The organism is Mycobacterium sp. NGS57 (assembly GCF_059812405.1).
The window spans coordinates 1-56,329 of sequence record NZ_JCALCP010000014.1 but is presented as its reverse complement, the minus strand read 5'-3'; the positions used below and the strand labels follow the sequence as shown (position 1 = coordinate 56,329).

54 protein-coding genes and 1 pseudogene (1 of these 55 cut by a window edge) are annotated in these 56,329 nt (G+C 70.5%); 25 read left to right on the top strand and 30 right to left on the bottom strand.

Annotated elements, in window-relative coordinates; translation table 11 throughout:
* Both idsA2 and AC5Y43_RS22540 read left to right on the top strand, forming a co-directional pair.
* Nucleotides 1-958, top strand: partial view of a bifunctional (2E,6E)-farnesyl/geranyl diphosphate synthase gene (gene idsA2 / locus AC5Y43_RS22545; RefSeq protein ID WP_499976163.1) — the 3' portion only. It extends 101 nt beyond the left edge of the window; only the last 958 of its 1,059 coding nucleotides appear in the window; its start codon lies off the left edge, out of view; it ends in the stop codon at nucleotides 956-958.
* 4 nt (nucleotides 959-962) lie between these two features.
* Nucleotides 963-2,504, top strand: coding sequence for an alpha-(1->6)-mannopyranosyltransferase A (locus AC5Y43_RS22540; protein ID WP_499976162.1), 1,542 nt, complete (start codon nucleotides 963-965; stop codon nucleotides 2,502-2,504).
* Here the strand turns inward: AC5Y43_RS22540 and AC5Y43_RS22535 are convergent.
* Complete coding sequence (locus tag AC5Y43_RS22535; protein ID WP_499976160.1) at nucleotides 2,491-2,895, bottom strand: Rv2175c family DNA-binding protein; 405 nt, start codon at nucleotides 2,893-2,895, stop codon at nucleotides 2,491-2,493. The genes AC5Y43_RS22540 and AC5Y43_RS22535 overlap by 14 nt on opposite strands.
* Before the next feature lie 80 nt (nucleotides 2,896-2,975).
* On the opposite strand from AC5Y43_RS22535, the gene AC5Y43_RS22530 reads away from it, so the two are divergent.
* The gene (locus AC5Y43_RS22530) at nucleotides 2,976-4,154 is read left to right on the top strand and encodes a protein kinase domain-containing protein (RefSeq protein ID WP_499976158.1); all 1,179 of its coding nucleotides are present in this window, start codon (nucleotides 2,976-2,978) and stop codon (nucleotides 4,152-4,154) included.
* Nucleotides 4,155-4,238: 84 nt separating this feature from the next.
* Here the strand turns inward: AC5Y43_RS22530 and AC5Y43_RS22525 are convergent, their stop codons facing one another.
* Genes AC5Y43_RS22525 through AC5Y43_RS22515 form a run of 3 tightly spaced genes read right to left on the bottom strand, consistent with a single transcriptional unit; the run spans nucleotide 4,239 to nucleotide 7,068 of the window.
* Nucleotides 4,239-5,636, bottom strand: coding sequence for a class II 3-deoxy-7-phosphoheptulonate synthase (locus AC5Y43_RS22525; protein ID WP_499976157.1), 1,398 nt, complete (start codon nucleotides 5,634-5,636; stop codon nucleotides 4,239-4,241).
* A gap of 34 nt (nucleotides 5,637-5,670) precedes the next feature.
* On the bottom strand, nucleotides 5,671-6,174 hold the full coding sequence (locus AC5Y43_RS22520) for a polyadenylate-specific 3'-exoribonuclease AS (RefSeq protein ID WP_499976155.1): 504 nt from the start codon (nucleotides 6,172-6,174) through the stop codon (nucleotides 5,671-5,673).
* 9 nt (nucleotides 6,175-6,183) lie between these two features.
* Complete coding sequence (locus AC5Y43_RS22515; RefSeq protein ID WP_499976153.1) at nucleotides 6,184-7,068, bottom strand: hypothetical protein; 885 nt, start codon at nucleotides 7,066-7,068, stop codon at nucleotides 6,184-6,186.
* A gap of 93 nt (nucleotides 7,069-7,161) precedes the next feature.
* On the opposite strand from AC5Y43_RS22515, the gene AC5Y43_RS22510 reads away from it, so the two are divergent.
* Nucleotides 7,162-8,439, top strand: a complete 1,278-nt coding sequence (locus AC5Y43_RS22510; RefSeq protein WP_499976152.1) for a glycosyltransferase 87 family protein — start codon at nucleotides 7,162-7,164, stop codon at nucleotides 8,437-8,439.
* On the opposite strand, the gene AC5Y43_RS22505 is transcribed toward AC5Y43_RS22510, so the two are convergent.
* The 5 genes from AC5Y43_RS22505 to AC5Y43_RS22485 form a co-directional block, all read right to left on the bottom strand.
* A complete protein-coding gene (locus AC5Y43_RS22505) occupies nucleotides 8,436-9,173 on the bottom strand; it encodes a lysophospholipid acyltransferase family protein (RefSeq protein WP_499976150.1) in 738 nt (245 codons plus the stop codon). The genes AC5Y43_RS22510 and AC5Y43_RS22505 overlap by 4 nt on opposite strands.
* Nucleotides 9,174-9,254: 81 nt before the next feature.
* Nucleotides 9,255-9,647: a hypothetical protein gene (locus AC5Y43_RS22500; RefSeq protein WP_499976149.1), complete on the bottom strand. Its 393-nt coding sequence runs from the start codon at nucleotides 9,645-9,647 to the stop codon at nucleotides 9,255-9,257.
* Complete coding sequence (locus AC5Y43_RS22495; RefSeq protein ID WP_499976234.1) at nucleotides 9,644-10,918, bottom strand: ArsA family ATPase; 1,275 nt, start codon at nucleotides 10,916-10,918, stop codon at nucleotides 9,644-9,646. The genes AC5Y43_RS22500 and AC5Y43_RS22495 overlap by 4 nt, the downstream gene beginning before the upstream one ends.
* Nucleotides 10,915-11,349: an SRPBCC family protein gene (locus AC5Y43_RS22490; RefSeq protein ID WP_499976148.1), complete on the bottom strand. Its 435-nt coding sequence runs from the start codon at nucleotides 11,347-11,349 to the stop codon at nucleotides 10,915-10,917. Before AC5Y43_RS22490 ends, AC5Y43_RS22495 begins: the two co-directional genes overlap by 4 nt.
* A 120-nt stretch (nucleotides 11,350-11,469) precedes the next feature.
* Nucleotides 11,470-11,859 carry a polyketide cyclase / dehydrase and lipid transport gene (locus tag AC5Y43_RS22485; protein WP_499976147.1) on the bottom strand — a complete coding sequence of 130 codons (390 nt, stop codon included), beginning with the start codon at nucleotides 11,857-11,859 and terminating at the stop codon, nucleotides 11,470-11,472.
* A 120-nt stretch (nucleotides 11,860-11,979) separates the two neighbouring features.
* Here AC5Y43_RS22485 and AC5Y43_RS22480 point away from each other — a divergent pair, with 120 nt between their 5' ends.
* Nucleotides 11,980-13,785 carry an AMP-dependent synthetase/ligase gene (locus AC5Y43_RS22480; RefSeq protein WP_499976145.1) on the top strand — a complete coding sequence of 602 codons (1,806 nt, stop codon included), beginning with the start codon at nucleotides 11,980-11,982 and terminating at the stop codon, nucleotides 13,783-13,785.
* A 6-nt stretch (nucleotides 13,786-13,791) separates the two neighbouring features.
* Here AC5Y43_RS22480 and pimB read toward each other — a convergent pair whose 3' ends face one another.
* From pimB to AC5Y43_RS22460, 4 genes are all read right to left on the bottom strand, one after another.
* A complete protein-coding gene (pimB, locus tag AC5Y43_RS22475; protein ID WP_499976142.1) occupies nucleotides 13,792-14,925 on the bottom strand; it encodes a GDP-mannose-dependent alpha-(1-6)-phosphatidylinositol monomannoside mannosyltransferase in 1,134 nt (377 codons plus the stop codon).
* 10 nt (nucleotides 14,926-14,935) lie between these two features.
* Nucleotides 14,936-15,769 carry a hypothetical protein gene (locus AC5Y43_RS22470; protein ID WP_499976232.1) on the bottom strand — a complete coding sequence of 278 codons (834 nt, stop codon included), beginning with the start codon at nucleotides 15,767-15,769 and terminating at the stop codon, nucleotides 14,936-14,938.
* Nucleotides 15,770-15,809: 40 nt separating this feature from the next.
* A complete protein-coding gene (gene ripC / locus AC5Y43_RS22465; protein ID WP_499976230.1) occupies nucleotides 15,810-16,943 on the bottom strand; it encodes a peptidoglycan hydrolase RipC in 1,134 nt (377 codons plus the stop codon).
* A 235-nt stretch (nucleotides 16,944-17,178) separates the two neighbouring features.
* Nucleotides 17,179-17,415, bottom strand: a complete 237-nt coding sequence (locus AC5Y43_RS22460; protein ID WP_499976140.1) for a hypothetical protein — start codon at nucleotides 17,413-17,415, stop codon at nucleotides 17,179-17,181.
* Nucleotides 17,416-17,538: 123 nt separating this feature from the next.
* Between AC5Y43_RS22460 and AC5Y43_RS22455 the strand changes: the two are divergent.
* Nucleotides 17,539-19,380 (top strand): annotated as a pseudogene (locus AC5Y43_RS22455) (DEDD exonuclease domain-containing protein); the annotation flags it as partial.
* On the opposite strand, the gene trpD reads toward AC5Y43_RS22455, so the two are convergent.
* The gene (gene trpD, locus AC5Y43_RS22450) at nucleotides 19,318-20,493 is read right to left on the bottom strand and encodes an anthranilate phosphoribosyltransferase (RefSeq protein ID WP_499976139.1); all 1,176 of its coding nucleotides are present in this window, start codon (nucleotides 20,491-20,493) and stop codon (nucleotides 19,318-19,320) included. The pseudogene AC5Y43_RS22455 and the gene trpD sit on opposite strands and share 63 nt — an antisense overlap.
* A gap of 79 nt (nucleotides 20,494-20,572) precedes the next feature.
* Between trpD and ctaE the strand changes: the two genes are divergently transcribed.
* From ctaE to qcrB, 4 genes are read left to right on the top strand one after another with little or no spacing between them, the layout of a single operon-like run.
* The gene (gene ctaE, locus AC5Y43_RS22445; protein ID WP_499976138.1) at nucleotides 20,573-21,184 is read left to right on the top strand and encodes an aa3-type cytochrome oxidase subunit III; all 612 of its coding nucleotides are present in this window, start codon (nucleotides 20,573-20,575) and stop codon (nucleotides 21,182-21,184) included.
* 40 nt (nucleotides 21,185-21,224) lie between these two features.
* Complete coding sequence (gene qcrC / locus AC5Y43_RS22440) at nucleotides 21,225-22,073, top strand: cytochrome bc1 complex diheme cytochrome c subunit (protein ID WP_499976136.1); 849 nt, start codon at nucleotides 21,225-21,227, stop codon at nucleotides 22,071-22,073.
* A complete protein-coding gene (qcrA, locus tag AC5Y43_RS22435) occupies nucleotides 22,070-23,275 on the top strand; it encodes a cytochrome bc1 complex Rieske iron-sulfur subunit (protein ID WP_499976134.1) in 1,206 nt (401 codons plus the stop codon). Before qcrC ends, qcrA begins: the two co-directional genes overlap by 4 nt.
* On the top strand, nucleotides 23,272-24,948 hold the full coding sequence (qcrB, locus tag AC5Y43_RS22430; protein ID WP_499976132.1) for a cytochrome bc1 complex cytochrome b subunit: 1,677 nt from the start codon (nucleotides 23,272-23,274) through the stop codon (nucleotides 24,946-24,948). Before qcrA ends, qcrB begins: the two co-directional genes overlap by 4 nt.
* 255 nt (nucleotides 24,949-25,203) lie before the next feature.
* On the opposite strand, the gene AC5Y43_RS22425 is transcribed toward qcrB, so the two are convergent.
* From AC5Y43_RS22425 to ctaC, 4 genes are all read right to left on the bottom strand, one after another.
* On the bottom strand, nucleotides 25,204-25,842 hold the full coding sequence (locus AC5Y43_RS22425) for a DUF2561 family protein (RefSeq protein ID WP_499976131.1): 639 nt from the start codon (nucleotides 25,840-25,842) through the stop codon (nucleotides 25,204-25,206).
* Nucleotides 25,842-26,747 (bottom strand): MmpS family transport accessory protein, encoded by a 906-nt coding sequence (locus AC5Y43_RS22420; protein WP_499976130.1) that lies wholly within the window; start codon nucleotides 26,745-26,747, stop codon nucleotides 25,842-25,844. Before AC5Y43_RS22420 ends, AC5Y43_RS22425 begins: the two co-directional genes overlap by 1 nt.
* A gap of 182 nt (nucleotides 26,748-26,929) precedes the next feature.
* Entirely contained in the window at nucleotides 26,930-27,349 is a 420-nt protein-coding gene (locus AC5Y43_RS22415; protein WP_499976129.1) for a cytochrome c oxidase subunit 4, read from the bottom strand.
* 13 nt (nucleotides 27,350-27,362) lie between these two features.
* A complete protein-coding gene (ctaC, locus tag AC5Y43_RS22410) occupies nucleotides 27,363-28,403 on the bottom strand; it encodes an aa3-type cytochrome oxidase subunit II (protein WP_499976128.1) in 1,041 nt (346 codons plus the stop codon).
* Between the two features lie 133 nt (nucleotides 28,404-28,536).
* On the opposite strand from ctaC, the gene asnB reads away from it, so the two are divergent.
* On the top strand, nucleotides 28,537-30,486 hold the full coding sequence (gene asnB, locus AC5Y43_RS22405) for an asparagine synthase (glutamine-hydrolyzing) (protein ID WP_499976127.1): 1,950 nt from the start codon (nucleotides 28,537-28,539) through the stop codon (nucleotides 30,484-30,486).
* 10 nt (nucleotides 30,487-30,496) lie between these two features.
* On the opposite strand, the gene AC5Y43_RS22400 is transcribed toward asnB, so the two are convergent.
* Complete coding sequence (locus tag AC5Y43_RS22400) at nucleotides 30,497-31,471, bottom strand: carbohydrate kinase family protein (RefSeq protein ID WP_499976126.1); 975 nt, start codon at nucleotides 31,469-31,471, stop codon at nucleotides 30,497-30,499.
* Between the two features lie 161 nt (nucleotides 31,472-31,632).
* On the opposite strand from AC5Y43_RS22400, the gene AC5Y43_RS22395 reads away from it, so the two are divergent.
* Complete coding sequence (locus tag AC5Y43_RS22395) at nucleotides 31,633-32,232, top strand: Rv0361 family membrane protein (protein ID WP_499976125.1); 600 nt, start codon at nucleotides 31,633-31,635, stop codon at nucleotides 32,230-32,232.
* 19 nt (nucleotides 32,233-32,251) lie between these two features.
* On the opposite strand, the gene AC5Y43_RS22390 is transcribed toward AC5Y43_RS22395, so the two are convergent.
* Nucleotides 32,252-32,608, bottom strand: coding sequence for a HesB/IscA family protein (locus AC5Y43_RS22390; protein WP_499976124.1), 357 nt, complete (start codon nucleotides 32,606-32,608; stop codon nucleotides 32,252-32,254).
* A 73-nt stretch (nucleotides 32,609-32,681) separates the two neighbouring features.
* Complete coding sequence (locus AC5Y43_RS22385; protein WP_499976229.1) at nucleotides 32,682-33,758, bottom strand: glycerate kinase family protein; 1,077 nt, start codon at nucleotides 33,756-33,758, stop codon at nucleotides 32,682-32,684.
* A gap of 191 nt (nucleotides 33,759-33,949) precedes the next feature.
* On the opposite strand from AC5Y43_RS22385, the gene AC5Y43_RS22380 reads away from it, so the two are divergent.
* The 4 genes from AC5Y43_RS22380 to AC5Y43_RS22365 are packed head-to-tail and all read left to right on the top strand — an operon-like array spanning nucleotide 33,950 to nucleotide 37,010.
* The gene (locus AC5Y43_RS22380; protein ID WP_499976123.1) at nucleotides 33,950-34,645 is read left to right on the top strand and encodes a DUF3043 domain-containing protein; all 696 of its coding nucleotides are present in this window, start codon (nucleotides 33,950-33,952) and stop codon (nucleotides 34,643-34,645) included.
* A gap of 27 nt (nucleotides 34,646-34,672) precedes the next feature.
* Nucleotides 34,673-35,209 (top strand): bifunctional adenosylcobinamide kinase/adenosylcobinamide-phosphate guanylyltransferase, encoded by a 537-nt coding sequence (locus AC5Y43_RS22375; RefSeq protein WP_499976121.1) that lies wholly within the window; start codon nucleotides 34,673-34,675, stop codon nucleotides 35,207-35,209.
* Nucleotides 35,206-36,273, top strand: a complete 1,068-nt coding sequence (gene cobT, locus AC5Y43_RS22370; RefSeq protein WP_499976120.1) for a nicotinate-nucleotide--dimethylbenzimidazole phosphoribosyltransferase — start codon at nucleotides 35,206-35,208, stop codon at nucleotides 36,271-36,273. The genes AC5Y43_RS22375 and cobT overlap by 4 nt, the downstream gene beginning before the upstream one ends.
* A complete protein-coding gene (locus AC5Y43_RS22365) occupies nucleotides 36,270-37,010 on the top strand; it encodes an adenosylcobinamide-GDP ribazoletransferase (RefSeq protein WP_499976118.1) in 741 nt (246 codons plus the stop codon). The genes cobT and AC5Y43_RS22365 overlap by 4 nt, the downstream gene beginning before the upstream one ends.
* Nucleotides 37,011-37,040: 30 nt before the next feature.
* On the opposite strand, the gene AC5Y43_RS22360 is transcribed toward AC5Y43_RS22365, so the two are convergent.
* The 3 genes from AC5Y43_RS22360 to gcvT all read right to left on the bottom strand — a co-directional run bounded on the left by AC5Y43_RS22360 (nucleotide 37,041) and on the right by gcvT (nucleotide 40,600).
* Entirely contained in the window at nucleotides 37,041-38,231 is a 1,191-nt protein-coding gene (locus tag AC5Y43_RS22360; protein ID WP_499976116.1) for a glycosyltransferase 87 family protein, read from the bottom strand.
* Nucleotides 38,232-38,342: 111 nt separating this feature from the next.
* Entirely contained in the window at nucleotides 38,343-39,449 is a 1,107-nt protein-coding gene (locus tag AC5Y43_RS22355; protein ID WP_499976115.1) for a branched-chain amino acid aminotransferase, read from the bottom strand.
* 56 nt (nucleotides 39,450-39,505) lie between these two features.
* The gene (gene gcvT / locus AC5Y43_RS22350; RefSeq protein WP_499976113.1) at nucleotides 39,506-40,600 is read right to left on the bottom strand and encodes a glycine cleavage system aminomethyltransferase GcvT; all 1,095 of its coding nucleotides are present in this window, start codon (nucleotides 40,598-40,600) and stop codon (nucleotides 39,506-39,508) included.
* A 44-nt stretch (nucleotides 40,601-40,644) separates the two neighbouring features.
* On the opposite strand from gcvT, the gene AC5Y43_RS22345 reads away from it, so the two are divergent.
* A complete protein-coding gene (locus tag AC5Y43_RS22345; protein WP_499976112.1) occupies nucleotides 40,645-41,748 on the top strand; it encodes an adenylate/guanylate cyclase domain-containing protein in 1,104 nt (367 codons plus the stop codon).
* 32 nt (nucleotides 41,749-41,780) lie between these two features.
* Entirely contained in the window at nucleotides 41,781-43,328 is a 1,548-nt protein-coding gene (locus AC5Y43_RS22340; RefSeq protein ID WP_499976110.1) for a leucyl aminopeptidase, read from the top strand.
* A gap of 17 nt (nucleotides 43,329-43,345) precedes the next feature.
* Here the strand turns inward: AC5Y43_RS22340 and AC5Y43_RS22335 are convergent, their stop codons facing one another.
* Nucleotides 43,346-44,938 (bottom strand): phytoene desaturase family protein, encoded by a 1,593-nt coding sequence (locus AC5Y43_RS22335; protein ID WP_499976108.1) that lies wholly within the window; start codon nucleotides 44,936-44,938, stop codon nucleotides 43,346-43,348.
* A gap of 3 nt (nucleotides 44,939-44,941) precedes the next feature.
* Nucleotides 44,942-45,409: an SRPBCC family protein gene (locus AC5Y43_RS22330; protein ID WP_499976106.1), complete on the bottom strand. Its 468-nt coding sequence runs from the start codon at nucleotides 45,407-45,409 to the stop codon at nucleotides 44,942-44,944.
* A 147-nt stretch (nucleotides 45,410-45,556) separates the two neighbouring features.
* On the opposite strand from AC5Y43_RS22330, the gene AC5Y43_RS22325 reads away from it, so the two are divergent.
* Nucleotides 45,557-45,904: an aminopeptidase gene (locus tag AC5Y43_RS22325; protein WP_499976103.1), complete on the top strand. Its 348-nt coding sequence runs from the start codon at nucleotides 45,557-45,559 to the stop codon at nucleotides 45,902-45,904.
* An 80-nt stretch (nucleotides 45,905-45,984) separates the two neighbouring features.
* Here the strand turns inward: AC5Y43_RS22325 and AC5Y43_RS22320 are convergent, their stop codons facing one another.
* Nucleotides 45,985-47,751, bottom strand: coding sequence for an SDR family oxidoreductase (locus AC5Y43_RS22320; protein WP_499976099.1), 1,767 nt, complete (start codon nucleotides 47,749-47,751; stop codon nucleotides 45,985-45,987).
* A 129-nt stretch (nucleotides 47,752-47,880) separates the two neighbouring features.
* Between AC5Y43_RS22320 and sucB the strand changes: the two genes are divergently transcribed.
* The 5 genes from sucB to AC5Y43_RS22295 all read left to right on the top strand — a co-directional run bounded on the left by sucB (nucleotide 47,881) and on the right by AC5Y43_RS22295 (nucleotide 53,159).
* Entirely contained in the window at nucleotides 47,881-49,662 is a 1,782-nt protein-coding gene (gene sucB / locus AC5Y43_RS22315; RefSeq protein ID WP_499976097.1) for a 2-oxoglutarate dehydrogenase, E2 component, dihydrolipoamide succinyltransferase, read from the top strand.
* Between the two features lie 16 nt (nucleotides 49,663-49,678).
* The gene (locus AC5Y43_RS22310; protein ID WP_499976095.1) at nucleotides 49,679-50,590 is read left to right on the top strand and encodes a TIGR01777 family oxidoreductase; all 912 of its coding nucleotides are present in this window, start codon (nucleotides 49,679-49,681) and stop codon (nucleotides 50,588-50,590) included.
* 183 nt (nucleotides 50,591-50,773) lie between these two features.
* Nucleotides 50,774-51,436: a lipoyl(octanoyl) transferase LipB gene (gene lipB / locus AC5Y43_RS22305; protein ID WP_499976227.1), complete on the top strand. Its 663-nt coding sequence runs from the start codon at nucleotides 50,774-50,776 to the stop codon at nucleotides 51,434-51,436.
* Complete coding sequence (lipA, locus tag AC5Y43_RS22300; protein WP_499976093.1) at nucleotides 51,433-52,365, top strand: lipoyl synthase; 933 nt, start codon at nucleotides 51,433-51,435, stop codon at nucleotides 52,363-52,365. Before lipB ends, lipA begins: the two co-directional genes overlap by 4 nt.
* A 41-nt stretch (nucleotides 52,366-52,406) precedes the next feature.
* A complete protein-coding gene (locus AC5Y43_RS22295) occupies nucleotides 52,407-53,159 on the top strand; it encodes a DUF4191 domain-containing protein (protein WP_499976091.1) in 753 nt (250 codons plus the stop codon).
* A 1-nt stretch (nucleotide 53,160) separates the two neighbouring features.
* Here the strand turns inward: AC5Y43_RS22295 and AC5Y43_RS22290 are convergent, their stop codons facing one another.
* Nucleotides 53,161-53,592, bottom strand: a complete 432-nt coding sequence (locus AC5Y43_RS22290; protein ID WP_499976089.1) for an RDD family protein — start codon at nucleotides 53,590-53,592, stop codon at nucleotides 53,161-53,163.
* Between the two features lie 201 nt (nucleotides 53,593-53,793).
* Here AC5Y43_RS22290 and glnA point away from each other — a divergent pair, with 201 nt between their 5' ends.
* Nucleotides 53,794-55,230, top strand: a complete 1,437-nt coding sequence (glnA, locus tag AC5Y43_RS22285) for a type I glutamate--ammonia ligase (protein ID WP_499976087.1) — start codon at nucleotides 53,794-53,796, stop codon at nucleotides 55,228-55,230.
* 112 nt (nucleotides 55,231-55,342) lie between these two features.
* Here the strand turns inward: glnA and AC5Y43_RS22280 are convergent, their stop codons facing one another.
* Entirely contained in the window at nucleotides 55,343-55,939 is a 597-nt protein-coding gene (locus AC5Y43_RS22280) for an RES family NAD+ phosphorylase (protein WP_499976085.1), read from the bottom strand.
* Nucleotides 55,936-56,329, bottom strand: a 394-nt coding sequence (locus AC5Y43_RS22275; protein WP_499976083.1) for a hypothetical protein, incomplete at its 5' end; no start/stop codon positions are given. The genes AC5Y43_RS22275 and AC5Y43_RS22280, both read right to left, overlap by 4 nt.

Here is a 56,329-nt window from a genome sequence, read left to right as displayed (position 1 = left end):
CGAAGATTTCGTGCTGGGCGGCGGCAAGCGGCTGCGGCCCGCGTTCGCCTACTGGGGGTGGCGGTCGGTGGCGGACGGCGAACCCGAACCCGAAGCGTTGCTGCTGTTTTCCGCGCTGGAGCTGCTGCAGGCCTGCGCGCTGGTGCACGACGACGTGATCGACGGGTCGTCCACACGCCGCGGCAAGCCCACGTCCCACGTCGGTTTCGCCGCGCTGCACCGCGACCGGGGTTGGCGCGGGTCGCCGGAGCGGTTCGGGATGTCGGCGGCCATCCTGCTGGGCGATCTCGCGCTGGCGTGGGCCGACGACATCGTTCTCGGAGTTTTCGGCCGGTCCATGCCGCTCGAGGCCCTGCGGCGCGTGCAACCCGTGTGGGCCGACATCCGCACCGAGGTGCTCGGCGGGCAATACCTCGACATCGTCGCCGAGGCCGGCGCCGCCGAGTCGATCGCGTCGGCGATGAACGTCAACACCTTCAAGACCGCCTGCTATACCGTGGCGCGGCCGCTGCAGCTCGGCGTGGCCGCCGCCGCCGACCGCCCCGACGTGCAGGCCGCCTTCGGCGAGCTCGGCACCGACCTGGGCGTGGCGTTTCAGCTGCGCGACGACGTGCTCGGCGTGTTCGGGGACCCGGCGGTGACCGGCAAACCCTCCGGCGACGACCTCAGGTCCGGCAAGCGCACCGTGCTGCTGGCCGAGGCACTCGCGCTGGCCGACAAGTCAGACCCGTTGGCGGCCAACCTGTTACGCACGTCGATCGGCGCGGAGCTGACCGATGCGCAGGTGGGCGAGCTGCGTGGCGTCATCGAGTCGGTGGGCGCGCTGGCCGCGGTCGAGGGGCGTATCGCCGCGTTGACCGAACGGGCGCTGGCCACCCTGGCGGCCGCGCCGATCGACGCGGCGGCCAAAACGGGACTGACCGAGCTGGCCGGGCTGGCCACCAACCGGTCCGCGTGAGCCGATGACCGACCTGACGCACCACGCCGATTCGCGGCGCACCAAAGGGCCCGTGGCCCAGTACCTTTCGCGGCTCGCCGCCTTCTCCGCCGCGCCGGAGGCCGGGCCGGCACGGCTGGGCTTTGCGGGCTCGGTGCTGATCACCGCCGGCGGGCTGGGGGCCGGCAGCACCAAGCCGCATGATCCGCTGCTCGAGGCGCTGCACCTGTCGTGGCTGCGCTTCGGCCACGGGCTGGTGCTGTCGTCGATCGTGTTGTGGACGGGCGTGGGCCTGATGCTGATCGCGTGGGCGGGCCTGGGCCGGCGCGCGCTGGCCGGTGACGCCACCGAGTTCACCATGCGCGCGACGACGGTCTTCTGGCTGGCGCCGCTGCTGTTGTCCGTGCCGGTCTTCAGCCGCGACACCTACTCGTATCTGGCGCAGGGCGCGCTGCTGCGCGACGGCTTCGACCCCTACGCCGTCGGGCCGGTGGCCAATCCGAACCCGTTGCTGGACAACGTGAGCCCCATTTGGACCATCACCACCGCACCCTACGGACCGGCGTTCATCCTGATCGCGAAGCTGGTCACGATGGCCGTCGGCAATCACGTGATCGCCGGGACGATGCTGCTGCGCTTGTGCATGCTGCCCGGGCTGGCGCTGCTGATCTGGGCCACCCCCCGGCTGGCCCGCCACCTGGGCACCAACGGCGCACTGGCGCTGTGGATCTGCGTCCTCAACCCGCTGGTCCTCATCCACCTGATGGGCGGGGTGCACAACGAGATGTTGATGGTGGGCCTGATGGCCGCCGGGATCGCGCTCACCTTCTCCGGCCGCCACGTCCTGGGCGTCGTCGCGATCACGGTGGCGATCGCGGTCAAGGCGACCGCCGGGATCTCGCTGCCCTTTCTGGTGTGGGTCTGGGCGCGACATCTGCGCGAGCGCCGCGGGTATCGGCCCGTGCCCGCGTTCCTGGCGGCCACCGCGGTGACCCTGGTGATCTTCGCGATCGTGTTCGTGGCGTTGTCCGCGGTCGCCGGTGTCGGGCTGGGGTGGCTGACCGCATTGGCCGGCTCGGTGAAAATCATCAACTGGCTGACCGTGCCGACCGCGGTCGCCAACCTGATTCACGCGCTGGGCAGCGGGCTGTTTGCCGTCAACTTCTATGCCACGCTGCGGGTGATGCGGCTCGTCGGCATCGGGATCATCGCGGTGTCGTTGCCGCTGTTGTGGTGGCGGTTCCGGCGCGACGACCGCGCCGCGCTGACCGGGATCGCCGCGTCGATGTTCGTCGTGGTGCTGTTCGTCCCCGCGGCCCTGCCGTGGTACTACTCCTGGCCGCTGGCGGTGGTGGCGCCGCTGGCCCAGTCGCGGCGCGCGGTAGCCGCCATCGCCGGCCTGTCGACCTGGGTCATGGTGATCTTCAAACCCGATGGGTCGCACGGCATGTACTCATGGCTGCACGTCGCGCTGGCCGCCGCCTGCGCGCTGGCGGCCGGCTACGCCCTGTACCGGACGCCGGAGCCTGCCGAGCCCTCGGGATCTACAGCCGTCAGCACGCCATAGCCTGCGCGCGCCGCACGACCTCGCGGGCCTGGTGCGCATGCAGGGCGTCGACGGGACGGGCGTTGCTGATCGCATCGCGGGTGCCGTCGCGCGTCACCGTCAGCGACGGGTCGGGGGTGAACAGCCAGCGCACGATCTCAGTTTCGTGGTAGCCGCCGTCGTGCAGGATCGTCAGCAACCCGGGCAGGCTCTTGACCACCTCACCGGAATTGGTGAAAAACACCTGCGGCACCACCACCCCGCCGCCCCGGCGCACCGCGAGCAGATGACCCTCCCGCAACTGCTGCTGCACCTTGCTGACCGGCACGCCGAGCAGCTCGGCGACCCGCGGCAGCTCGTAGGTTGGCTCGTCGGGTTCCAGGACGTCGTCGCCGGCCGGAATACTGCTCATCAGCGCAAGTGTAGGCCCTGCTGGACGCATTGGGACCCGGGTCGTGCGCCCGATTGCGCGGCCACACCTACGATGGCCCCGTGGCCGGAACCGGTGCGGGGGACCCCTTGGAGGGCACGTTGCTGGACGGTCGCTACCGCGTCGAGTCCAGGATCGCCAGCGGCGGCACCTCCACGGTCTACCGCGGCCTCGACGTCCGGCTGGACCGCCCGGTCGCGGTGAAGGTCATGGACTCCCGCTACGCCGGCGACGACCAATTCCTGACCCGCTTCCAGCTCGAGGCCCGCACCGTCGCCCGGCTGAAAAACCCTGGCCTGCTCGCGGTTTATGACCAGGGCCTGGACGCGCGGCATCCTTTTTTGGTGATGGAACTCATCGAGGGCGGGACCCTGCGCGAGCTGCTGGCCGAACGCGGCCCGATGCCGCCGCACGCGGTGGCGGCGGTGCTGCGCCCGGTGCTGGGCGGGCTGGGCGCCGCGCACGAGGCCGGCCTGGTGCATCGCGACGTCAAGCCCGAGAACGTGCTGATCTCCGACGACGGCGAGGTCAAAATCGCCGATTTCGGATTGGTTCGCGCCGTCGCAGCGGCCGGAATCACCTCCACCAGTGTCATTTTGGGCACCGCGGCCTACCTGTCGCCCGAGCAGGTGCGCGACGGCAACGCCGGCCCGCGCAGCGACGTCTATTCCGTCGGGATCCTCACCTATGAGCTGCTGACCGGGCGCACGCCGTTCACCGGTGACTCGGCGCTGTCGATCGCCTACCGCCGGCTGGACGCCGACGTGCCGCCGGCCGGTGCGGTGATCGACGGTGTGCCAACGCAATTCGACGAGCTGATCGAGCGCGCGACCGCGCGCGATCCGGCCGAACGATACGCCGACGCGATGGAGATGGGCGCCGAGCTCGAGGCGATTGCCGCCGAACTGGCCCTGCCGGACTTTCGGGTGCCGGCGCCGCGCAACTCCGCCCAGCACCGCTCGGCGGGGCTGCACCACAGCCGGATGAGCCAGCGCCCGCCGACCGCTCAGCATCCGGTCCGCCACCCCACCCGCCAGCTGACCCGGGCCGAGCCCGCGCACGTCGACGAATACCGGCCCGTCTCAGGCGAATTCGCCGGGATCCCGATGAGCGACTTCGTCTGGGCCCGCCAGCACGCCCGGCGGATGGTGTTGGTGTGGGTCGCGGTCGTGCTGGCACTCGCCGGGCTGGCCGCGACGGTGGGCTGGACGATCGGCAGCAACCTCAGCGGGCTGCTCTAGCCCTTCCTGCCGCGAGCGTCCCCAAATGCACGGCCGCACCGGCGTGTCCCTGTACAAACACGGGCGCTCGGCACCCTGCTAGAGCTAGTCGCGCAGCATTTCGGCGACCAGGAACGCCAACTCCAGCGATTGCTGGGTGTTCAGCCGCGGGTCGCAGGCCGTCTCGTAGCGCCCGGCCAGATCGAGGTCCGAAATGTCTTGCGCCCCACCCAGACACTCGGTGACGTTTTCTCCCGTGATCTCCACGTGGATGCCGCCGGGATGGGTGCCCAGCGCGCGATGCACCTCGAAAAAGCCTTGCACCTCGTCGACGATGCGGTCGAAGTGGCGGGTCTTGTAGCCGTTGGACGACTCGTGGGTGTTGCCATGCATCGGGTCGCACTGCCAGATCACCTGGTGGCCGGTGGCCTGGACCTTCTCCACGATCGGCGGCAGCAGGTCGCGCACCTTGTTGTTGCCCAGCCTGCTCACCAACGTCAGCCGCCCCGGCTTGTTGTGCGGGTCGAGCCGCTCGACGTACTCGACGGCCAACTCCGGGGTCATCGTCGAGCCGATCTTGACACCGATCGGGTTGGCGATCACCTCCGCGAACGCGACGTGCGCGCCGTCGAGCTGACGGGTCCGCTCGCCGATCCACACGGTGTGCGCCGACAGGTCGTACAGCTGCGGCTCGCCGCCCTCCCCATCTTCGCTGTCGGACAGGCGCAACATCGCCCGCTCGTAGTCGAGCACCAAAGCCTCGTGGCTGGCATAGATCTCGGCGGTCTGCAGGTTGCGGTCGGCCACCCCGCAGGCGCTCATGAACTTCAGGCCGCGGTCGATCTCGCTGGCAAGCGCCTCGTACCGCGCGCCGGCCGGGGAGGTCCGGACGAACTCCCGGTTCCAGTCGTGCACCAGGTGCAGCGACGCCAGCCCGGACGACGTCAGTGCCCGCACCAGGTTCATCGCGGCACTGGCGTTGGCGTAGGCGCGCACCAGTCGCGACGGGTCGTGCTCGCGCGCGGCGGCGTCGGGGGCGAAACCGTTGATCATGTCGCCGCGGTAGGACCGCAGCCCCAGCGCGTCGACATCGGCCGACCGGGGCTTGGCGTACTGGCCGGCGATGCGGGCCACCTTGACCACCGGCATGCTCGAGCCGTAGGTCAAAACGACGGCCATCTGCAGGAGGGTGCGGATGTTGCCGCGGATGTGGGGCTCGGTGTTGTCGACGAACGTCTCGGCGCAGTCGCCGCCCTGCAGCAGGAACGCCTCGCCCCGCGCGACCTGGGCCAGCTGCTCCTGCAGCCGGACGATCTCCGACGGCACCGTCACCGGCGGCACACTCTCGAGGACCGTGCGCATCGCCGCGGCCTGCTCGGCGGGCCAACTGGGTTGCTGGGCGGCCGGCTTGGCCAGCGCGGCGTCCAGCCGCGTCCGCAGGTCGGTCGACAGCGGCGGCAGCGACGGCAGCTGGTCGATCGGGATGTCGACGGTCCAATTCACCCGTCTATGGTAACCGGGCTCCGGCGGTGCTTGATCAGGGCGAACGCCCCACGGGTCCCACACCCGACGTGATCAGCCGGAACCGGTGCAGCTGATCGCGGGCGTCGACCAGGGCGTCGTGGGCGTCCCGCGACCGCGGCGGCATCCGCGGCGACCCCCGTTCCTCCCACAATTGCCGCAATTCCCTGGTGAAGCGGGGTATGGCGGGCGGCAGGGCGGGCATCGCGCCCCACAGCTGGCACAGGGCGACGTGGTCGTAGGCCCCCACCCAGGCCCACAGCTCGATCGGCTCGCCCGTCCCCACCCCGAAGAACTCCTCCAGGTCGGTGCGGATCTGCTGGCGCGAGCGCCACAGCTGCGACGACGGGGACGGCAGCTTGGGCAGCACGTTGGCGCGCACCCAGCTGCCGGCGCGCTCGGGATCGAATTCGGTGGACACCGCGTAGTACTCGCGTCCGTCCTCGGCGGCCACCCCGATCGAGATGAGTTCGATGGTGCGGCCGTCCTCGATGAATTCGGTGTCGTAGAAGTACCGCACCCGGCGAGCCTATTTGGTGATGAGGATCGGCCCGGTGGGCGCCGGCGCCGCGTGCACATCCTGGTCGAGCTGCGCGTCGACGGTGTGCCGGTCGGGCAGGCTCGGGGTTCCCGCGATCGCGCACTGCACCCACAGCTTGGCGCGCACCACCGGGCGGCGCAGCCGACGTTCCCGCTGCAGCGCGCGGCGCATCTTGTCGGGCTGGGTGGTGTAGCGCCACCGGGCCCACGGCGCGTGCGGGCGCGACAACCGGACCGCCCCCACCACCAGCAGGACGACGACGAACATGCCCAGCAATCCGGTCCACACCTTGCCTTTGAGCACCACGACCACCGCCAGCGGCAGCGCCAGCGCCAGCGCACCGCCGACCCCGGCGCGCAGCGCCCACGAGTCGGCGCCGTGCCACACCGGCAGGAAGAACATCAACGGGTGCAGGCCCAGCATCAACAGGCCGGCCACCGCCACCGCGGCGAAGACCGCGTCCACCGAGGTGCGGCCGTCCTCGGACCAGTAGACGTCGGACAGGTGCAGGATCAACGCGTACTCGTCGAGCACCAGCGCGGCACCGATACCGAAAAGCGTTGCCACCAAAATGAATTCGGGCTCATGTCCGTCGACCGACAGCGTCACCAGCGTCAGACCCGAGACCAGCACCAGCAGCACCCCGAATGTCACGTGGTGAATGTGCACCCCGCCGATGTGGACATTGCGCGGGTGCCACCACCGCGCCGGGCGACCCGTCTCGGCGCGGTGGCGGATCACGCGCACGAAACTGCGGGTGACGAAGAACGTCAGGATGAACGCGACCAGGCAGCACAGCAGGGGCAGCCGCCCGCCCTCGTGGATGTCATGGGCGAACCAGTGGGAGACCCCGTACACGAACCAGTGGAACACCCCTTGAAAACTACGCCTGCGCGCCGCGGCAATGCGGGAGCCGCGCTGCGAGGCACGTGGCCGCGCCGGGCACCGATTAGGCTGTTCCGCGACATGAGTAGATGGCGGGCGCCCGGCGCGGGCAGTCAACCCGGGCGGGTGTTGGTGTGGTGCCTGCTGTGGTTGCTGGCGGCGGCGGCGCTGTATTGCGTGGCCGTCGGGCTGTTCGGGCACACGCCCTATCGCATCGACATCGACATCTATCAGCTGGGCGGTCAGGCCTGGCTGGACGGGCGTCCCTTGTATCGCGGCGACGTGTTGTTCCACACGCCGATCGGGCTGAACCTGCCGTTCACCTATCCCCCGCTGGCGGCCATCGTGTTCTGCCCGTTCTCGTGGCTGCAGATGCCGGCGGCCAGCGTCGCGATCACCGCGTTGACGCTGGTGCTGCTGATCGTCTCGACCGCGATCGTGCTGACCGGCCTGGGCGTGTGGCACACGTCGGCGGTGGTGCCCGGCCCGGCGTGGCTGCGCCGGCTGTGGCTCGCGGTGATCATCGCGGCGGCGGCGGCGACCTGGATGGAACCGATCGTTTCGAATTTCGCGTTCGGCCAGATCAATGTGGTGCTGATGACCCTGGTGCTCGCCGACTGCGTGCCGCGCCGATTGCCGTGGCCGCGCGGGGTGCTGCTGGGTTTCGGGATCGCGCTGAAGCTCACCCCGGCGGTATTTTTGCTCTACTTCCTGCTGCGCCGCGACAACCGCGCGGCCCTGACCGCGCTGGCCTCGTTCGCGGGCGCGACCCTGCTGGGCTTCGCGCTGGCGCCCAGCGACTCGTGGGAGTACTGGACCCACACCATCCACCACACCGACCGCATCGGCGAGGCCGCGCTGAACACCGACCAGAACATCGCGGGCACCCTCGCCCGGCTCGGACTCAACGAGCACGAGCGCTTCCCGTTCTGGGTCGTCGCGTGCCTGCTGGTGCTGGCGCTGACCCTCTGGGCGATGCGGCGGGTGCTGCGCGCCGACGAGCCCATCCTGGCGGTGATCTGCGTCGCGCTGTTCGGGTTGGTGGTCTCGCCGGTGTCCTGGTCGCACCACTGGGTCTGGGCGCTGCCGACGGTGCTGGTGACGGCAGCCCTGGCCTGGCGGCGGCGCAACGTTGCGCTGGCCGCGCTCAGTGCCGCCGGGGTGGCGTTGATGCGGTGGTCGCCGATCGACCTGCTGCCCAAGCATCACGAGACCACGGCGGACCTGTGGCACCAGATGGCCGGGGCGTCCTACGTGTGGTGGGCGTTGGCGGTCATCGCGGTGGCCGGCTGGACCGTCACCGCCCGGGTGGACTCGCCGCGTTCGGTGACGCGCGCACCGGCTCCGGCAACGGCCTAGCCGGCGGCGGTTTCGGGGATGCGGGCGGCCTCACCGGTCGACTCGTCGCCCTCGGCGGTCCCGCCGCGCTCCTTGATGCTGGCGGCGTAGATGTCGACGTACTCCTGGCCGGAGAGCCCCATCAGCTCGTAGATCACCTCGTCGGTGACGGCGCGCTCGATGAAGCGGTTGCCGGCCAGGCCGTCGAAGCGCGAGAAGTCCATCGGTTCGCCGAAGCGGACGGTGACCCGTCCGAAGCGCAGCATTGTCGTGCCCGGCGGGTTGACCACGTTGGTGCCGATCATCGCCACCGGGATCACCGGGACGCCGGTCTGCAACGCCAGCCGGGCCAGGCCGGTCTTGCCCTTGTACAGCCGGCCGTCGGGCGAGCGGGTGCCCTCGGGATACATGCCCAGCAGCTTGCCCTGGCCCAGCACCTGCTCGGCGGTGGTGAGTGCGGCCTGGGCGGCGTCGGCGTCGGTGCGGTCGATCGGCACCTGCCCGACGGCGGTGAAGAACCACCGGCGGAACCAGCCCTTCAGCCCGGTGCCGGTGAAGTATTCGGACTTCGCGAGAAAGGTGATGCGGCGGCGGACCACGAGCGGCAGGAAGAAGCTGTCCATGACCGCCAGGTGGTTACTGGCCAGGATCGCCGGCCCCGAAGTCGGAACATGTTCCAGGCCTTCGATTTTCGGCCGACCGAGCAGGGTGAGCAACGGGCCCAGCAGGATGTACTTGAATAGCCAGTACCACATGGCCCTCCCTCTCGCCCGCCCCGGTGTTCTGCGCCAACTGTACCGACCCGCAGCGCAACCGACCACCTTCGCCCGCGCGGGTCATTCCTCGACGGTGACCGGGATGGGCTGGTAGCGGGTCTTCACCGCGCCGTCGCCGGCGGACCCGTCCGCTGGCACCTCGGCGCCCGGGCCGCCGTCGGGTGGACCGTCCGGAGGCGGCTGCGAAGATCGGTCGCCGACGTCACTGACGATGCCGCGGATCACCTCGAGCAGGGCGACGCTGTGGTCGGCGATGATCGTCAGCAACGGGTGCTGGTCGCCGGTCGCCAACGCGGCCAGCGCGCACACCGGGCACCACACCTGCTGGCACTTGCCGGCGCCGCCTTCCGACGTCAGCGCGGCCGCCGTCCGCACCGCGGGGTCGATGCCGTCCAGGATCGCCTGGGCCAGCCGGCGCAGCTCGGGACCGATATCGGAATGAGCCCCACTCACTTCGGCCACACCTCCGGATCCGGTCGAAAGCGAACTGTCAGCTCGCTCCCCCGCAGATGCGCGTCGAGCACGGTGCAGCGCCGCAGTACCGACGCCAACCGCACCCGGCGCCGCAGCCCGCCGGCGCTGACGATCAGGTCGTCGTCGACTCGGCCCAGCGACAGTCCCGAGGGATCGAGCTGGGGCAACGTTAGCCGCATCCGGTATATCGACCCAAGCCCCGACCCGGATTCGAGGTCGACGACGGGGCGCAACGGCCCCGGCGGTGGCGCGCCGCCACGGCGGCGGGCGTTGTCGATCAGGGATGCCAGCGCCTTGGGACCGATCGGCTCGCCGGACAGGTGCGGGGTCAGCACCAGCGCGACGTCACCGATGGCGGCGTCGAGTTCGTCGAGCACGACGCGTTGTTCGGCAATGCGTTCGGCGTACCAGTAGAACGCCGGATGCTCGGGCAGGTTGCGGTACTCGTAGGACTCGTCCTCGATGAGCACCTGGTTGACGATCAGCTCGTCGACCCGCACCCCCATCAGCGCCAGGGAACCCAGCGTCCGCACCGCCTCGGCGGCCACGACCCGCTCGGGCGTCAGCACCAGGTGCGCGGTGACCAGCTCGCCGTCGGTCAGCACGGCGTTGAGTCGGTCGACGCTGGAGCTGACGCGCTCCAGCAGCTCGACCATCGCGGCCGAGCGGGCGTCGTCGGCGGCGATGGACAGCCGGCGGTGGCGCGGCCACGCCCGCTCCACGTACAGCCCGAAGGTGGCGGGCAGGGTCAGCATGCGCAGCGCGTCGGCGGTCGAGGCGCAGTCGACGACGATGCGGTCCCACCGCCCGGAGGCGGCGAGCTCGCCGACGGCGTGCAGGCCCAGTACCTCCTGAACGCCGGGCAGCGCCGAAAGTTCCTCGGGCGCAATGGTGCTCAACTCGGAATCGGCAAACCGGCGGTCCAGGGTGTCGACCACGCCGCGCCACCGCGCCTCGAGCAGGGCCAGGGTGTCCAGCGCCAGCGCGTCGAGGAAGCCGCCCCCCGCCTCGGCTGTCCCGGTTTCGAGATCGGCGAGCACCCGCACCGGCTCGCCCCGGCCGCTGGGCGGGACCGGCATGCCCAGCACGTCGCCCAGCGAGTGCGCCTGGTCGGTGGACACCACCAGCACCCGCCGTCCGGCGCCCGCGTCGCAGACCGCCGTGGCGGATGCCAGGGTGGACTTTCCTACCCCGCCCTTGCCGACAAAGAGACTGATCCGGGCCGGGGCGTACTCGGTGGTCTCACTCAGCCCTCGACTCGTTTCTTCAGATCCTTCAAAGCGGTGTCGGTCAGCCTGCGTTCGGCCTTGCGTTTGAGCAGCCCGAGCAGCGGAATAGCGAGGTCGACCGTGAGCTCGTAGGTGACGTCGGTGCCAGATCCCTTGGGCGCCAAGCGATATGAGCCCTCGAGCGACCGCAACAGCGAGCTGGAGACCAGGGTCCAGCTCAGCGACTGGCGGTCTTTTGGCCACTGGTAGGACATGACCATGGTGTCCTTGATGACGCCGGCGTCCATCACGAAGCGCACCACCTTCGGGTAGCCGTCGGCACCGCGCTCCTGCACCTCGGCTTCCTTGTATTCCGAGATCCACTCCGGATAGGAATCGATGTCGGCGATGACATCGAGCACCGTGTCCGGATCGGCTTCGATGTGGATGGTCTGCGTCGTCTTCTCCGCCACCTGGCTGCTGCCCTCTCTCCCACGAGCGGATGGTGTGTCCCGCGCAAAAGCACGAGACATATAGGACTACCCCGACCGCCGCGCCGAAACGGTACTCCTACCGCCAAACCTCGACCGAAGTCAAACTACCGGAGAAACGCCGACCGGACGTGAGCGTTCCGCCGTCCTTTTGACCTCGAAGGCCATTTTCTTGCCCGCCACCCGGCGGCGGTGTGTCATCTTCGCCAGGTTGAGCTTGGCCAGCTGCCAGGCCGCGACCCCGGTCGGCTCGGCATGCAGGAAGTAGTGCAGCACCACCCCGTCCAGCGACGGCTCCAGCCAGATCTCCATGGTGCCGGTCAACGCGCCGGTGACCGTCCACCGGATGCCCTTTTCGGCGCGGTCCTCCACGACCTGCAGCCGCAGGTCGGGCCACCACCGGCGCCAGCACGACGGGTCACCGAGCACCGCACCCACCCGCGCGCCGTCGGCGGCGACGAACGTCTGGTCGGCGATCTGAATGCTGTTCATCGCCCCAGCTTCACACACCGATCCGCATCGCCACGATGCAGCCACCCCGGGGCGGCCGTGCCGCGCGAGTTTGCGGATTAGGCTAGCGGAAACGTCACTAAAACAAACGAGGTCATCAAAGTGCGTGAGTACAGCGTCCCCGCCCGTTTTACCGTCGGCGAGCGCGAAAGCGTCGCGGCCATGGTCTTTGAGCACGAGCGCGACGACCCCGGCTTCGTCATCTACCGGCGTCAGGTCGACGGCGAGTGGACCGATGTCACCTGCGCCGAGGCGGCCACGCAGGTTCGCTCGGCGGCGCTGGGCCTGATCTCGCTGGGGGTGCAGGCGGGCGACCGGGTGTGCATCTTCTCGGCCACCCGCTACGAGTGGGCGATCCTGGACCTGGCGATCCTGTCCGTCGGCGCGGTCACGGTGCCGATCTACGAGACGTCGTCGGCCGAACAGGTGCGCTGGGTGTTGCAGGACTCCGACGCGGTGGTGGCCTTCGCCGAGACCGACGCGCACGCCGCGACGGTCACCGAGCTCACCACCGAGCTGCCGGCCCTGCGCCGGGTGCTGCACATCGACGGGGCGGGCCCCAAGGCGCTCGATCAGCTCACCGAGGCCGGCGAAGGCGTCGAGCCCGCCGAGCTGACCGCCCGCCTCGAGGCGTTGCGCGCCGACGACCCGGCGACCCTGATCTACACCTCGGGCACCACCGGCCGGCCCAAGGGTTGTCAGCTGTCCCATTCCAACCTGCTCTACGAGAGCCGGGGCGCCAAGGAGTCCTTGCCGACGCTGCTCGACGAGGGGCAGCGGCTGCTGGTCTTTTTGCCGCTGGCTCACGTGCTGGCCCGCTCGCTGACCCTGTCCGCGTTCGCCAACAAGGTGACCGTCGGGTTCACCAGCGACATCAAGAACCTGCTGCCGATGCTGGCGGTGTTCAAGCCGACGGTGGTGGTGTCGGTGCCCCGGGTGTTCGAGAAGGTGTACAACACCGCCGAGCAGAACGCGGCCAACGACGGCAAGGGCCGCATCTTCGCGATGGCCGTGCAGACCGCGGTGGACTGGAGCTCGGCCCACGACCACGGCCGCCGGCCCGGGCTGCTGCTGCGCGCCCGGCACGCGCTGTTCGACCGGCTGGTCTACCACAAGCTGCGCGCGGCGCTGGGCGGCGAGTGTCACGCGTCGGTCTCGGGTGGCGCCCCGCTGGGCGCGCGGCTGGGCCACTTCTACCGCGGCGTGGGCCTGACCATCCACGAGGGCTACGGCCTGACCGAGACCAGCTCGGCCATCACGGTCAACCAGGTGGGCAACGTCAAGGTCGGCACCGTCGGAACATTGTTGCCCGGCAACAGCATGCGCATCGCCTCCGACGGCGAGCTGCTGGTCCGCGGCGGCGTGGTGTTCGGCGGCTACTGGCGCAACGAGCAGGCCACGGCCGACGCGTTTGCCGACGGTTGGTTCAAGACCGGGGACCTGGGCGCGCTCGACGAGGACGGCTTCCTGACGATCACCGGCCGCAAGAAAGAGATCATCGTCACCGCCGGCGGCAAGAACGTCGCCCCCGCGGTGCTCGAGGACCAGCTGCGGGCGCACCCGCTGATCAGCCAGGCGATGGTGGTGGGCGACGCCAAGCCGTTCATCGGCGCACTGATCACCATCGACCCCGAGGCGATCGGCGCCTGGAAGGAGCGCAACCACAAGCCCGTCGACGCGTCGGTAGCAGATCTGGCCACCGACCCCGACCTGTTCGCCGAGGTGGACGCGGCCGTCAAGAACGCGAATCTGGCTGTGTCGCATGCCGAGTCGATCCGCAAGTTCCGCATCCTTCCCGTCGACTTCACCGAGGACACCGGTGAGCTGACGCCGACGATGAAGGTCAAGCGCAACGTGGTGGCCGAGAAGTTCGCCGCCGACATCGAGTCGATCTACGCCAAGGACTGAGCGCCGCTAACCGAGCAGCTCCGCGAGGCGGGCGGCCAGGGTGTCCCAGCGCCACTGCGACGTCACCCACTCGCGCCCGGCCGCGCCCATGGCGGCGGCCCGGTCGCGATCGGCCAGCAATCCGGCGACGGCGTCGGCGACGTCGCCCACCGAGCGGCCGTCGACTACCAGCCCGGTTTCGTTGTGCCGCACGGTTTCCGGGGCCCCGCCCGAGAGGCCGGCGATGACCGGCACGCCGGTCGCCGAGGCTTCCAGGAACACGATGCCGAGGCCCTCGACGTCCATGCCGGCGCCGCGGGTGCGACACGGCATCGCGAACACGTCGGCCAGGGCGTGATGGGTGGGCAGTTCACCGGCGGGCACGCCGCCGGTGAACGTCACGTGCTCGGCCACCCCGCACTCGCCGGCCAGCTTGCGCAGCGTTTCCAGGTAGGGTCCGCCGCCGACGATCACCAGCGCCGCGTCGTCGACGCGGTGCCGGATCGCCGGCAGCGCCCTGATCAACGTGTCCTGGCCCTTGCGCGGCACCAGCCGCGACACGCACACCACGGTCGGCCGCTCGCCGAGCCGGTAGCGCTCGCGCAGTTCGGCCCGGGCGGCCGGGTCGGGCCGGAACCGGTCGGTGTCCACGCCCGGCGGCAGGTACTCCAGCCGCGCCCCGCGGCCGAAGGCCGACGCGAAACGCGATCGCGTGTAGCGGCTCACGAACGTCACGGCGTCGGTGCCGTCGCCGATGCGGCGCAGCACCGACCGCGCGACCGGCAGCATCGACCAGCCGACCTCGTGGCCGTGCGTGCTGGCCAGCACCCGGGTGGCCCCGGCCTTCCGGGCGCGCGGCGCCAGCAGCGCCAGCGGCGCGGCCGCGCCGAACCAGACGGTGTCGATGCCGTGCTCGCCGATCAGCCGGCGCATCCGGGCGTCCACCGCCGGGCCGGGCAGCATCAGCGTCCCCGGATGGCGCACCACCCGATAACCGGCAGCTTTGGCGGCCCGGTCATAGGCGTCGGCGCCCTTCCACTGCGGCGCGTACACCGTGACCGCACGCGACCCGGCCAGCCGGCCCACGAACTCCCCGAGGTAGGACTGGATGCCGCCCGGGCGGGGCGGAAAGTCGTTGGTTACCAGCAGGACCCGGCTCACTGACGACACGCTAGCGGGCCTGCCACTGATGCCAGCGCACCAGCAGCCCGGCCGTGTCGACGCCGAGGACGTCGTGGACGGCGGTGGGCACGTCGACGTGGCCGACGCCGCAGCCGGCCACATACAGGTCGCGCAGCTTGGGCGCGCCGTAGGTGTCGGCGACGAAGCGGGCGAACCACCACGCGCGGTCGTAGGCCGCGGAGCGCTGCGGGCCCGGCGCGTCCAGATCGGCGTCGGTGGGCAGCGTCAGCGGCACCGGCAGCGCGTCAGCGGGCACCGGGGTGGGCGGCCGGCCGACGAAGTCGGCGACCCCCTCGGTGAGCCAGCGGGGCGCATCGGACGCCGTGGCGGCGCGCGCGGCGTAGTGAAAGAGCTCGTGGGTCAAGACAATTCGCAACGCGGCCGCGTTCATGTTGGCCGCGCCGGGTGCGAATACGATCCGCTGGCCCAGCACCACGCGGCGTGCGGGATCCACGCGGTCGGCGACCGTCACGGCCGCGATGTCGGTCCACTGCGACGCCGATCCCCCGCCGGCGGCGGCGCGGAACTGTTCGTTCGAGCCGGCCGCGAGCACCGAGATGTCGCGCGACCAGTCGACGCCCCAGAAGGCCTCGACCGCGCGGATCGCCGAGCCCATGTTGGCTGCGACCCGCGACAGCAGCCGGTCGCCGACCGGGCCGCCCGGGCCCCAGAGCCGGACGGTGCGGCCGTCGACTACCAGCGACTTCGAGGCGGTGCCGGCGGGGCCGCGCGCGGGCGTGACCAGCTGGGCGTGCCGCGACCGGCTTTCGCCGGCGGCGTCGAACGGGACGGCCGCGGCGACGATCAGTTCGAGCGCGAACACCCAGGCCAGCAGGATCGGCAGGCGCCGCCGGGCGCGACGATCAGTAGCGGCGGGCGTCGTGGATCGGACCTGCGGCATTCATCGGCACCACGCGCACCGGCTGGCCGTAGGTGGAGGAATGGATCACCATGCCGTCCCCGACGTAGATGCCGCTGTGTGACGCGTCGTTATAGAAGGTGACGACGTCGCCGGGCTGCAGGTCCGACACCGCGACCGCTTGGCCGCCCTGGGCCTGCGCCTGGCTGGAGTGCGGCAGCGAGATGCCGGCCTGCTGGAAGGCCCACATCACCAGTCCGGAGCAGTCGAACCCACCGGGGGCGGCACCGCCCCACACGTAGGGCGACCCGACCTGGGTCAGCGCCGCCTGCACGACGGTCCCGCGGTCGCCGCCGCCCACGCCGCCGGGAGCCCCGCCGGGCAGACCGAAGGGTGGCGGAGCCCCGCCGGGGGCCGGCCCGCCGGGCGGTACCCCGGGCGGCGCCGCTTCCGGCGCGGGCGCACCGGGCACCGGGACACCCGCGGGCAGCTGGCCGGGGTCGGCGAGCGCGGTGCGCTGCTGGGGTGTGAGGGACACGTACTGCGACTTGACGACCGCGATCTGCACCTGCAGCTGGCTCTGCTTGGACTGCAGGCTCGCGCGCACGGCGGCGGCCTGCTCGGCCGCGCTCTTCGCGTCGGCGGCGGACTTGGCGGACGCCTGCTCGGCCTTGGCGGCCTGCTCACCGGCGATCCGGTAGCTGGCCATCTGCGTGCGCATCTGGGTCGCCATCAGCCGCTGCACCGCCAGCTTGTCGATCAGGCCCTGCGGCGACGACGCGGTCAGCATGGCCTCCATGCCGTCGACGCGGCCGCCCATGTACTGCGCGGCGGCCAGCTTGTTGACCGCGCCCTGGAAGGCGGCCAGGCGGGCCTTGGCGGAATCCGCGGCGGCCTGGTCGTCGGCGTGCTTGCGCTCCGCGGCACGCTGGGCGACCAGCTTGTTGTTCAGGTCGAGCTGCGCGCTGTGCATCGCCTCGGTGGTCTGTTCGGCCTGACGCGACAGCTGGCTCAGCTTTGCCAGCGCATCCTCGGCAGGGTCGGCCACGCTGTTCGCGGCAACGACACCCGAGAAGACGGTCAAGCCCGCTAACGTCCCGAGGACAGATCGTGTAAGCACACGCGCACACGGGTACATACGGACGAAGCTCAAGATTTGCATCCTTAAACGGCCTTGTAACCGGGCTGGGAACGGGCACTGGCGAAGGCACTGCCGGCGCGCCGTCGAGCTAGTTTAGGTCTCAAATAGGTTACGGAATGATATCGGCGTTTGTCCAAAGCGGTTCGTTAAGAAAATAGGAAGATTTCTGTCATTACTTTGTGAATGATGGCGATCCCCTAAGATGACCGAGCGGTTTTGGCGCACAAGGCAATTAGGCTACACCGGGCCCGCGTTCGCGACGAATCGGCACCAGACGCAATCGCGGGGCCAAACCGGCGTCGGCGAGCACCTCCAGCGCGGCCCGCTCGTCCTCCAGCAGCGTCTCGGGCACCCCGAGCAGCACGCTGACCACGCAGTCGCGGCAGCGCAGGCCGCGCACCGCGCAGTCGTCGCAGTCGATCACCACCGGTGCGAGCGCTCCGTCGCCCGTACTGATGCTTCGTGTCATCTGAGGCCGTCCTCTCGGTCTGGGTTTGCGCGCTTGCCCGCACGCTAACCGCGGGCACCGACATCGATCGGCCGACGGCGTGGGAACCGGCGGCTGTCAGTGGGCCTGCCTAACGTCACGGCCATGGTTGCGGGCGGTGCGACTCAGCTGAGTTTCGCCGACCTGGGACCGGAGCCCAACGTCGACGAGATCCCGCTGCGCGACACCACGTTCGTCGTGGTGGACCTCGAAACCACCGGCGGGCGCACCAAGACCACCGGCGGCACGCCATGCGACGCCATCACCGAGATCGGGGCGGTCAAGGTGCGCGGCGGCGTGGTGCTCGGCGAGTTCGCCACGCTCGTCGACCCGCAGCGCAGCATCCCGCCCCAGATCGTCCACCTGACCGGCATCACCACGGCGATGGTGTGCGACGCCCCGACGATCGACGCGGTGCTGCCGATGTTCCTCGAGTTCGCCGGAGACGCGGTACTGGTGGCCCACAACGCCGGATTCGACGTCGGGTTCCTGCGCGCCGCCGCCCAGCGCTGCGGGATCGCCTGGCCCCGGCCGCAGGTGCTGTGCACGGTCCGCCTGGCCCGCCGCGTGCTCACCCGGGAGGAAGCCCCAAGCGTGCGGCTGGCCGCGCTGGCGCGGCTGTTCGCCGTCGCCGCCCAGCCGACCCACCGCGCCCTCGACGACGCCCGCGCCACGGTCGACGTGCTGCACGCGCTCATCGAGCGGGTGGGCAACCAGGGCGTGCACACCTACGCCGACCTGCGCTGCTACCTCCCGGACGTGACCCCGGCCCAGCGGCGCAAAAAGGTGCTCGCCGAGGGCCTGCCGCACCGGCCGGGCGTCTACCTGTTCCGCGGCCCGGCGGGCGAAGTGCTCTACGTCGGGACCGCCGTCGACCTGCGGCGACGAGTGGGCCAGTACTTCACCGGCGCCGACCCTCGCGGCCGGATGAAGGAGATGGTCACACTGGCCGTCGCCGTCGACCACGTCGAGTGCGCGCACGCGCTGGAGGCCGGCGTGCGCGAGCTGCGGATGCTGGCCGCGCACGCCCCGCCCTACAACCGGCGGTCGAGGTTTCCGCAGCGATGGTGGTGGCTGGCTCTCACCGACGAGGCCTTTCCGCGGCTGGCGGCGGTCCGCGCGCCGCGCCACGACCGCGCCGTCGGCCCGTTTCGATCCCGCACCGACGCCGCCGACACCGCCGAGCTGCTCGCCCGGTTCACCGGGCTGCGCACCTGCACCAAGCGGCTGGGGCGCTCGGCCCTGCACGGGCCGGCCTGCCCCGAGGCCGAAGTCGCGCCCTGCCCCGCCGTCCGCGGCGTCACCGCCACCCAGTACGCGGCGGCGGTGGCGCGCGTCGCGGCCCTGGTCGACGGGCTCGACCACGACGCCCTGGCCGCCGCCGTGCGCCGCGTCGCCGCGCTTGCCGAGCAACGCCACTTCGAGAGCGCCGCGCGGCTGCGGGACCGCGTCGCCACCGCCATCGAGATGCTGTGGCGCGCCCAGCGGCTGCGGGCGCTGGCCGCGCTGCCCGAGTTGATCGCCGCCGCACCGGAGGCTCAGGGCGGTTACCACCTCGCCGTCATCCGCCACGGCCGGCTCGCCGCGGCGGGCACCGCCCGGCGCGGGGTGCCCCCGATGCCGGTGGTCGACGCCATTCACCTTGGGGCGCAGGCGATCCTGCGCGAGGCGGCCCCGCTCGGCGGCGCGCTCGTCGAGGAGACCGCGCTCATCGCGCGGTGGCTGGGATCCCCCGGGGTGCGCATCGTGCGGGTCGCGGACGGCTCAGACGGGCCGGACGCCGACTGCGACGGTTGGGCCTCGCCGCTGCGGTCGGCCGGTGCCTGGGCGGCGTGGGCGGCGCTGGCGCGCTCGGCGCGCCTGGCGGGCGAACAGGTCGGCGACTCAGGCCTGCCGGCCGAACCCCACCCACCGCGCGAGCAGCTGTTCGGCCGCGCCCGAGTCGATGGCGGCGCCGGCGCGGGCCAGCCCGTCCTCCCAGGCCGGCAGCCATTCAGCGCGGCTGGATAGCCCGGCGTGCGCCACGATCGCCCCGGCGGCGTTGAGCACCACGGCATCCCGGACCGGGCCCCCGGCGCCGCCGAGCACCGCGCGCGCCTCGGCCGCGTTGGCCTGCGCGTCGCCGCCGAGCAGCTCGCTCAACCCGGCCCGGGCGAACCCGAACCCGGCCGGGTCGAACGTCAGCCGCTCCACCGTGCCGGCCTGCACCCGCCAGATCGTGCTCGTGGTGGTGGTGGTCAGCTCGTCGAGGCCGTCGTCGCCGTGCACCACCAGCACGCTGGACCGGCGCGCGGCGAACACCCCGGCCATCACCTCGGCCAGGTCGGCGAACGCGCAGCCGATCAGACCCGCCCGTGGCCGCGCCGGATTGGTAAGCGGCCCAAGGAGATTGAATACCGTCGGCACCCCCACCTCGCGGCGCATCGCCGACGCGTGCCGGTAGGACGGGTGAAACAGCGGCGCGAAGCAGAACCCGATCCCGACGTCGGCGAGGCTGCGCGCGACCTGCTCCGGCCCGAGGTCGATGCGCACCCCGAGCGCCTCCAGCGTGTCCGCGCCCCCCGACAGCGACGTCGCCGCCCGGTTGCCGTGCTTGACGACCGGAACCCCCGCGGCCGCGGCCACGATCGAGGCCATCGTGGACAGGTTGACCGTGTTGACCCCGTCGCCCCCGGTGCCGACGATGTCGACGGCGTCGTCGGGAATCGCCCCGACCGGCAGCGGCAGGGCGTGGCCCAGCATGACGTCGGCCAGCTCGCTGACCTCGGCCGAGGTGGGCGACTTCATCGTGATCGCCACCGCGAACGCCGCGATCTGGGCTGGGCTCGCGGCGCCGGTCATGATCTGGTCCATCGCCCAGCCGGCCTGGCCCCGCGCCAGTTCCCGGCCGGCGGTCAGGCGGCCGAGGACCTCCGGCCACGACGAATCCGTCCCGGCAGCCGTCCCCGAACGGCCCGCGGGCGGAAAAGCTTCAGACGTCGCGGCCACGCGCCGATGGTCCCACGAGAACCAGCCGCCCCCCAATCGCCGCCGGACGGGCGCGGGACGCCCGCGGGCCATCTCGCCACGCGAAACGCCGATCGCACTTTTTTCCGACCCGGGTAGAGCTCGACAACTACAAAGCGTCATACTTGCGGATGTGACCAGCGCTGTGGGGACCTCCGGTACCGCGATCACGTCGCGAGTTCATTCGCTGAATCGGCCCAACATGGTCAGTGTCGGCACCATAGTTTGGCTGTCCAGCGAACTCATGTTCTTTGCTGGCCTGTTCGCGATGTATTTCACCGCACGCGCGCAGGCCGGCGGGAAGTGGCCGCCGCCGCCGACCGAGCTCAACCTGTATCAGGCCGTGCCGGTGACGCTCGTGCTGATCGCCTCGTCGTTCACCTGCCAGATGGGCGTGTTCGCGGCCGAGCGCGGCGACGTCTTCGGGCTGCGCCGCTGGTATGTGATCACGTTCCTGATGGGGCTGTTCTTCATCCTCGGTCAGGCGTACGAGTACTACCACCTGATGACGCACGGGACGACCATCCCCGGCAGCGCCTACGGCACCGTGTTCTATCTGGCCACCGGCTTCCACGGCCTGCACGTCACCGGCGGCCTGATCGCCTTCATATTCCTGCTGGCCCGCACCGGCATGAGCAAATTCACGCCGGCGCAGGCGACGGCCAGCATCGTCGTCTCCTACTACTGGCACTTCGTCGACATCGTGTGGATCGCGCTGTTCACCGTGATCTATTTCATCCGATGAAGGCCGGGGCTTTCACCAGGGAAAGAACAGGAGTGCTCGGTTGAAGAAACTGGGGTCCACACGCAAATCAGGCGGTCAGCGCCGTGACCGCGCGCGCCGGCGGCTGCGTCGCCGGCTGTCGGGCGGCCTGCTGCTGCTGATCGCGCTGACCCTGTCGGGGGGAGTGGCGGCGGTTCTCACCCCCACCCCGCAGGTGGCCGTCGCCGACGAGTCGTCGTCGGCGCTGCTGCGCACCGGCAAGCAGCTGTTCGACACGTCCTGCGTGTCCTGCCACGGCGCGAATTTGCAGGGTGTGCCCGACCACGGGCCGAGCCTGATCGGCGTCGGCGAGGCGGCGGTCTACTTCCAGGTCTCCACCGGCCGGATGCCCGCCATGCGCGGTGAGGCGCAGGCCCCGCGCAAGGAGCCGATCTTCGACGAGTCCCAGATCGATGCGATCGGCGCCTACGTGCAGGCCAACGGCGGCGGACCCACCGTCGTGCGCAATCCCGACGGCAGCCTGGCCACGCAGTCGCTGCGCGGCAACGACCTGGGTCGCGGCGGCGACCTGTTCCGGCTCAACTGCGCCTCGTGCCACAACTTCACCGGCAAGGGTGGGGCACTGTCGTCCGGCAAGTACGCGCCCGACCTGGGGGCGGCCAACGAACAGCAGATCCTGACCGCGATGCTGACCGGCCCGCAGAACATGCCCAAGTTCTCCGACCGCCAGCTGTCTTTCGACGCGAAGAAGGACATCATCGGCTACGTCAAAACCGTCTCCGAGGAGCGCCAGCCGGGCGGCTACGGCCTCGGCGGATTCGGACCCGCGCCCGAAGGCATGGCCATGTGGATCATCGGGATGGTGGCCGCCATCGGGCTGGCACTGTGGATTGGGGCGCGATCATCATGACTCAAGACGACGTGCGCGGCTCGGACACCGACAAGGGAGCCGGGGCCGCACGCGAGCCCGACGAGGCCGCGCTGGCCACCATGTCGCAGCAGGAACTGGTAGCGCTGGGCGGCAAGCTCGACGGCGTCGAGACCGTCTTCAAGGCGCCCCGCTGGCCCGTCGAGGGCACCAAGGCCGAGAAGCGCGCCGAACGCTCGGTGGCCCGCTGGCTTTTGCTGGGCGGTGGATTCGGGCTGGCGCTGCTGGTGGTCTTCTTGTTCTGGCCCTGGGAGTACAAGTCCAAGGAGGAGGCCGGCAGCTTCCTGTACTCGCTGGCCACCCCCCTGTATGGCTTCACCTTCGGGATGTCCATCCTGTGCATCGCCGTCGGCGCGGTGCTGTACCAGAAAAGGTTTATCCCCGAAGAACTTTCGATTCAGCAGCGCCATGACGGCGCGTCCCGCGAGGTGGACCGCAAGACGGTCGTGGCCAACCTGGGCGACGCCTACCAGGGCTCGACGATCGGACGGCGCAAGCTGGTCGGGATGTCGCTGGGCGTGGGCCTGGGCGCGTTCGGCCTGTCCACCCTGGTGGCGTTTGCCGGCGGGCTGATCAAGAACCCGTGGAAGCCGGTGGTGCCCACCGCCGACGGCATGAAGGCCGAGCTGTGGACGTCCGGCTGGACCCCGCGCTACCACGGGGAAACCGTCTACCTGGCGCGGGCCACCGGCTCGCACTCGGGCGCACCGTTCGTCAAGATGCGCCCCGAGGACATGGACGCCGGCGGCATGGAGACCGTGTTCCCCTGGCGGGAGTCGGACGGCGACGGCACCACCGCCGAGTCGCACGAGAAGCTGACCGCGATCAAGATGGGCATCCGCAACCCGGTGATGCTCATCCGCGTGCGGCCCAGCGACATGCCCCGGGTGGTCAAGCGCCAGGGCCAGGAGAGCTTCAACTTCGGCGAGTTCTTCGCCTACACCAAGGTCTGCTCGCACCTGGGCTGCCCGTCGTCGCTGTATGAGCAGCAGACCTACCGAATCCTGTGCCCGTGTCACCAGTCGCAGTTCGACGCGCTGCATTTCGCCAAGCCGATCTTCGGCCCCGCGGCGCGCGCGTTGGCGCAACTGCCGATCACCATCGACTCCAACGGGTACCTGGTCGCCAACGGCGACTTCGTCGAGCCCGTCGGTCCGGCATTCTGGGAGAGGACGACATCATGAGTCTACAGTTGAATCTCTCAAAGTTCACGAGTCCCCCGAAGATCGGTGACGTCCTGGCCCGCCAAGGCGAGGACATCGACACGCGCTATCACCCGTCGGCGGCGGTGCGCAGGCAGCTCAACAAGGTGTTCCCCACCCACTGGTCGTTCCTGCTCGGCGAGATCGCGATGTACAGCTTCATCGTCCTGCTGCTCACCGGCGTGTACCTGACGCTGTTCTTCGACCCGTCGATGACCGAGGTCACCTACAACGGCGTCTACCAGCCGTTGCGCGGGGTCGAGATGTCGCGGGCCTACGAGACGGCGCTCAACATCTCCTTCGAGATCCGCGGCGGCCTGTTCGTCCGGCAGATCCACCACTGGGCCGCTTTGATGTTCTCCGCGTCGATCATGGTGCACCTGGCGCGCATCTTCTTCACCGGAGCGTTCCGGCGCCCCCGCGAGGCGAACTGGGTCGTCGGGTCGCTGCTGCTGATCCTGTCGATGTTCGAGGGCTACTTCGGCTACTCGCTGCCCGACGACCTGCTGTCGGGCATCGGCCTGCGGGCCGCGCTCTCCTCGATCACGCTGGGGATGCCGGTGATGGGCACCTGGCTGCACTGGGCGCTGTTCGGCGGCGACTTCCCCGGCACCATCCTGATCCCCCGCCTTTACGCGCTGCACATTTTGCTGCTGCCGGGCATCATCCTGGCGCTCATCGGGCTGCACCTGGCGATGGTGTGGTTCCAGAAGCACACCCAGTTCCCCGGCCCCGGCCGCACCGAGCACAACGTCGTCGGCGTGCGGGTGATGCCGCTCTTCGCGGTCAAGTCCGGTGCGTTCTTCGCCGCGATCGTCGGCGTGCTGGGCCTGATGGGCGGGCTGCTGCAGATCAACCCGATCTGGAACTTGGGTCCCTACAAGCCATCTCAGGTCTCGGCCGGCTCGCAGCCGGACTTCTACATGATGTGGACCGAGGGCCTGGCCCGCATCTGGCCGCCGTGGGAGTTCTACTTCTGGCACCACACCATTCCCGCCCCGGTATGGGTGGCGCTGATCATGGGCCTGGTCTTCATCCTGTTGGTCATCTACCCGTTCCTGGAGAAGCGGTTCTCCGGCGACAACGCGCACCACAATTTGCTGCAGCGGCCGCGCGACGTGCCGGTGCGCACCTCGATCGGGGCCATGGCGATCGCGTTCTACATGATCCTCACGCTCGCGGCGATGAACGACATCATCGCGTTCAAGTTCCACATCTCGCTCAACGCGACGACGTGGATCGGGCGCATCGGGATGGTCATCCTGCCGCCGTTCGTCTACTTCATCACCTACCGGTGGTGCATCGGGCTGCAGCGCAGCGACCGCGACGTGCTCGAGCACGGCGTCGAGACCGGCATCATCAAGCGGCTGCCGCACGGCGCCTACATCGAGTTGCATCAGCCGCTGGGACCCGTCGACGACCACGGCCACCCGATCCCGCTGGCCTACCAAGGTTCGGCCATTCCGAAGCGGATGAACAAGCTGGGTTCGGCCGGCACACCGGGTGCCGGCAGCTTCCTGTTCGCCGACCCGGCGTCCGAGGACGCCGCGCTGCGCGAGGCGGCGCACTCCGCCGAGCAACGCGCACTGACCGCGCTGCGCGAACACCAGGAGAGCGTGGCCGGTTCCACCAACGGCGAGCACGCCGAGCACTAGCCCTTCGTCGCTTGACTCTGCGCTGAGGGCGCGCCCTTCTCGCACTTTTGCGCCCTGGACGCAGAGTCATCCCTGAAGGGGCGGGGTCAAGACGGAGCGCCCGCAGCGTAGCGAGGACGAACGGTCTTGACGGCGACCCGCTTCAGCGCATCAAGGGGCCTCCCTAACCGTGATTGGTTTATGGCACCCCCAGCATCCGCCGGGAACGTCACGAGGAGCGGAGGCCCCGCTCCTTCATCGCAAAACGGCGAACGGCTAATGGACCAGCTGGCGCAGCTGGCGAACGTGTAGCCATTCGATCGCCGGCATGCCCGCCGTGATCCCCGCGGCCAGGCCGTAACCCACCCACGACGCGCCGTCGTGGCCGACGGCCATCAGGTAGGTCGCGGCCGCGACCGCGATCAGCGCGGCACCGATCGTGCCCGCCACAATCACTGTGCCGCGCAACCAGACCCGGTCCACGGCCGCGCCGGACCACTCGGCCGCCGGCTGCGCGGCCTGCAACCGCTGCTGGCGCGCCCGCTCGGCCGCGGTGCGCGGCTTGGGGGACATCAGGCGCACCGGCGGCCGGTCCGCCCCGCGCGCCGGCCCCGCGCCCGGCCGCGCCGACGGCTCGATCAGGCCCATGCGGCGCGCCCGCAGCAGCACCGGGATCGCCCCGGCGATGATCAGCGCGGAGATGATGATGACGGCGTACAGCACCCACGGGGTGTGCGAGCTGCCGGCCACCTTGTGATAACCCCGCCCGAGATCGACCAGCGCGACGGCGGCGGCGACGCTCACGCCCAGCAGCACAAGCCAGATGGCGGCGCACGCGCCCAGCAGGATGCGATCGATGACGTCCGGCGGGATGGTGTCCGGACCCCGCCGATAGGCGGAATATTTGCTGACCATCAGCAGCTCGTCTGCGGCGAGTCGTTGTTGTTCGACGACAGCACCGTTCCGTCACTGGTGGTGATCGAGCAGTTGAGCCGGCTGACCCGGAAGAGGCTGGACGCCTGGACCGAGCCGACGTCGGAGGTGGAGATCGGCGTCACCGTCATCGACCACGGGATGTACACGTTGTGCTGGGTGCGTGAGCGACCCGAGGCGTCGACGTAGGTCACCGAGATGATGTCACCCGGCGCCTTGGTGCCGGTCACCGAATACGTCACCTGCCGTGGGCCCGTCGGCGTCGTGGTCGGTGGCGGCGCCGCGGCCGTCGAGGTGGCGGGGGGCGGCGCCGGGGCGGGTGCCGGCGCGGGCGCCGGTGCCGGCGGGGGCGTCACGGTCACGGTCTGCGTCTCGGTGGGGGGCGGCGGCGCTTCGGTCGTCGGCGGGGGCGGCGGCGGGGGCGGCGGGGGCGGCGGCTTGGTCGTCGTGATCTCGTCCTGTATCGGCGGTGTCGAGGCGGTGCTGGTGGCGGGGTTGGCGAGCTTGCTGGTGTCGGTGCGGGTGACCAGCAACGACACCGACACCACCAGCGCGATCGCGGCGACGATGGCGGCGATGCCGACCACCCACGGCCAGCGCGGGGCGTGGCGTTCTGCGTCGGGATCGGCGGGTTCGTCGTAGCTGTCGTAGTCGTACAGCCTCAGGTCGGCGGGCAGGTACGAGCCGCTGAGGAAGTGCTCGGATTCGGGCGCGGAGTAGGCCCGCGAGTACGCGTCGGTCTGGCCGGTCTGGTCGGCGGCCGGCAATTCGGCGCTGTCGTCCAAGGGCGCCGGCTCGTGCGGGGCCTCGGGCGTCGATTCGCCGACGGTGTCGCTTGAAGAATCCGGGTCGCCAGGTTCCCATCCCGGAGGCTTCGGCCCGCTCATAGTTCCCTGCCCTGTCCGACCGCGTCACCAGCGCGCGGGGCTCCGCCACTGCCTCGTTGCGCGCGCGCTGGGAAGTTTCTCATTGTGCCTGGGCAACCCTACCGAACCGAACAGAGCAACGAAGTCTCGGCAAAGGGGCCACGAGTCAACTGATGCCCGGATTGTGACCTTCGAGTCGCAAATCAGTGCTTCTCGGGGCCCATGTAGTACTCGAAGACCAATCCGGCCGCCGACGCGAGGACGAACACCACCCCGGCGACGATCAGCCAGGGCAGCCACAGCGCGATGCCCGTCGCCGTCACCGAGCCCGCCAGGGCGATCAGAATCGGCCACCAGCTGTGCGGGGCGAAGAACCCCAATTCCCCTGCGCCGTCGCTGATCTCGGCACCCTCGTAGTCCTCGGGCCGGGTGTCCAGCCGGCGCGCGACGAACCGGAAGAAGGTCGCGGTGATCAACGCCAGCCCGGCCGTCAGCGCCAGCGCGGTGGTGCCCGCCCACTCCTCACCGCCGGTGGCGAACAGTGCGGTCAGCACCCCGTACAGCACCGACGCCACGATGAAGAACGCGGCGACGAATTCGAACAGCCTTGCTTCGATGTGCATTGAGCGTCCTAACCTACTGGCTTGCGGTCATCTCGCCGCGGCGGGTGTCGAACGGGTGGGTGGTCACCGCTACCGGCGACTGGGCGATCGCTTGCAATGCCTCGGCGTTGCTCTTCCCGGCGATCCGTTGCTGCAAGTAGGCCTTGAAGTCGTTGGGCGCCACCACCCGAACCTCGAAGTTCATCATCGAGTGATAGGTGCCGCAGAACTCGGCGCAGTGGCCGACGAACGCGCCGGTCTTGCTGATTTCCTGGACCTGGAACTTGTTGACGCTGTTGTTGGCCTCGGGGTTGGGAATCACGTCACGTTTGAACAGGAACTCCGGCACCCAGAACGCGTGCACGACGTCGGCGGAGGCCATCTGGAACTCGATGCGCTTGCCGGCGGGCAGCACCAGAACCGGGATCTCGGTGGCCGTCCCCAGGGTCTCGACCTTGTCGAAGTTCAGGTAGGTGCGGTCCTGGGGATTGAGCCCGCGGATCGCGCCGACGCGCTCCTCCCCGTGCGCGTCCTTACCTTCCGGCTTGGAGACCATCGCGTGCTTGCGCGCGGGGTCGGCGCCGTCGTAGGTCAGGGTGCCGTCCTTGAAGTCGACCTTCTGGTAGCCGAACTTCCAGTTCCACTGGAAGGACGTGATGTCGACGACGACCTCGGGGTCCTTGGCCAGGTGCAGGACCTTCTCCTGCACCACCACGGTGAAATAGAACAGCACCGAGATGATGAGGAACGGCGTCACGGTCAGGCCGAGCTCCAGCGGCATGTTGTAGCCGAACTGGCGGGGCAACTCGGTGTCGGTCGCCTTCTTGCGGTGGAACGCGGCCGACCAGAAGATGAGCCCCCACACGATGACCCCGACGATCAGGGACGCGACCACCGCTCCGATCCACAGCTGCCGGTTGACGTCGGCCTCCGGGGTGATGCCCCTCGGCCAGCCCATGGCCAGCGCCTCGGACCAGCTGCATCCGCTCAGCGTCACCGCCAGCACGCCCAGCGTCGCAGCCAGCGCCAGCGGCCGCAGACGACGGGACGGACGGTTCTGCTCGCGAGGTGTCACCTTGGCGCCTCCTGCTCGGACATCGAATACTACGCAGCGTAGACCACGCGCCTGGCCCCGGTGACGAAGCCCCGACCGCTCCCGCGTGTGTGGCGGCCGCGGACGCGGCCCGAGTGCGGCATACTGGGGCGCCGTGTGTGGTCTGCTGGCGTTCGTCGCGGCCCCGGGCGGCGCCGAGGCTTCCGAGGCCGGCACTGACGACGCCATCGCCCGCGCGTTACGCCTGATGCGTCACCGTGGCCCCGACGAGCCCGGCGGGCTGTTCGACCCCGACGCCGACGGTGCGGTCGTGTTCGGCTTCAACCGGCTGTCGTTCATCGACATCGCGCATTCGCATCAGCCGCTGCGGTGGGGGCCGCCCGACGCGCCGGACCGCTACGTGCTGGTGTTCAACGGCGAGATCTACAACTACCTCGAACTGCGCGACGAACTGGCCGGCGCCCACGGCGTGGTGTTTCACACCGACGGCGACGGCGAGCCGATCGCCGCCGGCTACCACCACTGGGGCACCGCGCTGCTGACCCGGCTGCGCGGCATGTTCGCCTTCGCGCTGTGGGACACCGTCACCCGCGAATTGATCTGCGCCCGCGACCCGTTCGGCATCAAACCGCTGTTCATGGCGACCGGCGCCGGCGGCACCGCGGTGGCCAGCGAGAAAAAATGCCTGATGGACCTGGCCGGGCTGGTCGGGTTCGACACCGAAATCGACGAGCGGGCGGTGCAGCACTACACCGTGCTGCAGTACGTGCCCGAACCCGAGACCCTGCACCGCGGGGTGCGCCGGCTGGAGTCGGGCTGCTACGCCCGCATCCGGCCCGGTCAGCCGCCGCAGGTCAGCCGGTATTTCGTGCCGCGGTTCATCGCCACGCCGATCACCCGCGACACCGAACAGGCCCGCTACGACGAGATCACCGCGGTGCTCGAGGACTCGGTGGCCAAGCACATGCGCGCCGACGTCACCGTCGGCGCCTTCCTGTCCGGCGGCATCGACTCCACCGCCATCGCGGCGCTGGCCATCCGGCACAACCCCCGGCTGATCACGTTCACCACCGGCTTCGAGCGGGAGGGGTTCTCCGAGATCGACGTCGCGGTGGCCTCGGCCGAGGCGATCGGTGCGCGCCATATCGCCAAGGTGGTCAGCCCCGAGGAGTTCGTCGCCGCGCTGCCCGAGATCGTCTGGTACCTCGACGAGCCGGTCGCCGACCCGGCGCTGGTGCCGCTGTTCTTCGTCGCCCGCGAGGCCCGCAAGCACGTCAAGGTGGTGCTGTCCGGCGAGGGCGCCGACGAGTTGTTCGGCGGCTACACCATCTACCGGGAACCGTTGTCGCTCAAGCCCTTCGAGTACCTGCCGCGGCCGCTGCGGCAGTCGATGGGCAAGGTGTCCAAGCCGCTGCCGGAGGGCATGCGCGGCAAGAGCCTGCTGCATCGCGGGTCGCTGACGCTCGAGCAGCGCTACTACGGCAACGCCCGCAGCTTCTCCGACGCGCAGCTGCGCGACGTGCTGCCGGGGTTCCGCGCGGAGTGGACCCACACCGACGTGACGGCGCCGGTCTACGCCGAGTCGACGGGCTGGGACCCGGTCGCGCGCATGCAGCATGTCGACCTGTTCACCTGGCTGCGCGGCGACATCCTGGTCAAGGCCGACAAGATGACGATGGCCAATTCGCTGGAGCTTCGGGTGCCGTTCCTGGACCCCGAGGTGTTCGCGGTGGCCTCCCGACTCCCCGTCGAGGCCAAGATCACGCGCACCACCACCAAGTACGCGCTGCGCCGGGCGCTGGAGCCGATCGTTCCGGCGCACGTCCTGCACCGGCCCAAGCTGGGGTTCCCGGTGCCGATCCGGCATTGGCTGCGCGCGGGCGAGCTACTGGAGTGGGCGTACGCGACGGTGGACTCGTCACGGGCCGATCACCTCGTCAACCGCGCGGCCGTGCGCCGGATGCTCGACGAACATCGAACCGGCACAAGCGATCACAGCCGCCGGCTGTGGACGGTGCTGATCTTCATGCTGTGGCACGCGATCTTCGTCGAACACACCGTGGTGCCGCGGATCAGCGAGCCGGTGTACCCCGTCGAGCTCTAGGCACGAGGGACTAGGCCAGCACCGCGGCGATCTCGGCGGCGGCGTCGTCGCCGTAGGCGTCGGCCAGCCGGGCCTTGGCGGCCGCGAGGTCCCACGCCCACTCCTGGGTTCCGGTCGACTCCAGCACCAGCACCGCCACCAGCGAACCCAGCTGCGCCGAACGCTCGAGGCTCAGCCCGGCGCTGTGCCCGGTGAGGAAGCCGGCCCGGAACGCGTCGCCGACGCCGGTGGGGTCGGTCTGGCTGGTCTCGGGCACCACGTCGACGTGGGTGGTGGTGCCGTCGCGGTTCACGATGTCCACGCCCTTGGCGCCCAGCGTGGTCACCCGCAGGTCGACCTTGCCCGCCACGTCGGCCTCCGACCAGCCGGTCTTGGACAGCAACAGCTCCCACTCGTAGTCGTTGGTGAACAGGTAGGCCGCGCCGTCGACGAGCTTGTCGATCTCCTCGCCGGACAGCCGGGGCAGCTGCTGGGACGGGTCGGCGGCGAAGCGCAGGCCGAGCTTGCGGCACTCCTCGGTGTGCACCACCATCGCGTCGGGGTCGTTGGCGCCGATGATGACCAGGTCCGGTTCGCCGACCGAGGACACCACGTCGGCCAGCTTGATGTTGCGGGCCTCCGACATCGCGCCCGGATAGAACGACGCGATCTGGGCCATGTCAAGGTCGGTGGTGCACACGAACCGCGCGGTGTGCGCGGTTCGGGAGATCAGCACGTGGTCGCAGTTGACGCCGTGGGACTGTAGCCACCGACGGTAGTCGTCGAAGTCGTCGCCGGCCGCGCCCACCAATGCGACGTCACCGCCCAGCACACCGATGGCGAAGGCGATGTTGCCGGCCACGCCGCCGCGATGGATCACCAGGTCGTCGACCAGGAAACTGAGCGACACCTTCTGCAGGTGCTCGGCCAGCAGATGCTCGGAAAACCGGCCGGGAAAGCGCATCAGGTTGTCGGTCGCAATCGAACCTGTCACCGCGATCGTCACGAAATCTCCATCCATCGTTAGTAAGGCCGCCTAGCTTACTCAGCCGCATCGGGCGTCGTCGTTGCACGGTCGGCGCGACGTCTGCGCTAGCCTGCCAAGGGGAAACCCCGGGCCCGCTCATCCCGTCCGCACACGATTCGTCCACCACCGTAGGAGACGCAATGGCAGGTCCGCACCCGCCGAACCAGACTGTCGGCGCCGGCGGACCAACGCCCCAGTACCCCCAGCCGCCCGGCTATCCCGGGCCGCCCCCGCCGGTTCCCTACCCGGCACCACGGTCCAGGCGCCGGTTGATCGTCGGCGCGCTGATGGCCGTCGCGCTGGTGGCAGCGCTGACGCTGGCGATCACGTACGGGGTCCGCACCAACGGGGCCAACACCGGTACGTCGCTGTCGGAGGGCGCGGCCAAGGCGTCGATCCAGGAGTACCTGGACGCCCTGGACCACCGCAACATCGACGTCATCGTCCGCAACGCGCTGTGCGGAATGTACGACGGCGTGCGCGATAAACGCTCGGATCAGGCGCTGGCCAAGATGAGCAGCGACGCTTTTCGCAAACAGTTCTCCGAGGTGCAGGTGACCTCGATCGACAAGATCGTCTACCTGTCGCAATACCAGGCCCAGGCGCTGTTCACGATGCGGGTGTCACCGCCGGCCGGGGGTCCGGTGCGCGGCGAGGTCCAAGGCGTGGCGCAACTGCTTTTCCAGCGCGGCCAGATCGAGGTCTGCTCGTACGTGCTGCGCACCGGGGGCACGTTCTGACGCGCCCCGTGCGGTCAGCTCAGTTGAACGAATCCCCGCACGCGCAGGAACCGGCGGCGTTGGGGTTGTCGATGGTGAAGCCCTGCTTCTCGATGGTGTCGACGAAGTCGATGGACGCGCCTTCGACGTAGGGCGCGCTCATCCGGTCGACCGTCAGGGTCACGCCGCCGAACTCCGCGGTCAGGTCGCCGTCCAGGCTGCGGTCGTCGAAAAAGAGGTTGTAGCGCAGGCCGGCGCACCCGCCCGGCTGCACCGCGATGCGCAGCGCCAGATCGTCGCGGCCCTCCTGGTCCAGCAGGGACTTCGCCTTGGTCGCGGCGGAATCGGTCAGGACCACACCGTGGGTCTTGGCGCTCGACTCGTTTTGCACCGTCATTGCTTCTCCTACATGCCTCACGGAAATCGCGGAAAATCTCGCGGGTAGGGCCAGTCGCCCAGAGTCCACTCCTTCAACGGTACCTTGCGGGACCGCTATTCCCGAGCCGCGCCGCCACTTCGGATGCCAAACCCATCAGCTGGTTGGCCGCGTCGGCCTGCGCCAACCGCACCGAACCGGCGTAATCGGCGATGGACAGCGCCGACATGATGCCCGACGAGCGCACCGCGGCGTTCTCCAGGCCGACCTGGCCCGCCAGCACGATCACCGGGATGCCCAGCGGGCGGGCCGAGTCCGCGATGAAGCCGACCACCTTGCCGAACAAAGACTGCTCGTCGAAGCGGCCCTCGCCGGTGACGATCATGTCCGCGGCCTCGAGATCGTCGGCCAGGTGGGTGTGTTCGGCGATGATCGCCGCCCCCGATTCGCACCGACCGCCCAGCGCCAGCAGCCCGGCCCCGATCCCCCCGGCGGCGCCCGCCCCCGGCTCCGAGCTCACATCCCGCCCCGCGGCGGCCTCCAGGTCCAGCGACCATGCCTCGAGGCGCACCTCGAGCGCGGCGACCGCGGCGGTGTCCGCGCCCTTCTGCGGTCCGAAAACCCTGGCCGCCCCCCACGGGCCCATCAGCGGGTATTCGGTGTCCGAGGCGGCGATCAGGTCCACGTTGGTCATGCGTTGGCGCGCCTCCTGCAGGCCGCCGAGCTCGGTGATCATGCCCATCCCGCCATCGGTGCACGCGCTGCCGCCCAGGCCGACCACGATCCGCATCGCCCCGGCCCGCAACGCCTCGTCGATGAGTTGCCCGACGCCGCTGCTGTGGGCGGCCAGGGCGGTCTCCGGGGTGGGCGGGCCGCCGAGCAGGTTCAGGCCGCAGGCCTGCGCGCATTCCAGGTACGCGGTCGACGAGCGGGCGTCGAACACCCAGGCGGCCTCCACGGTCTCGTCCAACGGCCCGCACACCCGCAGCCGCCGCTTCTCCCCCAGCCGGCTCGCCAGCACCTCGACGAAACCGGGGCCGCCGTCGGACTGAGGCGCGACGGTGAACCGGTCGCCGGGACGGGATCGGGTCCAGCCCGTCGCGATGGCGGCGGCGGCCTCCACGGCGGACAAGCTGTCCCCATAACAATCCGGGGCGACCAGCACCTGCATGGCCGGCAGCCGAAGACGCCCGGGCGCAAGGACATCGGCAGCGTCATCCGATGCCATCGTGCCGTCGTCCATCACAGGTAGCCGTTCATCACCGTCAAGCGTAGGTCCACGCGCCGGGCTGGCGCATGGCTAATAAGAATGCCTTCCGGGGGCGTTACCCGGTGGTCTTCGGGCGAAGTAACCTGGCCACTGTGAAGCTAATGGGCCGTAAGAGGGGCCAGGAGGACGATCGGCAGGACAGCCTCGACGAGGCGCTACCGGAGGCGGGCACCGACGTCGCCGACGGTTCCGGGGGCAGCGGGCCGGGCCGGACCGGACCCAAGGGCCGGCCCACACCCAAGCGCAGCGAGGCCCGCCGCAACGCGAAAAAGGGACCGGTCGCGCCGGCGCCCATGACCGCAAGCGAGGCGCGCGCCCGGCGCAAGTCGATGGCCGGTCCCAAACTCAGCCGCCAGGAGCGCCGCACCGAGCGCGTCGCCAGCCGCGCGCGCATGACGGATCGCCGCGAGCGCATGCTGGCCGGCGACGAGGCCTACCTGTTGCCGCGCGATCAGGGACCCGTCCGGCGCTATGTGCGCGACGTGGTGGACTCCCGGCGCAACGTGTTGGGCCTGTTCATGCCGGCGACGCTGTTGCTGTTGTTCATGTCGTTCGGGGTGCCGCAGCTGCAGCTGTACGCGTCGCCGGCGATGCTGGTGCTGATGCTCCTGATGAGCATCGACGGGCTCGTTCTGGGCCGCAAAATCAGCAGGCTGGTGGACGCAAAGTTCCCGAATAACACCGAAAGCCGTTGGAAGCTGGGCCTTTACGCCGCGGGCCGGGCTTCGCAACTGCGCCGCATGCGGGCCCCCCGGCCGCAGGTCGAGCGCGGCAGCAGTGTTGACTGACCGGCGCCCGAAAGCCGCCTGATTCCGGTGCGCACCCTGGTGCTCGGCGGGATCAGGTCGGGCAAGTCCCGCTGGGCCGAGGAAGCCATCGCCACGTCGCTGCCGCCCGGCCAGCCCGTGTGCTATCTCGCTACCGCGGCGGCGGACCCGGCCGACACCGCGTGGGCGGACCGCATCGCGCGGCACCGCGAGCGCCGGCCCGCGCATTGGTCGACGGTCGAAACCGGCGACGTCACAGCGCAATTGCGAGGCTCTGGGGGCACCCCCACGCTCGTCGACGACCTCGGCGTATGGCTGACCCGCACGCTGGACCGCAACGACGGGTGGAGCGGCGGGTCGGTATCCGCCCCGGTGGACCAAATTGTCTCCGCCATCGGCGAATTCGGCTCCACGCTGGTGCTGGTCAGCGCGGAGGTGGGGCTGGCCGTGGTGCCGGCCACAGCGTCCGGTCGTCGCTTCGCCGACGAAATGGGCAACCTCAACCAGCGCGTCGCCGCGTTGTGCGATCGGGTGGTGCTGGTGGTGGCCGGGCAGGCCGTGCAGATCAAACCGCCGGGGGCGTGATGGACTTCGCACCGGTATCGCCGCCCGACGCGGACGCCGCGGCCGCCGCCCGCGCCCGCCAGGACACGCTGACGAAGCCGCGCGGCGCCCTGGGCCGCCTCGAGGACCTGTCGGTCTGGGTCGCGTCGTGCCAGGGGCATTGCCCGCCAAGGCAATTCGGGCGCGCCCGGGTGGTGGTCTTCGCGGGTGACCACGGTGTCGCGCGCTCGGGGGTGTCGGCCTACCCGCCGGAGGTGACCGCCCAGATGGTCGCCAACATCGACGCGGGCGGCGCGGCGATCAACGTGCTGGCCGGCATCGCCGGCGCGACGGTGCGGCCGGCGGACCTGGCCGTGGACGCCGAGGCGGCCTCGGAGCGCATCGGGGCGCACAAGGTGCGGCGCGGCAGCGGCGACATCACGGTCGGCGACGCGCTGTCCGACGACGAGACCGCCGCCGCCCTCGCCGCGGGCCGGGACATCGCCGACGAGGAGGTCGACGCCGGCGCCGACTTGCTCATCGCCGGCGACATGGGGATCGGAAACACCACCGCGGCAGCGGTTTTAGTGGCCGCACTGACCAACGCCGAGCCGGTCACGGTGGTCGGCTCCGGGACCGGGATCGACGACGCCGGCTGGGCGCGCAAGACCGCCGCGGTGCGCGACGCCCTGTACCGGGCGCGGGCCGTGTTGCCCGACCCGGTCGGGCTGCTGCGCTGCTGCGGCGGCGCGGATTTGGCCGCGATGGCGGGCTTTTGCGCACAGGCCGCGGTGCGGCGCACGCCGCTGCTGCTCGACGGCATGGCGGTGACCGCCGCGGCGCTGGTCGCCGAGCGCCTGGCGCCCGGCGCCCGGGCGTGGTGGCAGGCCGGGCACCGGTCCACCGAGCCCGGCCATCAGCTGGCCCTGGCCGCCCTCGAGCTGGACCCGATCCTGGACCTGCGCATGCGCCTGGGCGAGGGCACCGGCGCCGCGGTGGCGCTGCCGGTGCTGCGCGCCGCCGTGGCCGCGTTGTCGTCGATGGCGACGTTCATGGAGGCCGGGGTTGCCGGGGCGACCGGCCCCTCTCCCACGGCACCCTCGTGATGCGTTCGGTGGCAACGGCTTTCGCGTTCGGCACGGTGCTGCCCGTGCCGGGGACACGCAGCGCGCCCATGGGCCGTGCCGCGATGACCGCGCTGCCCGTCGTCGGCGCCGCGCTGGGCACGCTGGCCGCGGGTGTGACGTGGTGCGGCGCTTGGGTTTTCGGCGCGTCCAGCCCGCTGTCCGGCCTGCTCGCCGTGGCGGCGCTGCTGCTGGCGACCCGCGGGCTGCACATCGACGGCGTCGCCGACACCGCCGACGGGCTGGGCTGCTACGGCCCGCCGCAGCGCGCGCTGGCGGTGATGCGCGACGGGTCGACCGGCCCGTTCGGGGTGGCGGCGGTGGTACTGGTGATCCTGTTGCAGGGGCTGGCCTTCTCGGCGTCGCGGCCGGCCGATGTCCTGCTGGCGGTCTTCGCCGGCCGGGTCGCCGCGGTGCTGGCCTGCCGGCGCACGGTGCCGGCGGCCGAGGGCAGCGCGCTCGGCGCCCGGGTGGCCGGTAGCCAGCCCGCGGCGGTGGTGGCCGCGTGGCTGGCGGTGCTCTTGGCCGTGTCGCTGCTGACCGGGCCGCGGCCGTGGCAGGGGCCGGTGGCGGTGCTGGTGGGGCTCGGCGCCGCCGCGGTGCTGGTCGGGCACTGCGTGCGCCGCTTCGGCGGCATCACCGGCGACGTGCTGGGCGCCGCGATCGAGCTGACCGCGACGGTGAGCGCGGTGGCGCTGGCGGCGCTGGCGCGCTTCTAGCGGCGGCCGCGCGCCGAAGTACTCGGCCTCCTACGTCTTTTGGTCCATACGAAGCGCGCGCGATGGTTTGTGCGGATTGCGCGGCGTCGCAAACCACGCGAGCAGCGCGAGCGCGGCGAGCGCCCACACGCCGCCCATCAGGTGCTCGAACCCGTTCCACCGCCGCTCCCGGCCGTGGTCGTGCGGCAGGAAGAGCCAGGGCGGGACCAGGACCACGACGGACACGGCGATCCCGGCGACGAGGTTTCCCGCGCCGCCGGTGGCCGCCCAACGGGTCAGCAGAACCACGGCCGTCGCCGACAGCCACAGCCAGTGATGCCCCCACGACACCGGCGAACACAACAGCCCGATGAACGCGGCGGACAGCATCGCCGCGACGGTGTCCCCGGACCGGCGGCTGACCTCGATGGCGACGACGGCCAGGCCCAGCACCGCGAGCGTCGCGCCCACCGCGGCGACGCCACGCAACGGGTCGAGCGCAGGGACGCGTTCGATGACCCCGCGCAGCGATTGGTTGGACGCGAATGTCAGCTGGCCGATCCGCGCGGGGTCGAACGCGGCCGCGGAGAAGTAGCGGACGGTGTCCGCGGGGGCCGCCAGCCAGCCCACCGCCGCCGCCGCCGCCGCGGCGCCGAGCGAGACGCCCAGGGGCCGCCACTGCCGGGTCACCAGGAAATAGCCGATGAAGACCGCGGGGGTCAGCTTGATCGCCGCGGCGAGGCCGACCAGCAACCCGCGCGGCCACGGCACCGAAGGCGCCAATACGTCCAGGGCCACCGCGGCGGCCAGGATCAGGTCCAGTTGACCGTAGGTGAAGTCGCCCTGGATCGGGGTGCTGAGCACGAGCACCAGCGCGGCTACGAGCGTCGCGGTTGCCGTCCTGGCCGAGGTGGGGGCGGTCAGCCGGCCCAGGCCGCGCAGCCGGTCCCAGCCGCGGCGGGTGGCGGCGAGCAGGATTCCGAAGAGCCCCGCGCAGGCGGCGGCGTTGAGAGCGACCAGCGCCGCGATCGCGGCGCCGGCCGGCACGATCGCCAGCGGGACGAACAGCAGCGCGGCAAACGGCGGATAGGTGAAGGGCAGCCCGCCCGGCGAGTGGTTGACCACCCCGAAGTCGCCGGCGTAGATCGGGTTGCCCGCGAGCAGCGCGTGGCCGCCGGCGCGGTAGACCAGCGCGTCGATGTATCCGGGCTCGCCACTGCGCACCCGGACCAGCTGGACCACACACGACGCCGTCGCCCCGGCCGCGGTGGCGGCCGCCAGGATCGCCGCCGGTACCCAGCGACGGGTGCCCGCCCCGTCGGGGCGCGCGGAGACTGCTACGTCATCGATGTGTCAGCCCAGCCGGGACATCCAGCCGTGGGTGTCGGCGAAGGTGCCCCGCTGGATTCCGGTGAGCGTGTCGCGCAGCGCCATCGTGACCTCGCCGGGTTGCCCGTCGGCGATGGTGAATTCGGAGTCGCCGTGCTTCACCCGCGCGATCGGGGTGATGACCGCGGCGGTGCCGCAGGCGAACACTTCGGTGATCTCGCCGGCGGCGGCCTTCTTCTGCCACTCGTCGATGTCGATCTTGCGTTCCTCGACCGCGAATCCGGCATCGATTGCCAACTGCAGCAACGAATCTCGGGTGATGCCGGGCAGCAGCGAGCCGGACAGCTCCGGGGTGAGCAGCCGCGCCGACCCGCCGCTGCCGAGCACGAAGAAGATGTTCATGCCGCCCATCTCCTCGACGTAGCGGCGTTCGACGGCGTCCAGCCACACCACCTGGTCGCACTCGTTGTCGGCGGCCTCGGCCTGGGCCAGCAGCGAGGCCGCGTAGTTGCCGCCGAACTTGGCCGCGCCGGTGCCACCCGGGCTGGCGCGCACGTACTCCGTCGACACCCAGACGGTGACGGGGCTGATGCCGCCCTTGAAGTACGCACCGGCCGGCGACGCGATTACCAGATACCGGTATTGCTTGGCCGGGCGCACGCCCAGCCCGGACTCGGTGGCGAAGATGAACGGCCGAAGGTACAGCGCCTCCTCGCCCCCGGCCCGCGGCACCCAGGCCTCGTCGACGGCAATGAGCTGGGACAGGGATTCGACGAACAGGCTTTCCGGCAGTTCGGGGATCGCCAGCCGCCGCGCCGACGACCGCAGCCGGGCCGCGTTCGCCTCCGCGCGAAACGACACGATAGAGCCGTCGGCCCAGCGGTACGCCTTGAGCCCCTCGAACACTTCCTGCGCGTAGTGCAGCACCAGCGCCGACGGGTCCAGCTCGATCGGGCCGTAGGGGATGACGCGCGCGTTGTGCCAACCCTTGCCCTCGGCGTAGTCGATCGACACCATGTGGTCGGTGAAGTATTTGCCGAATCCCGGCTCGGCCAGGACTGATTCGCGCTCTGCGTCGGTCGCCGGGGTGGCCGTGCGCAGAACCGTGAACTCGGGTGAGTCGCTGGTCATGCGGCCGATTCTATATCCGCGCACCACTGGTTTTTTGCCACGTTAATCCCCGGCGGCTAACGCGTTTTCACGGCGACGAACGGCGGGCGGACCACCTCGCACTCGACGGCGCGGCCGCGGACGTCGACGGTGACGCGCTGACCGTCCTCGATTCCCGGGTCGGCGTCGATCAGCGCCAGCCCGATACCGGCCTGCAGCGTCGGCGAGAACGTCCCGGATGTGGTGATCCCGACCGGTGTTTCGCCGGCCTGCACCGTCAGCCCGGGCCGCAACACCCCGCGGCCGACCATCCGCAGCCCGCGCAGCAGCCGGCGCGGCCCGGCGGTCTTTTCGGCCAGCAGCGCGTCGCGGCCGAAGAACGCGTCCTTCTTCCAGCCGACCGCCCAGCCGCAGCGGGCCTGCAGCGGCGAGATGTCGAGCGAAAGCTCGTGCCCGTGCAGCGGATAACCCATCTCGGTGCGCAGCGTGTCGCGCGCGCCCAGGCCGGCCGGTTCGCCGCCGGCCGACCGCACCGCCTCGACCAGCGCGTCGAACACCACTCCCGCGGAGTCCCAGGGCGGGAGCAGCTCGTAGCCGTGCTCGCCGGTGTATCCGGTGCGGCACACGCGAACCGGCACTCCCGAGTAGGTCGCGTCGGCGTAGCCCATGTAGTCCATGTCGGCCGGCAGGCCCAGCGCCCCGAGCACCTCCGTGGACCGCGGGCCCTGCACGGCCAGCACGGCATAGGAGCGGTGCTCGTCGGTGATGGTCACGCCTTCGGGGGCGGCGGCGCGCAGCGCCTCGACCACCGCGGCGGTGTTGGCGGCGTTGGGCACCAGAAAGATGTCGTCGTCGTCGACGTAGTAGGCGATCAAATCGTCGATGACGCCGCCGGATTCGGTGCAGCACAGCGTGTATTGAGCCTTACCGGGCCCGATGCGGCCCAGGTCGTTGGTGAGCGCGGCGTTGACGAACCGCGCGGCGCCGGGCCCGCGGACCGACGCCTTGCCGAGGTGGCTGACGTCGAACAGGCCCACCGCGTTGCGGGTGGCGTTGTGTTCGCTGACCGTGCCGGCATACGACACCGGCATCAGCCAGCCGCCGAACTCCGCGAAGTTGGCGCCCAGTTCGCGATGGCGGTCTTCCAGGGGCCCCTTGAGTAGCTCGGTCACGGCGACCCACCCTAATCGGCGCCCCGGCTGGCACACTGTGGTAGGTGGTCGACTCCCTGGATTTCGGAGAGCTCGAGGCCGCGGGGATCGCCAACGCCCGCGAGCGGGCCGACCTGATCAAGTACCTCGCCGGGCTGGGCTTCACCGTCGACGAGATGGTCGCCGCCGAGCGCCGCGGCCGGCTGTTCGGGCTCGCAGGCGACGTCCTGGCCTGGTCGGGGCGCCCGACGTACACGGTGCAGACCGCCGCCGAGCAGCTCGGCATTTCGCCCGACGACGTGGCGCACGCGTGGGCGTTGCTCGGGCTGACCGTCGCCGGTCCCGAGGTTCCCGCGCTGAGCCAGGCCGACGTGGACGCCCTGGCCACCTGGCTCTCGGTCAAGGGGGTGGTGGGCGAGGACGGCGCGTTCGGGCTGCTGCGGGTGCTCGGCGCCGCCATGGCCCGCCTGGCGGAGGCGGAGTCGACGATGATCCGGGCCGGGACGCCCGACATCCAGATGACCTACACGCGCGACGAGCTGGCCACGGCGCAGGCCTACCGCTCGGTCGCGGAGTTCGTGCCCCGCATCGGCGCCCTGATCGATGTCGTGCACCGGCACCATCTGACCAGCGCCCGCACGTACTTCGAGAACGTCCTTCGGGACACGTCGGCCAGCGTCGTGTGCGGCGTCGGTTTCGCCGACCTGTCCAGCTTCACCGCGTTGACCCAGACGCTCACGCCCGCGCAGCTGTCGAACCTGCTCACCGAGTTCGGCGGCACCGTCGCCGACGTGGTGCACGCCGACGGCGGGCGGGTGGTGAAGTTCATCGGCGACGCCGTGATGTGGGTGTCTTCGTCGGCCGAGGGGCTCGCGCGCGCCGCGCTCGACCTCGTCGACCATCCGCGCGCCCGTGACGAAGGCCTGCAGGTGCGCGCCGGTCTGGCCTACGGCACGGTGCTGGCCATCAACGGCGACTACTTCGGCATCCCGGTCAACCTGGCCGCCCGGCTGGTGGCCGCGGCGGCACCGGGACAGATCCTGGCCGCGGCCGATGTGCGCGACGAGTTGGCGGGCTGGCCCGCGCTCGAGCAGGACCCGTTGGTGCTCAAGGGTTTTGACGACCCCGTGACAGCGTTCGACTTGCACGGCGGGGACGCTGCCCGGTAGCGCCGCCGCCCCGGCGATTAGGGTGGTTTGCCGTGAGCACCGAACCGGGCTATAGCGCCCCCACCGTTAACGTCGCAAGCACGCTGCCCAAACGAGGCGTGGGCTCCGCGGTCTTGCTGGTGCCGGTCGTCTCGACCGGCGACGAGGACAAGCCGGGCGCTGTCGTCTCCGCGACCGGCCCGTTCCTGTCCGCCGACGCCGTCGCCGAGATCGAGGCCGGCCTGCGCGCGCTGGAGGCCACCGGCGCGAGCGAGCAGGTGCACCGGCTGGTGGTGGCGTCGCTGCCGGTGGCCAGCGTGCTGACGATCGGGCTGGGCAAGCCCCGCCTGGAGTGGCCGGCCGACACCATCCGGCGCGCCGCCGGGGTGGCGGCGCGATCGCTGGGCCGCAGCGAGGCGGTGCTCACCACCCTCGCCGGGCTGCCCGGTGACTCCGTCTGCTCGGCCGCCGTGGAGGGCCTGATCCTGGGCGGCTACCGGTTCACCGAGTTCCGCAGCGACAAGACCGCCCCGAAAGACAACGGCCTGCGCAGCATCACCGTGCTGTCCACCGGCAAGGACGCCAAGGACCAAAGCGCGCACGGGGCGGCCGTGGCGAGGGCCGTGGCCACCGCGCGGGACTTCGTCAACACCCCGCCCAGCCACCTGTTCCCCGCCGAATTCGCCAAGCGCGCAAAGGCTTTGGGCGAGGCCGTCGGTCTCGAGGTGGAGGTGCTCGACGACAAGGCGCTGCAGAAGGGCGGCTACGGCGGGGTGATCGGTGTCGGCCAGGGCTCGTCGCGCCCGCCGCGGCTGGTGCGGCTGATCCATCGCGGCTCGAAGCTGGCCAAGAAGCCCAAGCAGGCCAAGCGGGTGGCGCTGGTCGGCAAGGGCATCACGTTCGACACCGGCGGCATCTCGATCAAGCCGGCGGCGTCGATGCACTACATGACCTCGGACATGGGCGGTGCGGCCGCGGTCGTCGCGACCGTCGCCCTGGCCGCCCAGCGGCAGCTGCCCATCGACGTGATCGCCACGGTGCCGATGGCGGAGAACATGCCGTCGGCCACCGCGCAGCGCCCCGGCGACGTGCTGACCCAGTACGGCGGGACCACCGTCGAGGTGCAGAACACCGACGCCGAGGGCCGGCTCATCCTGGCCGATGCCATCGTGCGGGCGTGTGAGGACGAGCCGGACTACCTGATGGAGACCTCCACCCTGACCGGGGCGCAGACGGTCGCGCTGGGCGCGCGCATTCCCGGCGTGATGGGCAGCGACGAGTTCCGCGACCGGGTCGCCGCGGTGTCACAGCGGGTCGGCGAGAACGGCTGGCCGATGCCGCTGCCCGACGAACTCAAGGACGACCTGAAGTCCACGGTGGCCGACCTGTCCAACATCAGTGGGCAGCGCTTCGCCGGCATGCTGGTCGCCGGGGTGTTCCTGCGCGAGTTCGTCGCCGACGGCGTCGCCTGGGCGCACATCGACGTGGCCGGCCCGGCCTACAACACCGGCAGCCCGTGGGGCTACACGCCCAAGGGTGCGACCGGCGTGCCGACCCGCACGCTGTTCGCGATGCTGGAGGACATCTGCGAAAAGGGCTAGCCGACAACGGCTAGCGGCTACTTGGTCAGGTGCGAGAGCACCGCGCGGCCCAGCTTGCGGCGCGGCCAGCCGGTCACACCGGCGGCGGCCAGCGCGGCGTTGGCCGCGTTGCGCCCGCAGGCCCCGTGCACGGATCCGCCCGGCGTCGCCGACGCGCTGCCCAGATACAGGCCCTCGATGGGGGTTTCGGCGCGGCCCATCCCCGGCGCGGGCCGGAAGATCACCATCTGCGGCAACTGCGCGCTGCCGCCGTTGAGGGCGCCCAGGTGCAGGTTGGCGTCGGCGGCCTCCAGGTCCGACGGGCGCTGCACGGACCGGTCGATCACGGCCGCACCGAAGCCGGGGGCGTGCTGCTCGATGACGTCGTCCACGGAGCCGGCGAGGCGCTCGGCCGACGCGTCATCGGCGACGTTGCGCGGCAAATGCGTGTAGGCCCAGACGCTTTCGGTGCCCGGCGGTGACCGGCTCGGGTCGGCGGTGGTGGTCTGCCCCAGCAGCATGAACGGATGTTCGGGCACCACCCGGGTGTTCAGGTCGGCCATCCAGCGGATCAGCCCGTCGCCGTCGGCCCCCAGGTGGACGGTGCCCGTGTCCCGCAGGCTCTTCGCCCGCCACGGGATGGGGCCGTCAAGCGCATAGTTGACCTTGACCACCGGCGGGTCCCAGACGAAGTGCTCGAGCTCGCGGCGCAGCCCGGGCGGCACCGCGTCCGCGGGCAGCATGTCGCAAAACAGCCGCGGCGCGGTCACGTCGGCCACGACGGCCCGGCGCGCCCGGACCGTCCGCCCGCCGGCGGTGGTCACCCCGGCCGCCCGGCCACCGCGCACCTGGATGCGAGAAACGTTCTGGTTGCATTCGATTCGCGCGCCGGCCGAACGGGCGCGCTTCACCAGCGCCGCGGTCAGCTGGCCCGAACCCCCGACGGGAACCGGCCAGCCGACGTCCTGGGCGAGCATCGTCATCAAAAAGCCCATGGCACCGCTGATCGGCGCGTCCGGGGGCGCGTCGGCATGCATCGCGTTGCCCAGCAACAGGATTCGCGGCGCCTCCCCGTCGAACAGCCGGTCCACCATGGTGTTGGCGGGCTGGACCAGTAAACCCGCGAGCCGCACGGCCTCGGCCGTGCCCAGTTTCAGCAGCAACCGAAGCATCGGGCGCACCGGCGGAAACGGCGCCAGCATCGCGTCCAGCAGCGGGGATTTGATCTTCTCCCACAACTCCACGACGCGCCACCAGTTGTCGCCGTCGGACGGCTCCCGACGCGCCAATTCCGTTGCGGTGCGGGCGGGGTCGCGGTAGATGACGGGCGGGTCGTCGTCTGTCCCGGCCCGCGGATGGCCGACCACCGCCGGCGCGTGCGACCAGCGCAGGCCGTGGTCTTCGAGGCGCAGCGCCGCCATGGCCGGCGATGCCACCGTCATCGGATAAAAGGAGCTGAACAGGTCGGTGATGTAGCCGGGGGTCAGCTCGGCGCTGCGCACCGCGCCGCCGGGCTCAGGCTGCGCCTCGAGCACCAACACGTCCCACCCGGCATCGGCCAGCATCGCCGCGGCCACCAGCCCGTGGTGTCCGGCCCCGATGACGACGGCGTCGGTCGTCTCGCCGGGCATGTCCTACTTGACCTGGCTCGGCTCGAGACGTTCGGCCAGGGCCGTCAACCGCAGCAGGCACTCGCGGTTGCGCGGGTAGACCGCGGCCAGGGCCAGCTGGTCGGGGATGACCTTGATCGGCCCGGAGGCCGGCACCTCGATCATCTCGATCCGGCACCCGCCGTCCGGGAGGTCGCTGAGCCGCAACGTGATTCGGGCGCCCCCGAGGCGCCCGAGGCCCGCGTGCAGCACGAGTTCCTCGCCGGGCGTGCAACTTTCGACCACCGTCGAGTCGCTGATCACCAACGGCCACACCCCGATCGAGTGCTTGATCGCGGAACCAGGCTCCGGCCAGTGCGGGTCGACCGCTCGTGTCCGGCTGTTGCCCACCACCCATTGCGAATACGTCCATCCGTCGGCCATCGCGTCCCAGATCTGCTGACGTGTTGCCCGTACGTCCCGGGTCGCGGCCATCTCTCGGGTCGCCATCATCGAAGGTCCTTTCGCCACGGTAGTGACCCCACGGGTACCCGGGAGGACCGAAACCATGCGTGCGGCCCGGCCGGTCGGCGGTTTAACGGGCGCTGCCACCGGCTACTAAAGGCGGTACAACACTCGTGTTCGACGGGAGGCCAATAAGTGACTGTGCGACGGTTGATCATCGCGGTGGGCGCCGTGCTCCTGCTCGCCGGCATCATCGGGCTGCTCGTGCCGGTGTCGGTGTCGGACGGCAGCGGCAATTCGGTCTCCTGCGGCAACGGCGTCGCCGCGGACATGTCCGCCGCGCGCAGCGCCAACGACAAGAACGGCGCCAGCATCCCGATCCTGAACCAGGTCCTGCCGCACACCGACTACGTGGCCCAGTGCAACTCGGCGGTCAACGGCCGGCGAGGCTGGACCATCCCGCTGGCGGTCGTCGGGCTCGTCGCGATCGGCGGGGCGGTGCTGGTGGGGCGTCGCCGGGGCGCGGCACCTTCGGGGATTTAGCGTCGCCGAGGCTGCAACCAGAGCGCGTCAATCGCCCGAATCCGCGATCTGGGCGCAGACTCGACGGCGCCAAAGCCGTCCTAGAGCACCCGGATCCGCGCGGTGCTGCGTAACGCCTGCGGCGCCAGGCGGGAAATTCCATAGACCGCATACGCTTCCGGCGTGACGGGGCGAATCGCCTTGTGCTTTTCGACCGCCGACAGGATCGCCCGGGCCACCTTGTCGGGCCCGTAGCGGCGCAGCGCGAACAGCCGGCCGATCTGGCCGCGCACGTCGTCGACCTCCCTGCCCGCGGGCGCGCTGAAGCGGGTCGTGCTGATGATGTTGGTGTTGACGATGCCGGGGCAGATGGTGGCCAGCCCGACCCCGGCGGCGTCCAGCTCGGCGCGCAGGCAGTCGGAGAACATGTAGGTCGCGGCCTTCGAGGTGCAATACGCGTTCACCGACTGCAGCGGGATGTAGGCCGCCACCGACGCCACGTTGACGATGTAGCCGCCGGTGCCGCGCTCGACCAGACGCCGGCCGAAGGACCGGCAGCCGTTGACCACGCCGCCCAGGTTGACGTCGAGCACGCGGTCGAACTCCTCGGCGGGGGTGTCCAGGAAGCCGCCCGCCGCGCCGATGCCGGCGTTGTTGACGACGACGTCGGGGACGCCGTGTTCGGCGCTGACCCGTTCGGCGAACGCCTCGACCGCGCCGGCGTCGGACACGTCGAGCACGTACGCGTGGGCGACACCGCCGCGCGCAGTGATCTCGGCGGCGGTCTCCTTGACGGTGGCCTCGTCGATGTCGCTGACCACCAGCTCCGCGCCCTCGCGGGCGAACGCGTACGCGGTCTCCCGCCCGATGCCGCTGCCCGCGCCGGTGACCGACACCAGGGTGTCGCCGAAGTGGCCGCGGGGGCGGCCGACCTGCGCGCGCAGCATCGCGCGGCCGGGCTGTTTGCCGTCGGCAAGGTCGGCGAAGTCATCCACCGCGGCGGCCATCACCTGCGGGTGCGACATCGGCGAGAAGTGGCCGGCTTTGATGTCGCGGCGCCATAGCCGCGGGACCCAGCGGGCGGCCTCGTCGTAGCCGTAGGGCCGCACGTAGCGGTCTTCGGTGTTGACGATCAGCTGCACCGGCACGTCGATGACGGGGACCGGGCGCTTGAGCGCGAACGAGCGAAAGTAGTTGGCGGGGTAGGTCTTTATCGAGCGGGCCGCGTCGCCGGGCAGCTGGGCGGAGTGGTGGATCAGGCCGTCGGGGATGTTGTCGACCGCCCGGCGCCGAAGCGCCGGGGCCGACAGCGCGAGCCGGATGAACAGCGGGGCCAGCAGCGGGATCGAGAACAGCGCCATGTAGGTGAACCGCAGCGCCTGGCTGACCGAGCGCAGGAACCGTCGCGGGCGCCAGGGCCGCCGCAGGCCGCCGAAGATGTAGTCGACGAGCTGATCCTGGCTGGGGCCGGACACCGAGGTGAACGAGGCGACCCGGTCCCCGGCGCCCGGACGGGTCAGGTACTCCCACATGCCGACCGAGCCCCAGTCGTGGGCCAGGACGTGCACCGGCCGGCCGGGGCTGAGCTCTCCGATCACCGCCGCGAAGTCGTCGGCGAACCGCGCCATCGCATAGGCGGAGACCGGCTTGGGCGCCGAGGACATGCCGACGCCGCGATTGTCGTAGCGGATGACGCGGAATCGGTGGGTCAGCAGCGGGACGACGCCGTCCCACAGCACGTGCGAGTCGGGGTAACCGTGGATCAGCACGACAGTCGGGCCCTCGCGGTTGCCCTCCTCGTAGACCGCGATGCGCGTGCCGTCGGCGCTGTCGACGAAGCGCTGGGGTACCTGAGGTAGTGCCGGCATCGGACCTCCCCGCTCGGACTGAGTGGCCACACCGTAGCAACCGCGCGGTCCGCCCTGATTGTGTGCGGACGACGGCGCAGTGCCAGGATGGTTGAGACCGACCCACGAGCGATCGAGGAGTCAAACGAGATGGCATTCTCCGTCCAGATGCCGGCACTCGGTGAGAGCGTCACCGAGGGGACGGTGACGCGCTGGCTCAAGCAGGAGGGCGACACCGTCGAACTCGACGAGCCACTCGTCGAGGTGTCCACCGACAAGGTGGACACCGAAATCCCGTCGCCGGCGGCCGGCGTGCTGACCAAGATCGTCGCCCGGGAGGACGACACCGTGGAGGTCGGCGGCGAGCTGGCCGTCATCGGCGACGCCGGTGAGGCGCCCGCGAGCGAGCCGGCGGCCCCCAGTCAGCCGGAACCGGAACCGGAACCGGAGCCGCAGCCGGTGGCCGAGGCCCGGCCCGAACCCGCGGCGCAGCCGGCGTCGGCGAGCACCACCGGTCAAGATTCTGACGCCAAGCCGGTGCTGATGCCCGAGCTCGGCGAGTCGGTCGCCGAGGGCACCGTGACCCGCTGGCTGAAGAAGGTGGGCGATTCGGTCCAGGTCGACGAGCCGCTGGTCGAGGTGTCCACCGACAAGGTGGACACGGAGATCCCGTCGCCGGTCGCCGGCGTCCTGGTCAGCATCACCGCCGAGGAGGACGCGACCGTGCCGGTCGGCGGCGAGCTGGCGCGCATCGGTTCGAGCGCGCAGGCCTCCGCCGCGGGCGCCGCCCCGACCGCCCCGACCACCCCGGCCCCGGCCGCCCCGCCCGCGCCGAAACCCGAACCCAAGCCGGAGCCCAGGCCCGAGCCCCAGCCGGAACCCCAGCCCGCGCCGGTTTCCCAGCCGGCGCCTAGGGCCGAGCCCGACCAGGCCCCGCCCGCGCCCGAGACCGGCGCCCCGGCCACCGACGGCGCGCCGTACGTGACCCCGCTGGTGCGAAAGTTGGCCAGCGAGAACAACATCGACCTCACAGAAGTCACGGGCACCGGGGTGGGCGGGCGCATCCGCAAGCAGGACGTGCTGGCCGCCGCGCAGAAAAAGCAGCAACCGCCGCGGCCGGCCGCACCGGCTCCCGCGGCGGCGCCCGCCGCGGAGTCGCCCAAGGCGCCACCGGCCGTCGCGTCCGGCCCGGCGCCCGCGCTGGCGCACCTGCGCGGCACCACGCAGAAGGCCAGCCGGATCCGTCAGCTCACCGCGGCCAAGACCCGGGAATCCCTGCAGGCCACCGCGCAGCTCACCCAGACCCACGAGGTCGACATGACCAAGATCGTTGGGTTGCGGGCGCGGGCCAAGTCGGCGTTCGCCGAGCGCGAGGGCGTGAACCTGACCTACCTGCCGTTCATCGCCCGGGCCGTGATCGACGCGCTGAAGATCCACCCCAACATCAACGCCAGCTACAACGAGGAAACCAAGGAGATCACCTACTACGACGCCGAGCACCTCGGCTTCGCCGTCGACACCGACCAGGGCCTGCTCTCTCCCGTCGTCCACAACGCCGGGGACCTGTCGCTGGCCGGGCTGGCCAGGGCGATCGTCGACATCGCCGGGCGCGCCCGGTCGAACAAGCTCAAGCCCGACGAGTTGTCCGGGGGCACCTTCACCATCACCAACATCGGCAGCCAGGGCGCGTTGTTCGACACTCCCATCCTGGTGCCACCGCAGGCCGCCATGCTGGGGACCGGCGCGATCGTCAAGCGACCGCGGGTGGTCGTCGACGACAACGGCAACGAGTCGATCGGGGTCCGCTCGGTGTGCTACCTCCCGTTGACCTACGACCACCGGCTGATCGACGGGGCCGATGCCGGACGCTTCCTCACCACGATCAAGCACCGGCTCGAAGAGGGAGCGTTCGAGGCCGACTTGGGTCTGTGAGGGGGGCTTTCCAATCGTGGCCAAACCCGTCATCGCGATAGCGGGTTCGTCCGGCCTGATCGGCTCGGCGCTTGCCGCCGCACTGCGCGCGGCCGATCACCCGGTGCTGCGCATCGTGCGCCGCACGCCGACGAATTCCGAAGAGCTGCACTGGAATCCCGAAAGCGGTGATTTCGATCCCGACGCGCTCGCCGACGTCGACGCGGTGGTGAACCTGTGCGGCGTCAACATCGGGCAGCGTCGTTGGTCGGGGGCCTTCAAGCAGAGTCTGCGCGACAGCCGCATCGCCCCGACCGAGGTGCTGGCCAACGCCGTCGCCGACGCCGGCGTCGAAACGCTGATCAACGCCAGCGCGGTCGGCTACTACGGCAACACCCAGGACCGCGTCGTCGACGAAAACGCCCGGGCCGGACGCGGTTTCCTGGCCCAGCTGTGCCAGGACTGGGAAGCCGCCACGCTGCCGGCCCAATACGCCGGCGTGCGGGTGGTGCTGGCCCGCACCGGGTTGGTGATGTCGCGGTCGGGTGGTGCGCTGCGCCGGCTGCGGCCGCTGTTCTCGACGGGCCTGGGCGCCCGGTTGGGCGGCGGCCGGCAATACATGTCGTGGATCACCCTGGAGGACGAGGTGCGCGCGCTGCTGTTCGCCATCTCCCACCCGACGCTGTCGGGGCCGGTGAACATGACCGGGCCGGCACCGGTGACCAACGCCGAGTTCACCACCGCGTTCGGGCGGGCGGTCAACCGCCCGACGCCATTGATGCTGCCCGGTTTCGCGGTGCGCGCAGCGCTCGGCGAGTTCGCCGACGAAGGGCTGCTCATCGGCCAGCGCGCCATCCCGTCGGCGCTCGAGCGCGCCGGTTTCCAGTTCCACCACAACACCATTGGCGAGGCGCTGGCCTACGCCACCGCCCGCCGCGACCACGACTAGTGGCGATCGCGGGGCCTTCCGGCTCGAGTGTGAACTGGTGGCTTCGAGTGTGCGTGTACGGCGGGATCCGGGCCGGCTTTCCGCCCTGGGCTCACAGCGAAAGCCCTGGATGCACACTCGACGCCGCGGCATTCCCAGCCGCCCGCGGCCCCGCCGGGTAGCGTCGGCGGGGTGAGCGATTCGATGCGGGCGAGCGCGGACGCGATCGACGTCCGCCAGCTCGGAACCATCGACTACGGCACCGCCTGGCAACTGCAGCGTGACCTGGTCGACGCCCGGGTGGCCGGTGGCCCCGACACGCTGCTGTTGCTCGAGCACCCGCCGGTCTACACCGCCGGGCGCCGCACCGAAGCCCACGAACGCCCGGCCGACGGCGCCCCCGTTGTCGATACCGACCGCGGCGGCAAGATCACCTGGCACGGACCCGGCCAGCTGGTCGGCTACCCCGTCATCCGGCTGGCCGAGCCGCTCGACGTCGTCAAATACATTCGGCGCCTTGAGGATTCGCTCATGAACGTGTGCGCCGGCCTGGGGCTGAACACCGTGCGGGTGGACGGCCGGTCGGGCGTCTGGGTGCCGGGCGGCGCCGGCCGGCCGGCGCGCAAGGTCGCCGCCATCGGTGTGCGGGTGTCGCGCACGACGACCATGCACGGCTTCGCGCTTAACTGCGACTGCGACCTGAGCGCGTTCACCGCGATCGTGCCGTGCGGCATCAGCGACGCCGGGGTGACGTCGCTGTCGGCCGAACTGGGGCGCACCGTGGCCGTCGACGAGGTCCGCGCGGCGGTCGCCGCCGCCCTCTGCGACGCGCTCGACGGTGTCGCCCGCGTAGCATCAACGCCGTGACTGCCGCCCCGGAAGGACGCAAACTCCTGCGCCTGGAGGCGCGCAACGCCCAGACCCCGATCGAGCGCAAACCGCCGTGGATCAAGGTCAAAGCCCGCATGGGACCGGAGTACACCGAGCTCAAGGCCCTGGTCCGCCGCGAGGGCCTGCACACGGTCTGCGAGGAGGCCGGCTGCCCCAACATCTTCGAATGCTGGGAGGACCGTGAGGCCACGTTTTTGATCGGCGGCGACCAGTGCACGCGGCGCTGCGACTTCTGCCAGATCGACACCGGCAAGCCGGCCGCGCTCGACCGCGACGAGCCCCGGCGCGTCGCCGACAGCGTGCGCACGATGGGGCTGCGCTACGCCACGGTCACCGGCGTGGCGCGCGACGACCTGCCCGACGGCGGGGCCTGGTTGTACGCCGAGACCGTGCGCGCCATCAAGGAGCTCAACCCGTCGACCGGCGTCGAACTGCTGATCCCCGATTTCAACGGCGTTCCCGCGCGGCTCGCGGAGGTCTTCGAGTCGCGCCCGGAAGTGTTGGCGCACAACGTCGAAACGGTGCCGCGCATCTTCAAACGGATCCGGCCCGCCTTCGGCTACCGGCGCAGCCTGGAGGTGCTCACCGCGGCCCGCGAGGCCGGCCTGGTCACCAAGAGCAACCTCATCCTCGGGATGGGCGAAACCGGCGACGAGGTGCACGGCACACTGGCCGACCTGCGCGACGCCGGCTGCGACATCGTGACCATCACCCAATACCTGCGCCCGTCGCCGCGCCACCACCCCGTCGAGCGCTGGGTGACGCCCGACGAGTTCGTCGCGTTCGCCGAGCACGCCGAGGGGCTGGGCTTTTCCGGGGTGCTGGCCGGGCCGCTGGTGCGGTCGTCCTACCGGGCCGGGCGGCTCTACGAGCAAGCCGCCCGCGCCCGCGCCTCGGCACCATAGGCGATGCAGGCGAATCCCGTGCGTCCGTATCCTTGGTAGCTATGGCTAAACCCCGTACCGCCGCTGAGAACAAGGCCGCCAGGGCGCAGGCCGCCGCCGCCCGGAAGGCCGCCGCGCGGGAGCGCCGCACCCAGCTGTGGCAGGCGTTCAACATGCAGCGCAAAGAAGATAAGCGCCTGCTGCCGTACATGATCGGCGCCTTCGTGCTGATCGTCGGCATCGCGGTGGCCGTCGGCCTGTGGGCCGGCGGGCTGACCATGATCACGTTCATCCCGCTCGGCGTGGTGCTGGGCGGGCTGGTCATGTTCATCATCTTCGGCCGCCGCGCCCAGCGGTCGATCTACCGCAAAGCCGAAGGTCAGGCCGGCGCCGCGGCGTGGGTGCTGGACAACCTGCGCGGCAAGTGGCGGGTGACCCCCGGCGTCGCCGCGACCGGCCACCTCGACGCCGTGCACCGGGTGCTCGGCCGGCCCGGCGTCATCCTGGTCGGCGAGGGATCGGCCGCGCGGGTCAAACCGCTGCTGGCCCAGGAGAAGAAGCGCACCGCTCGCCTGGTGGGCGAGGTACCGATCTACGACATCGTGGTCGGCAACGGCGACGACGAGGTCGCCCTGGGCAAGCTGGAGCGCCACCTCACCCGGCTGCCGAACAACATCACCGTCAAGCAGATGGACTCGCTGGAGTCCCGGCTGGCCGCGCTGGGCTCGCGGGCCGGCGCCGCCGTCATGCCCAAGGGGCCGCTGCCGAACGCGGGCAAGATGCGCGGCGTGCAGCGCACGGTGCGCCGCAAGTAGCTCAGCGGCGCACCACCGCGGTGCCGCTCACTTGATCCTGCATCCCGCGGCCGTCGGCGTCGGTGAACAACGCCGGCACCACCGCCGCGACGAGCAGCCCGCGCGCGGCCAACCGGCCCAGCCCGACGGGCACGCGGCCGTTCACCGACGCCACCTGCAGACCCAGCGCCAACTGCCCGGGGGTGAAGCTGAACAGCCGCACCGCCACCACGCCGAGCAGCAACCAGACCACCAGCACCGCGGTCGCCAACGTCCGTTCGGAGAAGGCGCCGAACGCCATCGCCAGCGCCGCCAGCCCGTAGGAGATCAGCCAGTCGATCACCAGCGCGGCCAGCCGGCGGCCCATCGGCGCCAGCGATCCCGGCCCGCTCTCCGGCAGGCCGAGGCCCTCCCCGGGATAGGTCGGGCGTGATGCCGGCAAATCCCCCGTCACAGGCCGCGTTCCCAAACAGTGCGTCCGTGCAGCGGACCAGATACGATTCTGCGGTCCATGGCCTCACAATAGAACCCGCCAGCCGCCCGGCATCCGATGCGCGGAGCCTGGTCACGTAACCTCTGCGCAACATAGGGTTGACTAACGGGCAACATCTGCTCCCTAGCGTCAGGCCGCGGATCACAAGTAAAGGAGCAATCTGTGACGGAAATGACGCCCGACGACGTCTTCAAACTCGCCAAGGACGAGAACGTCGAATTTGTCGACGTCCGGTTCTGTGACTTGCCGGGCATCATGCAGCACTTCACGATTCCGATCTCGTTCTTCGACGAGAGCATCTTTGAGGACGGTCTGGCCTTCGACGGCTCGTCGATTCGCGGGTTCCAGTCCATTCACGAGTCCGACATGCTCCTGCTGCCCGACCCCGACACCGCGCGCATCGACCTGTTCCGCGAAGCCAAGACGCTGAACATGAACTTCTTCGTGCACGACCCCTTTACCCTCGAGCCGTACTCGCGCGACCCGCGCAACATCGCCCGCAAGGCGGAGAACTACCTCATCAGCACCGGCGTCGCCGACACCGCATACTTCGGCGCCGAGGCCGAGTTCTACATCTTCGACTCGGTGAGCTTCGACTCGCGCACCAACGGCTCGTTCTACGAGGTCGACGCGATCTCCGGCTGGTGGAACACCGGCGAGCCGAACGAGAGCGACGGCAGCCCCAACCGCGGTTACAAGGTCCGTCCCAAGGGCGGCTACTTCCCGGTGGCGCCCGTCGACCACTACGTCGACCTGCGCGACAAGATGCTGTCCAACCTGATCGCGTCGGGCTTCAGCCTGGAGAAGGGCCACCACGAGGTGGGCACCGGCGGGCAGGCCGAGATCAACTACAAGTTCAACACGCTGCTGCACGCCGCCGACGACATGCAGCTCTACAAGTACATCGTCAAGAACACCGCGTGGCAGGCGGGCAAGACCGTCACCTTCATGCCCAAGCCGCTGTTCGGCGACAACGGCTCCGGGATGCACACCCACCAGTCGCTGTGGAAGGACGGCGGCCCGCTGATGTACGACGAGACCGGCTACGCCGGCCTGTCGGACACCGCGCGCCACTACATCGGCGGCCTGCTGCACCACGCGCCGTCGCTGCTGGCGTTCACCAACCCGACGGTGAACTCCTACAAGCGCCTGGTCCCCGGCTTCGAGGCTCCGATCAACCTGGTCTACAGCCAGCGCAACCGCAGCGCCTGCGTCCGTATCCCCATCACGGGCAGCAACCCGAAGGCCAAGCGGCTCGAGTTCCGTTGCCCCGACTCGTCGGGCAACCCGTACCTGGCGTTCTCGGCGATGCTGATGGCCGGCCTGGACGGCATCAAGAACAAGATCGAGCCGCAGTCGCCGGTCGACAAGGACCTCTACGAGCTGCCGCCCGAGGAGGCCGCGAACATCCCGCAGGCGCCCACCCAGCTGTCCGCGGTGATCGACCGGCTCGAGGCCGACCACGAATACCTCACGGAGGGCGGCGTTTTCACGCCGGACCTGATCGAGACGTGGATCAGCTTCAAGCGCGAGAACGAGATCCTGCCGGTCCAGATCCGGCCGCACCCCTACGAATTCGCGCTCTACTACGACGTATAACGGGTCTACCGGCGAGAAGACGCAGAATCGCACCAACCCTAGCGGTTGAGTGCGATTCTGCTTTCCCCCAGCTTCGCGGGGGCGCCCCCAGCTCGGCAGTGACGGGGCGTCACTAGCGCGTCGCGGGCGGATCGTCGAACAGGTCGTATCGGCTTGTGGCCTTCCACTGGTCGACCGCGCGGTGCGGGGCGCCACGCCAGCGGACGTGCGCCGCCACTTCGGCCGCGGGGCGGGCTCCGTCTGTCAGATGGCCGGTCGGAATCTCTTCCGGCGCAAGGGGAACGCTCAGGAATGCGTTCAGCAGACGGACACCGAAGAGAATCAGGTTGTGAGTTCCTGGAAGCGCGGCCGAGGGCACGACAATCGCGTTCGCACCCGCGCTTTGCAGGGTATCGGCCAACGCTTGCGTCGGGGCGTAGTCGTCGCCGACGAGCTCGTCGGGCGTGAGCCCGTAGGTGGCGCAGTCATCGAAATCGATCCGGGTAGGGTCGACCTCGACAATCGCCGTCCACAAGTTCACAAGTAGGTCGTCCGGATTTCCCGTCGGACCAACATGGTGGCGAAGCATTTCGGCAGCCGGGCCCAACGGATGAAGGCAGAGGTATTGCACGGTATCCAGGCCGGCGCGGTGGAAACGGCCGTCGCTCGGGCTCGGAAACGCCCACCACGGGGTGTCGTACGACGCGTGCCGAAACACCGTGAACTTCATGCGGTCATTGCGCGGGCCTCGGTCGCTGACGCAAGGACCCGCGGATAGCGCAGCGGGTCATCGAGTAGATCAATCGGCCGCCGGCCAAGCGTCGGGTGCTTCCGATAGAACCACGCGACTACTCCGGGGCCGGTAAACGTGTGACGCAACTGGTTTACGACCTGGCCGACCATGCGGATGCGTGCGGCGTCGTCGGCAGTAGGACCACTCCCCTCGTCGGCGAGCCAGCGCTGTAGCTGGCGCACGGACACTCCGAGTAACTCCGCCAGCGTCTTTTGCGGGGTTGCCAACACTTCGGCGGTGTTTGCCAAGACGGCGCCGACCGGCGCGTCGTCGCTAAAAGGCTGGCTTTCCACGATGTCGCGTAGCGCATGGCGGAACTGCTCTAGC

Bases quoted from the DNA above. Each gene is read 5' to 3' on its own strand.
- AC5Y43_RS22540 (WP_499976162.1), top strand. From the start codon at position 963: ATGACCGACCTGACGCACCACGCCGATTCGCGGCGCACCAAAGGGCCC.
- AC5Y43_RS22535 (WP_499976160.1), bottom strand. From the start codon at position 2,895: ATGAGCAGTATTCCGGCCGGCGACGACGTCCTGGAACCCGACGAGCCA.
- AC5Y43_RS22510 (WP_499976152.1), top strand. From the start codon at position 7,162: ATGAGTAGATGGCGGGCGCCCGGCGCGGGCAGTCAACCCGGGCGGGTG.
- AC5Y43_RS22505 (WP_499976150.1), bottom strand. From the start codon at position 9,173: ATGTGGTACTGGCTATTCAAGTACATCCTGCTGGGCCCGTTGCTCACC.
- AC5Y43_RS22485 (WP_499976147.1), bottom strand. From the start codon at position 11,859: ATGAACAGCATTCAGATCGCCGACCAGACGTTCGTCGCCGCCGACGGC.
- ripC (WP_499976230.1), bottom strand. From the start codon at position 16,943: ATGTACCCGTGTGCGCGTGTGCTTACACGATCTGTCCTCGGGACGTTA.
- AC5Y43_RS22460 (WP_499976140.1), bottom strand. From the start codon at position 17,415: ATGACACGAAGCATCAGTACGGGCGACGGAGCGCTCGCACCGGTGGTG.
- trpD (WP_499976139.1), bottom strand. From the start codon at position 20,493: ATGGCCCGCGGGCGTCCCGCGCCCGTCCGGCGGCGATTGGGGGGCGGC.
- qcrA (WP_499976134.1), top strand. From the start codon at position 22,070: ATGACTCAAGACGACGTGCGCGGCTCGGACACCGACAAGGGAGCCGGG.
- qcrB (WP_499976132.1), top strand. From the start codon at position 23,272: ATGAGTCTACAGTTGAATCTCTCAAAGTTCACGAGTCCCCCGAAGATC.
- AC5Y43_RS22425 (WP_499976131.1), bottom strand. From the start codon at position 25,842: ATGGTCAGCAAATATTCCGCCTATCGGCGGGGTCCGGACACCATCCCG.
- AC5Y43_RS22420 (WP_499976130.1), bottom strand. From the start codon at position 26,747: ATGAGCGGGCCGAAGCCTCCGGGATGGGAACCTGGCGACCCGGATTCT.
- AC5Y43_RS22415 (WP_499976129.1), bottom strand. From the start codon at position 27,349: ATGCACATCGAAGCAAGGCTGTTCGAATTCGTCGCCGCGTTCTTCATC.
- AC5Y43_RS22395 (WP_499976125.1), top strand. From the start codon at position 31,633: ATGGCAGGTCCGCACCCGCCGAACCAGACTGTCGGCGCCGGCGGACCA.
- AC5Y43_RS22390 (WP_499976124.1), bottom strand. From the start codon at position 32,608: ATGACGGTGCAAAACGAGTCGAGCGCCAAGACCCACGGTGTGGTCCTG.
- AC5Y43_RS22385 (WP_499976229.1), bottom strand. From the start codon at position 33,758: ATGCAGGTGCTGGTCGCCCCGGATTGTTATGGGGACAGCTTGTCCGCC.
- AC5Y43_RS22355 (WP_499976115.1), bottom strand. From the start codon at position 39,449: ATGACCAGCGACTCACCCGAGTTCACGGTTCTGCGCACGGCCACCCCG.
- AC5Y43_RS22335 (WP_499976108.1), bottom strand. From the start codon at position 44,938: ATGCCCGGCGAGACGACCGACGCCGTCGTCATCGGGGCCGGACACCAC.
- AC5Y43_RS22330 (WP_499976106.1), bottom strand. From the start codon at position 45,409: ATGATGGCGACCCGAGAGATGGCCGCGACCCGGGACGTACGGGCAACA.
- AC5Y43_RS22320 (WP_499976099.1), bottom strand. From the start codon at position 47,751: ATGCCGGCACTACCTCAGGTACCCCAGCGCTTCGTCGACAGCGCCGAC.
- sucB (WP_499976097.1), top strand. From the start codon at position 47,881: ATGGCATTCTCCGTCCAGATGCCGGCACTCGGTGAGAGCGTCACCGAG.
- lipB (WP_499976227.1), top strand. From the start codon at position 50,774: ATGCGGGCGAGCGCGGACGCGATCGACGTCCGCCAGCTCGGAACCATC.
- AC5Y43_RS22295 (WP_499976091.1), top strand. From the start codon at position 52,407: ATGGCTAAACCCCGTACCGCCGCTGAGAACAAGGCCGCCAGGGCGCAG.
- AC5Y43_RS22280 (WP_499976085.1), bottom strand. From the start codon at position 55,939: ATGAAGTTCACGGTGTTTCGGCACGCGTCGTACGACACCCCGTGGTGG.